Source organism: Mesobacillus selenatarsenatis SF-1, from assembly GCF_000813125.1.
Lineage (GTDB): Bacteria > Bacillota > Bacilli > Bacillales > Cytobacillaceae > Mesobacillus > Mesobacillus selenatarsenatis.
The window spans coordinates 1-52,894 of sequence record NZ_BASE01000089.1 but is presented as its reverse complement, the minus strand read 5'-3'; the positions used below and the strand labels follow the sequence as shown (position 1 = coordinate 52,894).

Sequence of the window (52,894 nt, the reverse complement as noted above, 5' to 3'; positions counted from 1 at the left end):
TTGATGCACCGACAAGATATTATCCGAACCTGGGGTGACTTCAGATAAATTGAAGCCGAACCAGCAAGATTTTGTCCGAACCCGGGGTTACTTCGGACATATTGAAGCCGCTCTGGCGATTCTTTGTCCGAACTCGGGGTTACTTCAGACAAATTGAAGCCTCATCGTCAATCTGTTGTCCGAATTCGGAGTGACTTCAGACAGATTGAAGCTCCTCTGGCGGGCTTTTGTCCGAACCTGGGGTGACTTCAGACAAATTGAAGCCTCTCCGGCGAGCTTTTGTCCGAACCTAGGGTGACTTCGGGCAAAATGAAGCTCTTCCGGCGATTCTTTGTCCGAACCCGGAGTGACTTCAGACAATTTGAATCCGCACCAACAGTCTTTTGTCCGAACCTGGGATGACTTCAGACAGATTGAAGCCCTATAAAAGAGTGAGCAATCAGTATTGTGCTCGAAATTTGTTAAACGGGCCCAAATGTATCAACAACTTAAAAAACAGAAAAAAGAGAGCCAATTCAGCTCTCTTCATCCATTCATTTCCCGATATTCTTTTGGAGAAACTCCTTCAACATCCCGGAACACCCTCGCAAATTGTTTAGGGTTTTTGTATCCAACCATCTCACTGATTTCCAATATTTTAAAATCTGTCTCTTTCAGCAGCCGCTTTGAACTTTCTACTCTGACCATTTTCAAGTAGTCGACGAAGTTTTGTCCAATATACTCCTTGAACATATGGCTGAAATAGGAATAATTCAATGAAATGTAATTGGCGACTACGGCCAAGTTCAAATCCTTATGATAATTTTCCCTAATATACGCAATTGCCCGGTCCATGTACTTTTGCTCTGAATACACAGCTTTCACCTGTTTATTGTATTCATGGATTCTCATTAGCAAATCCTCGAGGGCATGGAAGTATTCATGGAAGTTTTCAAAGTTATAGATGTTATCTATCTTATTTAAAAGCTCGAACGTTACAAGAGATTCTTCCCCCAACCGCTTGAAAAAAACTTTAAAGATCGTTTCATTGATTTCCATGTTAAGGTTTTCAAGATAGTTGATGCTGCTGTGAGCAATGACATCAAAGTCCATAACCTGTCTCAGGATTGCTTTAATTTCCATTTCACGTTCAGTTCCTAGCATATTGGAAATTTTATTGATCAGGTCAGCCGGGAGAGAGTTTACGTCCGGTTTCTCTTTAATATTTTCATATAAAATGATCTGACGACGCGGATAAAGGAAATGATACTTGATCGCTGTTGCTGCCTGGCCATAAGTTTTTTTGAATTCCCTTATATCCTGCTCCTTTTCGCTAATTCCAATGGTAAAAATCGAATGCTTGTCCCTGCCAAGCTGTTCTTTCAGAATGGAAAATTGCTCGAAGTCTGCTGTAATAATCGTCACTCGGCCGTCTTTATCAAGAAATGGAATACTGTCAATGCTTGAATGGAGCAGCTCATTGATCTTATTAAGAAAGTCCTCTCCATCTATATCTCCATCCAGCTGAACGATTCCCACATAGTATCCGTCCGGATAAGATTCTATTTTCATTTTCCTATAAAGATCTTCTACAACTTCTTGTTGAATATTAGGATTAAGCAAAATGTAATTCAGTTGACTCGCACGATAATCATCCAGGTGCTGGAAGGTCATTTTCTGGCTGTTTTCCAGTTCTTCTATGATGGTATTCAAAGTATTGAATAACTCCGCCCGGTTTACCGGCTTCAATAAGTAATCCTTTACCTTATGTTTGATCGCTTCCTTGGCATACGTGAAATCATCGTATCCGCTGAGGATCACAATCGATGTTTCAATTTCTTCTAGCTGCTGGAGCTCTTTGATTAATTGAATACCATCCATCCTTGGCATTTTAATATCAGTGATAACGATATCAGGCTTATTTTCCAATATACTATCAAGGGCTTCCTGTCCATCTGAAGCAATGAATGTTTCAAAATCTGGATATTCACGCTTGATCATTGCCTGTATACCCAATCGGATATTTTTCTCATCATCTGCTATAAGAACTTTATACACTTTGGCTTCCTCCTTTCATGATTTTACAAGGCATTTTTACAGTCACCATTGTGAATTCGCCTTTCTCACTTGTAACAAACACTCCATACTCTGTTCCGTAGTAAAGCTGGATTCTCTCATTCACATTGTGGATACCTATGCCATTTCCACCTTTAGAATCGGATTTTTGATTTTTTACCCCTGTTTGAATGGATAAGTTGAGCGATTCACACTCCTCTTTTGTCATCCCCACACCATTATCTAAGATCTCAATGATGATATAGTCCTCTGAACATCTCGCATTCACTTGCAAGATGCCTTCGTTTTTCTGGTCGTTTGGAATGATTCCATGTTTAATGGCATTCTCAATGATCGGCTGCAGCGACATCTTCAGAACTTCCTGATCATGTAATTCTTGGGGAACATCAATATTCAAGGTTAGTAATCCATCCAAACGCAAATTCATAATGTCCACATAGTTCTTTATATAATTCAACTCTTCATCAAGCACTACAAAGTCATTCTTCCATTTTAGATTATAGCGCATCATTTCTCCAAGGGAAGTCACGGCATCAGAAATAGGGTACTGCCCTTCTATTTCTGCCATCATCTTGATGTTTTCCAATGTGTTGTATAGGAAGTGCGAATCAATTTGGGTTTTCAACGCCTTTAATTCTGTTTCTTTTGCGGTTGCCTGCTTATTGACAGCTTCGGCTATCAATCCATTCATCTTACCAAGAAGACTTTTGAAATGAAATGCCAGCTCAGAAATCTCATCTTGTCCATCAATTTCAACATCTACAGAAAAATCGCCTTGTTCTACCTGCTTCATTGAATCTTTCAATTTGTACATTTTTTTCAGTAGCAGTAAAACCAATACATAGGTGACAAAAGAAAGAATAATAACAAGGAAGATGATGCCGCTGAAAATAACATTCCTAGTCTTTGCCGTTTCAGCATAAAGGCCTTCAAGGGAAATAACATTCAGCAGGTATGCATCCAAATCATCAATATAGGCAGTAATGACAAGATACGGAGTTTCATTGTTTTCAAATTGAAAACTGCCAGTGCCTTCGTGTTTTGATTTGTTGAATTTAAGTTTCAGATCTTCAGTATCAATTCCCTCGTCTTCAAAGTAGGTGTGATGGAAATTCCTGATCATGTTGTTATCCTTATCAATGACCACATAGACCGAATCAGGGTCCTGTACACTTCCGAACATCTTAGGGAAAAAGTTTTTAAGGAACATATTGATTTCAATGATGCCTAAATGTTCATCCTTTGGGTAATCCAATTCCCGTAACAATGAAATCTTCGCTGTGTTTTGCGATGGAAGTCTTTCAAGGACATCATCGGTCTGCTGGTCGAACCACCATACCTCCATCCCATTCCTGTTGATGACCTCTTCTCTCCATGGCTTTTCCATGATTCGATCCTCTTTAAAGAGAATCGGCCACATCTCGGTTATATATGGATTGGTGGTATACAGGCGGATATTTTCAATCGCTGGGTTATTAGCCTGCAGCCTTGTCACATTCGACAACTCGTTCATTCTGAAATCAATTAATTGATCAATATTTGCTTCGTTCCTGCTTTTAACAAAGTCTATGAATTCTATATCAGACACGACCATTTGAGCCGTTCGTCTCATTGATTCAATATTATTTTTAATATGGATTTTCTCGATTTCAAGAGCATTTTCACTTTTAATCCTGATTTCATTGATTGCCCTGTCATACACGTTACTGGAATAAATAGAAATGAAAATGATAATAGGAATAATGATAATAAGGATATATAAGGCAATAAGCTTTTGTTGCAGGGAAAGTCGATCTACAGCTTTGTTAATTGTTTTTTGAAAATCCATATTTTTCACATCCATCATTTGTCCGCTTAAAAGAATTATAAATGATATTCAATATTAATATTGTGGTAAAGTGTTTCAATTTGATGAAGTTATTTTGTGTACTCAAACGCAGTGATTCTTGCCTGTATGCAAAAAGAGGAATAGACTGCCCCCTCAAGAAAATTAATTTCAAGAGGGAACAGTCTTTCCATAGTTATTTATTTTGCTGCATCAAGTTTCTCTTTGTTCTTTTCATAGATTTCCTGCTGATACTTTTCAACTTTTTCAAAACCGAAAGAATCACGTTTCTTCATGAAGCCTTCAAAGATTTTATCGAACTCTTTATCAGATTTAGCTAAAAGAAGCTTAGGAAGAGTTTTGCCCCATTCCTGTGCAATCTTGCTTGCTGCTACACCTTCTGCAGAAGTTCCAGTCGGGCTGATGCCGTCGAATTCAGCATAGCTGACTGTCTTTCCTTTCGTCCAGTCTTCCATTTGCTTGAATGGCTCAGAAGCAGGCGGTGCCCAAGCAAGGCTCATGTTTGTATCCATAAGCATCCAGTATTTGAATGAAGCTCCATACTGCTGGTCAAATGCTGCGCGGTCCTTATTTAATAGGTCCAATATCTCTGGCTTGAATTCAGGCTTGCCGTTAACCATGTCATACGTTTCGCCTTCTTTACCCATGTAAAGGTCCATTTGTCCTTCTTCACTAATCATATAAGTCAAGAATTGAATTGCTCTTTCTTTGTCTTTAACGTCTTTAGAAATCAAAGTCACTGTCCAGCCTGAGATGCTGTCACCTGCTAATGCAGGGCCGTCTCCGTTAGAGTTCGCTGGGCCGTCAACTGCGATATACACTGAATTAGGATCTTTTGCATACAATGCGTGCTGCTGTGCTGCAAGGTCACTGCGCTGGTAAAGCATTGCGAAGTAACGGCCTTGTGAAATTTTCTCTTCCATTTGTGGACGCTTGTCGATGAAGATATCCTTCGCAAGAAGTCCTTTGTCATTTGCTTCTCTGAAAGTCTTTAACCATGCAAGATACTCAGGATCCTGGCTGCGGTCATACACTTTTCCGTCTTTCTCCATAGGGATATTCAGGAAGTTTTGCAGATAACCTTCAAGAGAAGTATTACCTACATCAGTAAACTCATTCAAACCAAATGGAATCAATGGAGCACCGTTCACTTCAGGGAATTCCTTCTTAGCAGCTTCAAGAGCCTTCAAGAATCCTTCTGGAGTGCTCATATCTGGGCTGCCAATTGCTTCATACATATCTTTTCTAACAAGGAAAGTCTGGTTAGAAGGCTTAAGGTCTTTATATTTGTCGAAATCCTTTGGTGAAGAAGAAGCATTCGGGTAGCCATACGTGTTGCCATCTTCTTGCTTATACCATTCGATTTTCGCTCCATCTGCTACTTTATAAAAATATGGATCATACTGATCTGCAAGTTCATTTAATGGAAGGACAAGCTCGCCTTCGATCATCTTCTTAACTGCATCTTCCCACCAGCCGATTGTGATGAAATCAGGCAGTTTGCCAGAAGCGATCATCGTGTTCATTTTCTCTGCTTCGTTTCCTGCTGGTGAGATAAAGTTAACTGACACACCAGTTTTATCCGTTACGTATTTGGAAACAGCATCGTCGCCCCATTTATGCGCGAACCATGAAAAGTTAACGTACCAGTCAAACGTAATTGGATCCTTATTATCTTGCCAGCCAGGTGCATCAGCACTTGCCTTCGGTTTATCTGCTTCTTTCTCATCGGAAGCGTTTTCATTTGTCTTGCTGGAACAGCCTGAAAATAATGCTAAAACCAATGATAGAACAAGCAATAATGAAAAGCCTTTGGAAAAGAATTTTTTCCTCATTTTTTGACCCTCTCTCTTTTGTGTTATTTTGGGCCACATTACTAAATGTACACTGCTTTGAAAAAGCGGGAAAGGCTTTTTTCTTAAGTACCAGCCTTTCCCAAGGTCAGAAGGGGGTATCCTTCATGAATAAAGCAAGACATATCAATAATGAAGCCTGGATTATTTAAATTTCTTCAGTGAAGAAAAATTTAAATCGAAGTTTAGTAGATCAACCTTTTACTGATCCAATCAGCATTCCTTTTACAAAGTACTTTTGCAGGAATGGATAGACTAACATGATTGGAAGTGTTGTCACAACCATCGTTGCCAGTTTGATAGACTGGGATGTGACTGTCTTCGTGGCAATCGATCCTGCTGCATTCGTCATCATCTGATTTGAACTGGACTCAGCAACAACCTTGTATAAATACGTCTGGATTGGCTGCAGGTCTGGATTATTTACAAAGATGACTCCGGCAAAGTAGTCGTTCCACTGATATACTCCCTGGAACAATGCGATTGTTGCAATAACCGGCATTGACAGAGGAATGATTACTTTTATAAAAATCTCAAAGTCATTTGCTCCATCTATCTTTGCTGCTTCCTCCAGAGAAGTTGGCAATTCCCTAAAGAAAGATACAAAGATGATTAGATGGAAGAAGTTAAACATTGTTGGAATGATATATACTAGGAAGTTATCAAACAATCCAAGATCCCTGATTAATAGGAAGTAAGGAATCAATCCACCGCTGAAAAACATTGTGATGACACCGACCAGCATGTAGAAGTTCCTGCCGTAAAGGTCTCGTCTCGAAATGGCATAAGCAACCATTGCTGTAAAGAATACGTGTGTGATTGTTCCGATAACCGTTTTGGCAATTGTTACGCCAAATGATGTGACAATACCCGGTGTTTCAAACACAGCCTTGTAGTTTTCTAATGTAAACTCTCGAGGCCACCAGTAAATCCCGCCTCTCATAGCATCAACACCATCATTCAGTGAATTGACGAGAACATACCAGATTGGGTAGATCGTAATGGCACATATAAAGAGCATGATGAGAATGTTAATGTTGTCAAAGATGTATTCGCTTGTTGTTCGCCGGTTCCGTTTAAAAAGTTTAAACACAACCTCACCCCCTTAGAATAAAGATGTTCCATTCAGTTTCTTGACAATCTTGTTAGCAGACAGGAGCAGGATAAAGGCAATGATTGCTTTCAATAAACCGACTGCTGTTGCATATGAGTAGCGTGCATTTTGCAGACCCATCTGATAGACATAAATATCAATTACATTACTGGCGCTTTCATTCAACGAGTTACGCAGAATCAAGATCTGGTCGAAGTTTGAATTTAAGACACCGCTTACAGCAAGGATGAAAAGAATTGTGATTGTCGGGCGAATTGACGGCAATGTTACATGCCACATCTTTTGGAAACGATTTGCTCCGTCAATCGTAGACGATTCGTATAGTTCTGGGGATACACCAGCAATTGCTGCAAGATAAATGATTGCTGACCATCCAAGTTCTTTCCATATATCTGAGAGAATGACGATTGCCCAGAAGTTATCAGGTGAAGCAAGGAAATTCGTACGTTCACTGATCAACCCTAAACCTAGCAAAATATCGTTTAAGACACCGATATCTGCGAGCCAAGTTGTCAAAATCCCTCCAAGTACAACCCATGAAATGAAGTGCGGCAAGTAAGAAATTGTTTGAACCGCTTTCTTAAGCTTCATTGATGTGAGTTCATTGAGCAAAAGAGCAAATATGATTGGAAGCGGGAACCCGATGATTAATTTAATCAAGCTGATTCCGAGAGTGTTTTTCAGGACGATCCAGAAATTCTCATCCTGCAGGAATTCCTTAAACTGCATCAATCCTACCCATGGAGCTTCTGAGATTGTCTTGATGATGCTGTATTCCTTGAATGCGATGATCAACCCATACATTGGGATATAGTTAAAGATGAACATCCAAACTACACCAAGAAGGGCCATCACCTGCAAATACTTTTGAGAAATGATTGTCTTTTTAATTTTTTTGTATTTTTCTTTTTTTGTTGGCTCTACCATTATGGTGTCACTGACTTGTTGTTCGACTGGCTGTTGAATCTTGACTTCCATTTCTTCACCACCTTAGTTGCTGTTGTCTTTCTTGTACCTTTATCATAAAAAAAAGGGCTTACATTTATAAGCCATCGAATTTTGCTTATGGTACCAATTTTTTAGTTTTAGGTTTATAGAACAAAATATTGATACCATCATGTTGTTATCGTTTTCATAGAAGTGGATAAAAGTTTGAGTTGGGGAACTGCAGGATTTACAAAAAAACAGGCCCGCAGTCCTTTTAAATGGACCACAAACCTCAAGGTTGGATTTTCGTCCTCAAAAAGGATACTCTAATCGTAGGCTTTTTAAATCGATGTTATGGGAAAGGAATATATCATGATTGCGAAAACAGAAGAAGATTTTAACGGATTAAAAGAAATTGGCAGAATTGTCGGCTTGATACGGGAAGAATTAGTTGGGAAGACTACACCAGGTATCACCACGAAGGAGCTTGATGATATTGCGGGCAGGTTGTTTGAAGAGCATGGGGCGATTTCAGCACCGAAGGGAGAATACAATTTCCCCGGCTATACATGTATAAGTGTGAACGAAGAGGTGGCACATGGGATACCAGGCAGCCGTGTGATCAAAGAAGGCGATATTGTTAATATCGATGTTTCTGGCTCTAAAAATGGTTATTTTGCTGACACTGGAATCTCATTTGTCGTGGGCGAGGGTGATCCTATTTTAACCAAGATATGCGAAACAGCCATCGAGGCCTTTGAAGCAGGTTTGAAAAAAGCGAAACCAGGTTCGAAGAAGAGCGGACTTGGCAAGGCAGTTATGGCAACTGCGAGAAAGAATGGACTAAGAGTTATCAAAAACCTTACCGGACATGGAATCGGCCGTACAATCCATGAAGCACCCGATCATATTTATAATTATCATGAGCCATGGGATGACGAGCTTTTAAAAGAAGGAATGGTCATCGCTTTTGAACCATTCATCTCAACTCGTGAGGAAGAAGTCTTTCAAAATGATAATGACGAATGGACCTATGTAACAGAAAACAGCTTCGTAGCTCAATGTGAGCATACCATCATTCTTACTAAAAACGGGCCGGTTGTGATTACCAGATAGAACGCACTTCTTTCGATTGGAACCCTTGCTGCTGCGAGGGTTCTTTTTTTGTGCTCGAAATCAGCTCCCCCTTCTTGAAAGCCAGTCTGACAGCTGCAAGCCTGCTTCTGTTCTGAAATGCTTTCCTTTAATTCGAAAAATACTAAAAACTTTATTGACTTGTGAAGAGTAAGTATATATAGTAGTGTGTATTATTCTTCTTTTGGGGTCTAGTTTCAATTCTCTTGTGATAGATTGAACATAGTTTTCCCTGTCTTTCTAATAGCTAGTTGGAAACGTGCCCTCTGCGTATACAATTACGCACAGTTATACGGTTTCCTCTTTATAGAAATTCCTCCATACCCAACTGAAGAAAGCTTGAATCAGAATTCACTACACCAAGAAGAGGAGACAAGTGTATATGCAGCAAAAAATATCGTTTTCAACCTATGCCCTGATTGGAACCATGCTATTTGGAATGTACTTTGGAGCCGGGAATTTGATATTCCCAATTCAATTAGGGCAGCTGGCAGGCACAAACTTCTGGCCAGCATTAATTGGATTCCTTGTAACAGCCATCGGCCTTCCTTTTTTAGGCATATTGGCGATTGGCCTTTCGGGAAGTACTGGCCTGCGTGATTTAGCCAGCAGGGTGCACCCTATTTTTGGCATCGGCTTTGCAACGGTTCTCTACTTGACAATTGGACCCTTTTTTGCGATTCCAAGAACAGCCACTGTCCCGTTCGTCGTTGGTTTTGAACCCTACATTGCTCCAGGACAAGCAGGTTTGTGGCTGGGGATTTTCAGTTTCGTTTTCTTTGCCATCGTTTACTTTTTCTCACTGCATCCTGCCAAGGTGATGGACTACATTGGAAAATACCTTACACCCGCTTTTCTCGTATTCTTATTTTTATTAATTGGGATTTCCGTCATCAAGCCCATGGGCAGCTTTGGAGAACCGAGTGGTGCTTATGCAAACTTAGCTTTTATCACAGGATTCAAAGAGGGATATAATACGATGGATGCCCTTGCATCCCTGGCATTCGGTATTGTTGTCATTAATGTCATTAAAGGGCAAGGAATAACCAGTACAAAGGATATTGCCAGGGCTACCTTGAAATCAGGTATCTTCGCAATGACATTGATGATGCTGATATACGGACTTATAACGTATATGGGGGCTTCCAGCGTATTGGCTATTGGAACATTCGAGAATGGCGGACAGATTTTTTCAGCGGTCGCCAAACACTATTTTGGTCCATTCGGTTCCATTTTGCTAGCTATCATCATTGTGCTAGCATGTTTAAAAACAAGCATTGGGCTAATCACGGCCTGCAGCGAGTTTTTTCATGATCTATTGCCAAAGGTTTCATATCAAAGGTTTGTACTTCTTCTATGCATCGTTTCTTTCACAATCGCAAATTTTGGTTTGAACAATATCATCCAATTTGCTGTACCGGTTTTGATGTTCCTGTACCCATTAGCGATCATCCTTATCTTATTAACTCTGATATCACCGGTTTTCGGAAATAAGCAAAGCGTATACGCCGCTTCAATAGCGATGACATTCTTCGTGAGTTTTTTTGATGGCTATAGCGCATTAGTAACTAATCTGCCAAATACAAATATTTCTTTATTCAATTCTGTTACGTCAATATATGTAGAGCATCTTCCACTATACGAAATTGGACTTGGCTGGATCATTCCCGCGTTACTAGGTGCAGTCATCGGTTATATCTTGCCGAAAGCTCATTTACCCGTAAAAAAATACCAAAAAGAACTGTAGATTTCTCTGCAGTTCTTTTTCTTTTCTTTGTTTTTCGGTAATCATTTTTTTAAATTCTTGAAGTGGATTCAGAAGCAAATCATTTATTTAGTTTCCTTTGAGCTTTTAATGCTACCTTTTCAAAACCATTTCCTCTTTCCTCTGCAAATTCAATATCAGCTTTTGGAAGAGCTTTATCATGCTTAGGTTTACTTTTAGCCAAATTTTTCACCCCTCTTATCGTTAAACTCTTGTTACCATTAAGGATGCAAGAACTACCAACCCTTAACGACATTCCTAGTTTGTGATTCTTTTCTAGGTCTATGCTTTTAGTTCATGTAAACCGGTTCAGCATTTATCTCCTCCGTAAATTTTTTCGCCAATTCCGTTGACATTCCTGCAAAAGGAAGACGAAAGCAAGCGCTCTTCTAAAAACAGGTATTTATCCCAAGATATATATCCAGACATGTCCATCTTCTCTGAATATACTGTGTATGAGTTGAAATGAAAGGAGATGAGTTGGAGTGGAAAGAAGAGAATTTGATGACTTTGGCAACCAAATGTCATTTCGGTTTTCAAATCGCCGTAATGGAAAAGATGATCATCATCTGTTTGAAGGGGAATTTGAATCGAGTGACAACCACCGTGGTGCAAGGAGAGGAGACAGACATTCTCGCGGAAGAGAAGTTGGTGATATAAGTACTTCGATGTGCGAGAAGCTTGCAGATATTATCGGAGGAGATATTTTGACTACAGACCCTGTCTGTGTTGTTTCACGTCTTAGGAATATAAAAGCTACTATCTTAGGCCGCCGTACCCGTTCCCCGCTTGCTCTGCCGTTTGCACTGTCTTTTGAAAATAAAAGAAATGGAAAGACATTGAATCTTGGCGAAACAGTTATCCTTCAAAAAGAAATCAATCCTTTCCTGTCAGAATTACGGAAAAGAGGAATCATAGTAACCGCTGTCCATAACCACTGGCTTTTTGAAGACCCACGTTTAATGTATATGCACTGGGAAAATATTGGGGATCCTTTTCGGTTTGCTGAAGACAGTATAGAAGCCGCTAAAGACGCTGGTTTATTCTAATGGAAACAATCTATTCCTCTTAATTATCAGCTAATCATTTTCTTCGTAAAAAAAGAATTGACCACTATTATCCTTTATTTCCCTTAATGCCACTTTAAATCAATAAAAATGCTGCCGTTATTTTAACCGGCAGCATTTTTATATTAGGAATTCAGCAATATAAGAGAATTTATTGTGAAAGGCTGTGATATTCATCCTTTATTTCTTTAACTGTTTGATCAAATTGTTCGCCCCAATGATCATTGACTGTATGGAATATGACATTCCCTTTTTCATCAAGGAGCCCATATCCTCTGTAGGCTACATCTCCATTTTTCATGTCAAAACGCTCTACCATTTTCAGATCAGGATCAGAAATGAAAGGTAAACTTTTGCCGTACTCCCTGGCTAGAGCATCGTATAATTCCCGTTGTTGTTCAGGCGTATCTTTACTGATAATATACATATTTACATCCAGATCTTTTAATTGATCAAGGTTCTCATTCAACTGAACCAGCTGCTGTTGACAAAGAGTTCAGGTGTATGTGGTAATGAAAAAAAATAGTGTTGGTTTTTCCTGCGGGAAAGTAATTTCGTCATTGTCCTGATTCAACAATGTCATGTTTCCTTCTAATTTTGTTTGGCCGCACCCTGCCAGGACCAGGACTGACAAGAGCATAAATAATACGATTTTTGATTTCATGAGTATCTCCCTATTCAGTTAATAGATACTAAAATTTTTCTAATTAATTCAGCAATTGGTTTTCAAAATTACGTCCTTACTGAATCATCCGCAAAAATTGTTTTGTCCGGTCAGCTGTTGGATTGGAGAAAATGTTGTCGGGTGCACCCCGTTCAACGATAAAGCCCCCGTCCATAAAAATCACTTCATCAGCCGCTTCCTGGGCAAATCGCATTTCATGAGTTACAACGACCATCGTCATGCCCTCGTTTGCCAGATCCTTCATAACTTTTAAAACCTCGCCCACAAGCTCAGGATCCAGGGCTGATGTCGGCTCGTCAAACAACATGACTTCCGGCTCCATCGCCAGAGCCCTTGCAATGCCTACACGTTGCTGCTGGCCTCCTGACAGCTGAAATGGATAAAAATCCACTTTGTCAGAGAGTCCTACTTTTTCCAGGAAGAAGGCTGCTTTCTGTCGAGCCTTAACTTTCGTTTCTTTTTTGACAGTTACCGGTCCTTCCATAACATTTTCCAGTGCCGTCATATGAGGAAAGAGATTATATCCTTGAAATACCATCCCGGTAAGACGGCGGAACGAAGAAATCAATTTTGGTGAAACCTTTGCTGAAAAGTCGATCTGCTGCCCGCCAATAGAAATTTTCCCTTCTGTAGGTGTTTCAAGGACATTCAGACAGCGTAAAAATGTAGTTTTTCCAGATCCTGATGGGCCGATTATAACGACAACTTTACCTTTGTCAATTTCAAGATCAAGTCCTTTCAATACTTCCAGCTGGTCAAAAGATTTCTTTAAACCTTTAATAGAGATCATACAAATCCTCCTTTCACTAGCGATTTACCGAGATACATACCGGTCCAGTCGATTTTCAATTCTTCCCTGAGCAATTGAGAGGATAAAACAGATAACCCAGTATATGAGTGCAGCTTCAGTATAGAGAAGAAGAAATTCATAATTTGTAGTCGCGATTTCCTGTGCTCGCCGAAACATTTCAGTTAACAAAATCATGGATGCAAGCGAGGTATCTTTTACTAAACTAATAAATGTATTTGATAAAGGTGGAATTGATACCCTTGCAGCCTGAGGGATGATAATTCTCCTTAACGCTTGCCTTCTGCTCATCCCGATGGAAAAACCCGCTTCCCATTGACCTTTAGGTATAGAAAGAATGGCCGCCCTTATTATTTCAGACGCATAGGCACCAACATTCAGGCTGAAACCAATGATTGCAGACGGCCATGGGTCAAGGGTAATCCCGATAGTAGGCAAACCATAGAACAGTATAAATAATTGAACCAACAGAGGTGTCCCTCTTATTGCGGAAACGTAGATCCTGGCAATTATCTGCAGAATTTTTACATCTGAAATCCTGGCTAGTGCTGTCAAGACGGCTAGTCCTAATCCGCAAACAAAGGAAATCAACGTTAAAGGGATTGTATAAAAAATAGCCCCCTGTAATAGGGGGACAACTGAATTTTGGGCAATTTCGATCAGTCTTGCCAACCTTTCAGGGTCAGCCAATATATTATTCAAGTACATTTTCATCAAACCATTTTAAAGAGATTTTGTCATAGGTACCGTCAGCGATCATATCCGCAAGTGCACCATTCACCGCCTCGACAAGAGTGTCGCTGTCTTTCCTGAACATCAAACCGCTTTTGGAAGCATTATCGCTCTCTGCAACTATTTTAACCTTAGCCTCTGGCTTAGCCTTTTTAAAATCAAGAAAGGAAAGATTTTCATTGATAGTGGCATCAACGCGTTTCGATAAAATTAGTTCGATGGACTGATTAAAGCCATCAACCCCAACAATTTCTGCTCCGTTTTCCCTTGCAATGTCAGCATAGTTGCTTGTCATGGACTGGGCAGCCTTTTTACCTTTAAGATCTTCAAAACCTTTCAATTCAGTGTTTTCCTCATGAGCAATCAATACTGCAGTAGATGTGATATACGGGTTAGAGAATAAATACTTCTCTTCTCTTTCTGGCTTTATTCCAACCTGGTTTGCAACCATATCGAAACGCTTTGCATCAAGACCAGCAAACATTGCATCCCATTGAGTTTCTTTGAACTCCGCTTGAACCCCTAGTCTCTTGGCAACTTCTTTTGCAATATCAACATCAAAACCTGTTAGATTCCCATCCTTGTCATGGAAGGTAAATGGAGGGTATGTACCTTCTGTCCCCACAAGAAGTTTTCCTTCTTTTTCTACCTTAGAAAGAACTGAATTTTCTTTTTCGGTTGCGTCGTTTCCTTGCAGCACTTTATCATCTTTCTCCTGCCCACCGCACCCAGATATTAATAGAACTGCGGAAAGGATTAGTACAAGTAAAAAGGAAAGTCTTTTCATTTTAATTCCTCCTATTTCAGTCGGTTTAATAAGATTTAATTATCATAATTCAATTTCTTATGATAGTCAAAGGTTTATACTTCACTTTATAAATATTCCAATTGTCTGTATTAATTATTATTGGAATTTGAACGGCTATAAGCAATGCGAATAATTTACTTAAAAAGTAAAACAATTAATCGTTAATTTACATTTTCAAAATCTCTTGATTTCTTTTTTTACTTTTTCCCATTAAGCAAATAGCATTCCTGGAGCAATGCTATTGCCATCCAATTGCTTAGGAATTTTCCCAGTAATGGGAATATACTTAAAAGCAATTTTCAACTTGGATTTTTTTGAATCGACAATTTCTGTTTGCATCAAAAGGCTTTCCACTAAATATTAGTTACCTCATTTCAATACTTTGTAAAGTATGGCATTCATTAAGAGCTATTTTTTGCACATTAATTTCCTTAAATCGGAAAACATAAATTGGTCATCAAAAATCCAGGAGGAAAATAATATGCAAATGCAAAACATGAACCAAAACGGCAATCAAATGGCAACGAACATGCCAATGAAGCAAAGTATGTCAAACAACCATGGGGGACATGAGCTCTTTGATGCTCACGAAGTGATCAGTGGAATCATCTGTATGCTTGATCAGTACCTAATTTATGATCAGCACATAAAGGATCCCGAGTTAAAAACAATTCTGCAGCGTCAGTCTGCTTTTGTCACTCAAACATATAACACAATAGTCGAGAGTTTTAAAACAGGGCAAGACCCAACGATACCTACTCAGCAATACGAAATGACCCAGAATAATGATGTAATATACGGTCTTAAGCCAGGGCAGCCGAAGAAACCTATGACTTCACTAAATGAGATTTCTGATCAGGGCATTTCAGGATTTATGCTGGGCCAGGCAAAATCGATGTCGTCTATGCTTGCAATGGCTGCACTGGAGATGACAAATCCCGTGCTTCGACGTGTCATTGCGGACAGCGTCCCGAATTTCATTGAACTGAGCTATGAAATTTTCCTTTATCAAAACAAACATGGATATTATCAGGTTCCACAATTGATGCAGCAGGATATGAACCAAATGCTGACAAGCTACACCCAGTCGAATCCCCAACAGCCTGGTTCCATGACTAACTAAGATTAAAAAACGGGAAAGAAATCGCTGATTTCTTTCCTGTTTTTTGACTAAATCAAAAAGCTTTCTACCAATTTCGTGCAAATAGAGGTTCATTTTAAAATCACTCTAGATATGTCAATTTTTTCATTTAACGTTATTTTCATTTTTACCCAGAATTTCGTCTCGAACTCCTGATGTTTAATCAAATACGATTGAAAATACCTTTACTTTTCTCCCTTTTTCACTCTACGGTTCTTACGTTTATAAAGATTATCACCGGGTACGTTTTAGATATTACTAAGTCTGCCTACCGAAAGCGGTTTGATGAAAGGGGTCTTATCATGAAAAGAAAACTATTTTATGGAATTCCATTAGCGCTTGCTATCTTCTTTAGTGGTTGTTCTGCGGAGACGGATCAGGAAAATGAACCGCCTGTCGAGGATACTGAAAATGATGTGGAAGATGAAGATTTCAAACTGGATGATGATAAATCAGATAGTGATGGGAAGTAAGGCATCATGACTATTCAGGCTACCAAAAAGCTGTTTCTTCAATAATGAAGAAACAGCTTCTTTACATTTTTATAGTTTGTAAGTGATTGCCTGTTTTCCAAACTGTTCCCAGCCTGCGATGAACTCTTTTTTTGAGAGCTTATCGTTTTTATCGCCAAGCGGATCGTTTACATATACGTTGTTGTTGTCGAAACCGGTGACCAAAACCGAATGCCACTTGTAAGTAATCTTTTCTTTGCCTTTTTTCGTATCCCAGGTTTCCCAATGCTTTTCTGGGACAACGGCAAACGTACTTGGTACCAGCACCCAGACTGGCCGACCATCTTTAACATGCTTCTCCACTTCGTTAAATTCTTCTCCGGTCAGGTCCTGTATTTTTCCCGGAAGGTAAGCTTCTCCCAATTCGGCTACAGGGCCATGGTAGACTCCAAGACCAGGCTTGTCCATTGTTTTCATATTGCCGACAAATCCATCACCCGGATGTCCCCTCAATCCGTCTTTTTCAAATGGAACACGGTCTATTTCCTTTGATAACTCCATCTTGCCAACATCCTGGCCCGCATGCTGTAAAAGCATAGCAAGTGTTGTGACTTCGCAGCCTCGCTCTAATTCAGGCAATTGAGATATATGTGGAGCATCTAGCTTCACTTTTGCCTCACTATTTTCATTTGAGTTCTGAGCCTCAGTTTGCTGTTTATTTTTAGAGGCCGGGTCTGATTCCGGAGGAGGACTTTCTGCACCAGAGCACCCGGCAAGCATGATGATCAACGGTATAAAAGCTTTTCTCAACCTTTTTCTCTCCTTGTAGCATTTATTTGTTTTTGGCTTTAAAACCTTCTAATTGTAAAAAAACCTTAGTACCGAAACGGTTCTAAGGTTTTTATCCTCCGTTATTCTTCAACAGACTCCTCAATGATCTGCTGTTCTTCTTCGGTTAATTCCTCGTCATTCTCGGTTGTACCTTCTCTTGGTTCGTCAGGTAATTCATGTGTACCATCTGGTGCCGGAGGAGCTTGTTCATCCTGTTCCATCACCGGATCTTCTTCCGGCGGGGGCTCTTCAGTGGCTCCGCAACCGGCAAGCAATAGGCCTGTCCCCATTGTGAATGAAAGCATTAAGTTTCTTTTCTTCATGTTGCCACTCCTTCCTATTACACTCTTATATACTTATAGCCTAACTGGACGCTGGTAAACATTCTCCAAGTGGATATGGAATGTAAATATTGGAAGACAGTAATACGTTAGAAATAAAAAAACTGCAAACCACCTGGCCTGCAGTTTTTCGTCATTATAAAGGTTTCCCAGTATCGTTTTTCGCACTAAGCTTTTTCCGTCCTGTAAACATCGGAACTAATATTGTCAGCAAGCTTACAATGATCAGTGTCAGTGCGATTGGCTTATCCAAAAAGATAGCCAGACTTCCATTTGAGATTGTTAACGTTTGCCTGAAGGCTTGTTCCATCATTCCTCCGAGAATAAAGGCGAGGATAAATGGCGCCGCCGGAAACGAGAACATCCTCATCAGGAATCCAATGATTCCAAACGCGACTAACATGTACAAATCAAATGTGTTGAAGCTTATGGCATAGACTCCAATCAAACTGAAAATGATCACGAGTGAGATCAATAGCGGTCTTGGAATCCTGAGTACCCTTGCGATATAAGGAATCAACGGAAGGTTCAGGATTAATAGAAAAATATTCCCGATATACATACTGGCGATGATTCCCCAGAATACTTCTGGTCGATCCTGTATCAGGAGTGGGCCCGGCTGAACGCCTAATACTAAAAATGCCCCTAATAGAACTGCTGTTGTACCTGAACCTGGAATTCCGAGGCTTAGAAGTGGCACGAATGCTCCGCCAGTAGCGGCATTATTCGCTGTTTCAGGTGCTGCCAGCCCTTTGATTGAACCTTTTCCGAATTCTTCTGGGTTTTTAGCCAACTTCTTTTCCGTAATATAAGCAATGAAGGAAGCGATTGTTGCTCCCGCTCCTGGTAAGACACCAATGAGGAAGCCCAAGAATGATTGCCGTGTCATTGGGCCACTCATTTCCTTGACATCCTGCTTTGACAGCCGCAAACTGCCAATCTCTTTATTGTCACTCATCGAATTATCTTTTCGGTTCAACACGAGTGTACTAACCTCCGCCAAAGCGAATAAACCGAGCGCGATGACCAGGAAGTCGATTCCCTCGAGAAGATTCGGGTTCCCGAACGTGAATCTGCTTGTACCAGTCTGACTGTCGATTCCAATTGTCACAACGATAAACCCTAGGGTTGCGGAAATGAATGCCTTGATGGTTGAACCATCAGACAAACTTGAAATAGCTGTCAGTCCCATGAACATCAACGCAAAATATTCAGCCGGTCCGAATGATACCGCTACTGCTGATAAAATTGGCGTGAATAACATGAGCAAAATGACACTGACTGTTCCGCCTGTAAAAGAGGCAATTGCCGCAATTGCCAATGCCTTGCCTGCTTTCCCCTGCTGCGCCATCGGATATCCATCAAACGCTGTTGCGACCGTCCCAGCAACACCGGGTGCGTTCAAGAGGATTGAAGAACTTGAGCCTCCAAAGATGGCACCATAATAAACTCCGGCCATCATAACCAGCGCTACCGTAGGGTCCATGCTATAAGTAATCGGGATCATGATAGCGATTGCACTGATTGGTCCCAATCCTGGCATCATTCCGATGAATGTACCTACAAAAACACCGATAAATACAAACAGGATTCCTTCTATACTAAAAGCCACTTGAAATCCTGACATTAAACCTTGAAATGCATCCATGCTCTACCCTCCTCTTACAACGGGATAATTCCTGCTGGCAAATTAATTTTCAAAAGATAGTTAAATAGTCCGTAAATAACTAGAGAAAATGCAACTGAAACTATTGCATTCGTTACATGCTTTCTATATCCAAGGAATAATGAACATCCAAAAATAAACAAAGCAGTCATGATTAAAAAGCCAATGATTTCTAATAAGAAAATATAGATTAATATAAAAACAAGAACCGCTAATAACAATAGAACATTCTCTTTACTGATGGTACGCTTTACTTTTTCTGCCTCAGTCTCTTCTTTTTTATCTAAATAAAGAAGGACAGCGAAAAACAGCAAAAGAAAGCCTAGACCCTTTGGCACAACGTCCGCATCGATTATTGCATTAGGGTATTTAGGCAGGTTATAGCTTAAAACCAAATAGAAACCTGCTAGAATTGCCAGGAAAACTGAGATTTTCTGATTGATTCTTCTAAGCAATGGTAGTCACCTCTTTTAATAGAATGAAAGATAGAACAGGCATAACTGCTCTATCTTTCGATTCAGTTCGTTTTAAGCTGGTGGAAGTTAGCGTGACAACCCTAGCTCTTCAAGAAGATTCTGCATGTCTTCCGCTTCCGTTTTCAAGAACTCGCTGTACTCTTCACTATCCATGTAAAGTTCTCCCCATCCATACTTCTTGCGGATTTCATCCCATGCCGGAGAGTCGCTTAACTCTTTGAATTTTTCTTCATAGTACTTCACGGCTGCAGGGTCCATTCCCGGGGGTCCGAAGAAGCCTCTCCAGTTAACAAACGTTTCATCAATTCCTTGTTCCTTGGCTGTTTGGAAGTCAGATAAGACTTCCCCTTCCAATCTTTCCTCAGAAGTGATACCGAGAACTTTGATTTTTCCAGCTTTTACTTGTTCAATCGTTTCTGCTACACCTGTTGTATAAACATCCACACTTCCATTCAATACAGCAGTTAAACCACCCGCATCCGGGTCAGAAATATACTTGATCTTTGTTACGTCAACGCCAGCAGCCTTAGCGATCTTCACAAACTGCATATGGTCCATACTGCCTGGTGATGAAGTTCCAATAACGCTGACGCTTGCAGGATCCTTTTTCATGTCTTCAAATAAATCATTCAAGTTATTCCACTTCGCTTCTGCCTTAACAACGAATGCGCCATAGTCTGCAATTACGTTCGCAAGCGGTGTGAAGTCTTCATATCCATACTCAGATTGCCCGTTCAAAGGCACTAAAAGTAATGGCGGTGATGCAACGAACATATTGTGTTCGCTGTCTTTTTTACCGGCGATATAAGCCCATCCAATGGCTCCCCCTCCACCAGCTTTATTGACAACTGGTAAACGTTTGTCAATGATTTTCTCCTGTTCGAAAACTTGTGAAGCCATCCGGGCTGTTGTATCCCAACCGCCCCCTGGTCCAGCCGGAGCCGTAATTTCAATCGGTTTAGTCGGTTTCCATTCCCCATTTTCCCCTGTTGCATTGCCGTCACCAGAAGACTGGTTGGAACATCCTGCCGCAATCAGCATCGTGAATGCCGCAGCTGTCGCTAAAAACTTTTTCATTTTGTTTCCCCCTTTGTAAAGATCAATCTTCCATCCTAAACGCTATATTAATTCAGAATAATTAAAATGTAACCGTTTACAATATTACTTGCATAAAAAACTTTTTGGGTATTTTGTTCATTTTGTTCACGGGTCGCCGCCGATTTCGATCAATTCCTTGAACACCTGCTTTGCAATCTTAGAGGAAATCGTGCCGTTCTCGATCAGTTGAATCATTCCGCCAAGTCCTTCCGGAGTCAACGCTGTTTCGTGAATTGGATGGCGAGTATGGAATTGCCTATAAAAGAAAACATCCCCTTTCAAAGGAGATGTTTTAAACCAAATAGTATTTTCGCTCGGGTCTTCCAACAATTCCGTATTCTAGTTCAGCTCTTGCCTTGCCTACAGAAATTAAGTATTCCAAATATCTTCTGGCTGTTGTTCTTGAAGCGCCTAAATGTTCACTTAAATCCTCCGCGTTAATGCCACTTGTTAGCGAACTTAATGTTTCCTCTACTTTTCCGAGCGTTAACGGGTCGATTCCTTTTGGCAGAAAATCGGATTCTCCGACAGCCTGCCCTCCGGTAAATACCTGGTCGATTACTGCCTGGCTAAACTCCTCGTTTGATTCCATTAGTTCCCTGCGTCTAACCACTTTCTCCAGAGCTTCCTTGAATCGTTCAAAAGTGACTGGCTTTACTATATAATCAACTACTCCATTGCGGATCGAAGGTTCCACTACTTTCCGTTCTGTAGAAGCAGTAATCAAGATAATATCCAGATTCTCGAACCTTTTCCTTAAAACTGGCAGCATTGATACACCGTTTCGGTCCGGAAGATAGTTATCCAGCAATAATACATCTACTTCTTTATTTTCCAAAAGCTCAACGGCTTCCTTTGCATTCAATGCTTTACCAACGACCGCAATACCCTCAATTTTCTCTAAAAACTGTTCATGAATTGACGCAACCCTGAAATCATCTTCAGCAATAGCTGCCTTGATCATCACCATCACCCCTTCTCCCTGTGTTCTCAATCTTTCTGTAGTCCCTAATTTGCAGCATTGAGCCTTTTTTTCGGCAGGTAAACGGTCATTATCGATCCTTTGCCTGGTTTAGAATCCACCTCAATGTTTCCATGAAGTTTATCAATTGCCTGCTTTACAATTGCCAGGCCGTAGCCACGATTTTCTTCACCTTTTGTAGAAAAGCCTGTTTCGAATATTTTATCTGTTTCCTTGACCGGAATCCCCGGTCCATTATCATATACTTCAATGATCAAGTCCTCACCTAGATCAATTGCGAAGAATGTCACCTCACCCGTTTTGTTCCCTTCTACAGCATCGAAGGCATTATCAATCAGATTCCCGATAATCGATATTACATCTGTATAGGGAATATGTGCGGGGAGCGGACCCATACTGCTATTCTCATCAATGATGAACTGAACTTTTTTCTCAGAAGCTTTCCCGAGTTTCCCTAATAATAGTGCCTGTATTTTCGTATCAAAGATTTGGTCGAAAATAATCTTGTTCTGACTTTCATGAACTTCCGATTCTGCCTGGATCATTTCAATTGCTTCATCATGCTTGCCCAATTGCAGCAACCCTGAAAGCACATAAAGCTTGTTGGAAAATTCATGAGTTTGGGCTCGTAAATCCTCTGAATACCTTTGCACTTCAGTCAAAGTCTCGAGCATTTTATTGATTTCTGTTTTATCCCGAAATGTTGATACTACCCCGATCACATCACCGTTTTCAAAAATTGGAGTTCGATTGATGATCATATCTCTATTTCTCAAAGTGATTTCATGATCACGGTCAGGCTTCCCTGATTCCAGCACACGATAAACGCCGGTATTGGGAATGATACTTTCAATTTTATGGTTTATGCTGTCCTCTTGTATATCCAATAGTTCTTTAGCAGATTGGTTGATCATTGTAATATAACCATCTTTATCGACTGAGATAATACCCTCTTTTATCGAATAAAGGATTGCATTTCGCTCTAGGTACAATGAGGTCATTTCATGAGGCTCCAATCCGAGAGTTGTCCTCCGGATGTTTTCAGCTAGAAGATAGCTTGCGAGAATTCCAATCATCACGACGATTAATGATATGAACCCAATTTCCTTGCCCCTCTGAAAAGCGTCCTCTTTCAGGTCAGCGATCATATAGCCAACTGAAATGATACCGACTATCTCCCCTTGCTGATTTCTGATTGGCCCCTTCCCCCTGATTGACTGGCCTAGCGACCCCTTCGCCTTTGAAATATAAAACTCACCTTTTAATGCAGGGCTGTTATCTCCTCCAACCATTGACAATCCAAGTTTCTTCTCATCTGGATGCGCATACCTGAGTCCGTCTTTATTGCCTACAACAATGAATTGAGCACCGGTTTCCTTCCTGATTTGATTCATGAGAGGCTGAAGAGTTTTTGAAGGGTCGTCATGCTCAAAAGCCAGAATAACGGTAGGCATGGAAGCAACAGTTCTTGCCAATTGAAGAGCCTGGTTCCCTCTCTGCTTTTCAACCTGCTTATATTCAATCACCAATGATATGACAAGGAAAATGGAGATGATAAACACGGTATTAACAATATTTGAGCCAATGATTTTGGTTTGCAGGGACATTGGAAGTTTTTTTCGTTTCATGACTCCCCCGGTAAAATATTATTATAAATCTATTAATATTCTAATTATTTTTACCATTATTGTCACCCTAATCTAACAAGTTTGAACACCTTGGTCTTTTTAACATTGTTGATGGATCAGAAATAATACAGCTAAAAGTGTTGATACTCCAGGCGGCTATCCTTGCTGTTGCTAGTTTGTCCGTACACGACCGGGGAATACTGATAAAAAACTCTATTGGACAAGCCGGACAACCTATTCGTGTTTTGTGTCCTTTAGAAGAGTTCTATCGGACAAATCGTGTGGTCTTTTCGCGATTTTTGTCCGTTAGAAGGGCTCTATCGGACAAAACCATCGGCTTTTTCTCAATTTTTGTCCGTTAGAAGGGCTCTAGCGTTCTTTTTATAATTAGTTGCGATTAAAACTGAAGGCCTGCTTTTTTCACAATTTGTTTCCATAGTGGAGGAAGCAACAATATAGCGGGGTGTTAAAATGAAATTAAGTGTACTTGACCAATCTGTCATCAGTAAAGGGGATTCAGCGGGAGAAACTTTAAGAAAAACGGTGGAACTGGCACAAATTACTGAGGATCTTGGGTACACCAGGTTCTGGGTGGCAGAACATCATAATACTAATGGCATCGCTGGTTCCTCTCCAGAAGTGCTGATTTCTCATATAGCATCCAGGACTCGAAAAATCAGAGTAGGTTCTGGAGGTGTTCTGCTACCGCAATACAGCCCTTATAAAGTCGCGGAAAACTTCAAAGTTCTGGAGGCGCTGTTTCCGAACCGTATTGATGCGGGATTAGGACGTTCTCCAGGAGGGTCAGCCACGACAAGGCTCGCATTGACTGATGGGCTGCGCAAAAGCCAAAATGAATTCCCGAGACAGGTTAAAGACTTGCAGGGATTTTTCAAAAATGATTTACCCGGAGACCACCCATATCAACAGGTAAAAGCATACCCAGAGGTGTCCGGTTCTCCTGAATTATGGCTATTAGGGATTACACATCGAGGTGCAAGACTAGCAGCAGAAAATGGAACAGCTTTTACTTATGGCCACTTCATTACGCCGGTTAATGGTAAACGAGCTCTGGAACAATATTATCGCGAATTTCAACCATCGCCTTTACTGGATAAGCCTAAAGCAAATGTTTGTGTATTCGTCGTTTGCGCGGAAACCCAGGAAAAGGCTGAAGAACTGGCTTTGAGCCAGGATTTGTGGCTTTTGCGAGTAGAAAAGGGGATGGATACGCGTATTCCGTCGCTGGAGGAGGCGAGGAATACTCCATTAACAGTTAGCGATCGATCTAAGATCATCGAAAATCGTAAACGGATGATCATTGGAACACCAGAAAAAATAAGAAATGCAATTCTGAAACTTAGCGAAGTATACAGCACTGAAGAGTTCATGATTATCAATAATTTGTATAGCTTCGAGGATAAGGTAAATACATACACCTTATTGGCTGACGCCTTGCTTTAAGAAGGGGGAATCCCCCTTCCTGTTATTCCTTCAAATCCTTTTTGGTCATTTCACTTCGAATGTTCACATCTTTCGATATATTTCTCTCTTTATTGTTAGGATATTTGTTTTTACGTTCACGATTATCATTACGGTTTGTCATGGTCATCCCTCTTTCTTATTTTTTCCGGCTTTTGGCAGAATTGATGTCCTGGTCATTGCCTAACTCACCGTTCGTGCGGCCTTTTTCCTTAGCGATCTTTCCGCCCAACCTTACATTAGGCTGGCTGATTTCTTTTTCATTCATGTTTGTCACCCCCAGTTTTAAGATGCTCAATTTTTTAAAATAAAATATCAGAAATTAAATCTTTGTCATTGCACATCGATTCTGTTATGTAATATAATTTATTTAAATAATCTGTTATATAACAATAATTGAGAGAGAGGTAGAACGAATGACTAAAACAGATGCAATTGCACGGAGGATTTTGGGCTGGAAGCTTAACAGATGGGATCGATGGTTCGACTATGAAAAAGGTGTCTTCATCAATGACTCTGAATTCAAGCCTGAACAGAACCTTGTCCATGCGATGCTGGTCGTTGAGAGACTGGAGAAGTTAGGCTACAGCTTTTCATCTAATGGAGTTTCCGAAGCCGCTTTTAACCAATTCAAAGGTACGGGGGAACATTTACCTGAAGCAATTACAAATGCTGCCTATGCCATCATTGAAAATGACTCAGTTGTGTCCAGTACGTCCCTGTGGCGTAAGCTTTCATAACGCAAAAAGAGCTGCCATCCATACCTTGGATGACAGCTCTTTTGAATTTATTCCACTTTTTCGTCCTTCCCTGCCAGCCAGAATGAGGCGGCAATCGATGCGATTATGACAATGAAAGGTGCGTAAAACATTGTGAATTCAGCCATTTTCCAACCTCCTATGCGTGGTCATTCCTTTTCCCCTGGACATAGTCTTTATTAAATAAAAACAATCTCAGCAGCAAGTACAATGATGGGAGCAGGAGTCCCAGCCCCGCTATGAACGCGATGATGAGCGCAACCGCCATCGCTTCATTTGTAAAGCTGTCGTATATGCTGAGAAACGGATATAACAGATACGGGTAATGCGAAATACCATAGGCAAAAAAGGCAATAAAGAATTGGCCGGTCAATAGTCCAAACGCCACGCCGTATGCCTTCCTTTTTCCGATCAGGTACACGGTCCCCACAAACAGGATAAAAGAGATGGCGAACAGCCACCATAAATCAACCAGCCTGCTGTAATGTTCCGGGTTATGGCCCTTAAGTTCCACGATGATACCTGTTGCCGTCACGATCGCAGGCACAGACCAGATCAAGGCATATTTCCGCAGCAGCTCTGTAGCAGGTTCATCCTGGGCCTTATTCGCATACCAGGTTAAAAAGACGGCAGATATATATAGAACTGCCGCCAGACTAAGGACGACAATACTCCATGTCAAGGGGCTGGTGAACAGGGCCCAGTAGTCCAATTCCACACCTGATGCAGTCTCTTCCACGAAGCCTCCCTCTGAAATTGTCAGTACAATCGATAAGGAGGCCGGGATGAACAAGCCGGTAAGTCCATATAAATACGTATATCTCTTGTGCTCCAATCCACCGTATGTGGTGAAGGCGTAATAAGCTCCGCGAATGGCGAGCAACACCACTCCTATACTGGCCGGGACCAGCAGGATGGTTCCGTAGTAGTAAGCTGTTTTAGGAAAGAACCCGACAATTCCCACAAAGAAAAATACAAGGAAAACATTCGTGACTTCCCAAACAGGCGATAAATAGCGCTGGATAATCCCTGTCAGTATATGCTGCTTTCCCCTGAACAAACTGTATGCATTGAAAAAACCTGCTCCGAAATCGATGGAGGCGACGATGACATACCCAAAGAGAAAGAGCCAAAGAACCGATATCCCGATTATTTCAAGTGTCATCGAAACTCACCTTCCTTCTCTAGTTCCCTGTCTGCCAGTTCTTGTTCAACTGTATTTTTCCGGAACATCCTTGTTAGCACAACGGTGCTGCCAATGGCAAGAATCAAATATAAACCTGCAAACAGCAGCAGCATCAAATCGACCTGTCCGCTTGTGGTTGCCGCATCCTCAACCTTCATGATTCCTCGAAGGATCCATGGCTGCCTTCCGACTTCAGCAAACCACCAGCCGAGTTCAATCGCTACCATCGAAAGAGGTCCACCCAAGACAATCAGCCAGCGGTACCACCTCGTCCTGATAAAGCTCCATTTCATCCATACACCGGCAACATAGACAAGCGAAAGGGCTGTCATCCACATCCCGATTGTTACCATTCCATCAAACAAATAATGAATATACAATGGCGGAATTTCGTCTTCAGGGAATTCATTAAGGCCAATCACTTCAGCGTTAGGATTGCTGTGAGCTAGAATACTTAGTGCATAAGGAATTTCAAGTGCATATTTTACTTCTCCATCATCAAGAACTCCATACAACACCAGCGGTGCTCCCTCATGTGTCTCGAAGTGCCATTCGGCTGCTGCAAGCTTTTCAGGCTGGTATTCGGCGAGGTATTTACCTGAGAAATCTCCTATGACCGCAGCCGCAATTGAAAAGATAAGACCAATTTTCATCGTTAAAAATAACGCTTTTTTATGGTAGATATGATCTGATCCTTTTAAGAGTCGGTATGCGCCAATCGAAGCAAGGACAAATGCTGAAGTCATATAAGCTGTTGCCAAAACATGGGCGACCTTCGTTGGCATCGCCGGATTAAACATCGCCAAAATTGGATTGATATTGACCAGCTGGCCGTTCACAAGGTCAAAACCTTGCGGCGCATTCATGAATGCATTGACAATCGTGATGAACACGGCTGAAAAAGAAGCCCCAACCGCAACCGGGATCAGCAGCAGCAAATGTTTCTTCTGATTCTCAAACCGGTCCCACGTATATAGATAAATGCCGAGAAAAATCGCTTCAAAGAAAAATGCGAATGTTTCCATGAACAGCGGGAGAGCGATCACATTGCCCGCCAGTTCCATAAAATTAGGCCATAGCAAGGAAAGCTGCAGGCCAATAGCCGTCCCTGTCACAACTCCGACCGCAACGGTGATGACAAAGCCCCGCGTCCATCTTCTTGCTAGCAGGATATAATGCTCATCCTGTTTCTTGATTCCCAGCCACTGAGCGATCATGATCATCAGTGGTATTCCGACCCCGATGGTGGCATAAATAATATGGAAGGATAATGTAAGCTCCGTTAAGACACGACTGAAAAAAACTGATTCTTCATTCCCCATTTTTTAACTCCCCTTTTCTATCCAGCAAAAATACGTCCGATAAATGACAGACCCATGATTGCAGCCACAATAAAGGCCAGCCACATAAGCACTCTTTCTTGTTTTTTATACATAATTTCACCTCGAAAGTTTGTTCAATAAATCACATTTTGGTACATGCACTAAGCCCATCTCTTTTATACAATATAAATGTGAGAAAAATATGTTATGTAATCCATTTTGGCGTCTTTCATTTCATTCCCGTTCTCTGGCCTGTTAAAACGAAAAAACAGTATATTGTCAGTGTGCCCGTTTCGGTATTTCCAGCTTTTCTTTATACCCTTGGAAAAACCAGATAACAGCTGCGACCCATATGCCGCTGGCAAGAAAGCCTCCAATGATATCACTCGGATAATGGACACCTAAATAAACCCTGCTCAATCCAATCGCAATAATCATAAAGGTGCTGAGGAGGATGACAGCGATTCTCCCCATGCGGGTCGGGACATGGCGCCAGAGCAGGAAAGCAAGGATGCTGTAAAAAGAAAAAGCATTCATTGCATGGCCGCTCGGAAAACTGTATCCCCCTATTTCAATCAGCATGTTAAAATCAGGGCGGGCACGATGAAAATACAGTTTCAACAACCTGTTCAGAATCGGTGCAATATAAACAACAGACAGGAAAACAAGGATCTCCAGCCTAAGTTTTAACACGTAAAAAAGAAATAGGAAAATTGGAATGGTCAGGATGACGATAAATTTTAAAGAGCCAATATAGGTGAAGAATTTCATAGCCGCTGTCAGGCCCTCTGCGTCGAGCCCCTGTACCCTATCCATAACAACCCGGTCGAACATAACCAGATGTTCAGCCTGTACCAGATAAGACATAACGATAAAGCCGAATAACGAACCAAAAAAGGCGATTAAAAGCTGCAGATTAAACTTCACGAATCAGTACCCTCCAGTGCTTTTTAAATCACCCTTACTATTCCCGAATCCTTCATTTTCAAAAGTCCTTTCACGATTACCTCATTAACAAGTTAGTAAAATAATAAGCAAACAAAAGAAGGAATGAACTCAATCATCCCTTCTTAAAATAACCGCCGGCCTCCCGACTGGATAATATTCAATTGGCCCGCATTCCTGAAGAGCTGCTTCATCTAAACAGTTCCTGCCGTCAAAGATGATTCGCTGCTTCATGACATCCAACAGTGCTTCGAATTCTAGCTGTCTGAACTCTTCCCACTCTGTGACAATGAACAACGCATCTGCTCCTTTTGCCGCTTCCAATGCTGAGTCCACGTAGGTGATGATCTCACCGATGACCTTTCTTGCATTGCCGGATGCAACTGGGTCGTAGGCTGCAACCTTAGCTTCTGCTGCAGTTAAAGCACGTGCAATTTTTATCGACGGTGCTTCCCTCATGTCATCCGTTTCTGGCTTGAAGGAAAGGCCAAGCATGGCGATTTTCTTCCCCTTCAATTCTCCGAGTCGTTTCTGCGCCTTACCTACAAGCAGCTCTTGCTGATGATCATTGATGGCAATCGTCTCTTCTAATAAGGAAAAAGGAACCCCTTTCTCCCTGGATGTATGCAGCAGCGCTTTTACATCCTTCGGAAAACAAGAGCCTCCGTACCCTATTCCGGCCTTTAAAAAGGCTGATCCAATCCTCTTGTCGTAGCCCATCCCATTCGCTACATCTTCCACGTCTGCTCCTACGGCTTCACAAAGATTGGCGATTCCATTGATAAAGCTGATCTTCGTTGCCAAAAAAGCATTGGAGGCGTATTTGATCATTTCGGCGCTTCTTACATCCGTCAATAAAAACGGAACGTTCAGCGGCCGATACATTTCCTGGATTTTTTCAGAAGCACCCGCATCGTCAGAACCGATGATAATCCTGTCCGCTTTCAAGGTATCCTGAATGGCTGACCCTTGCCGCAGAAACTCTGGGTTGGAGACCATCTTGATCTCAACCTTATTTTTCAGCTGCCCAAGTAACAGCTGTTTCAAATATTCATTTGTGCCCACGGGGACCGTGCTTTTAACCACGACAATCGAATCCCGGATGATATGTTCAGCGAGGTCCTTTGCGGCCTGCTCAAGAAAGCTCAGATCCGCCCGCCCATTGTCACTCTGAGGTGTACCGACGGCAATAATGATAATGTCCGCGTGGTTCAATGCATACGGGTGAGATGTAGTAAAAGTGAGTCTTCCTGTAGAGGAATTTTTAATGAGAAGTTCTTCAAGACCCGGTTCATAGATCGGGGACTTTCTTTCCTTAAGTTTATTTATTTTTCTTTCATCAATGTCTATACAAATCACATTGTGGCCGATTTCCGCCAGGCAGATTCCTGTGGACAGTCCGACATATCCTGTTCCAAGTACAGCGACCCTCATGTCAGTCACTCTCTCTCTTCATGCCCGGCATGTCGTACACGTTTTTCAAATACTCAATGACATCGTCCCTTGTATCTTCCCTTTGCAGTGCGAAATCAACCGTTGCCTTGATGAAACCGATTTTATCCCCGATATCATATCGCTTACCCTCGAAGTTGTATGCCAAGACTGCCTGCCGTTTATTTAGCTCATTGATTGCATCGGTCAGCTGAATTTCTCCTCCTCGACCTGCTGGCAGCTTTGAGAGTACATCGAATATTTCCGGTCTTAGAACATAACGGCCCATGATCGCAAAATTAGATGGAGCATCTTCTTTTTCAGGCTTTTCTATCAGCGAATCAATATAAAACAAGTTCGGTTCAAGATTTGCCCCTTTCGGTTTGATGATTCCATACTTACTGACATCGCTGTCAGGCACACTTTGAATCGCTACAACAGAACTGTTGCAGTATTTAAAAACATCGATAATTTGCTTCAGGCACGGCGTATCAGACATCACAATATCGTCTCCTAGCATCACAGCAAACGGTTCATTACCAATAAAGCTCTGGGCACAAAGGATAGCGTGTCCCAGGCCCATCGCTTCTTTTTGCCGGACATAATAGATATTTGCCAGGCTTGATATCTTTTGAACCTCTTCTAAAATAGCAAGCTTATTCTTTCTTAATAACGCATCTTCTAGTTCATATGATTTATCAAAATGATCTTCTATCGATCTTTTTCCCCTGCCGATGATGATAATGATTTCCTCGATCCCTGAGGCAACTGCTTCCTCTACGATATATTGGATTGTCGGCTTATCAACGATCGGCAGCATTTCCTTAGGCTGTGCTTTTGTTGCCGGTAAAAATCTTGTCCCGAGTCCGGCTGCCGGGATAATCGCTTTTCGGATTTTCATATGCTGCCTCCCTTTTGAATTCCATAGTCTTTTATATTCAAAATGCCAAGCTCCCGGCACGTTAAAGGCCTACCAATTCAAAAATAGACTATCAACCGGTGAAAGATAATAGATTCCTGCCTAAACGAAAGAACTCCCGCTATAGGCAAAGAGTCATTTATGCAGATGTAAATATACTTTTCTTATAAAACGAGGGAGCAATTTAGGAAGTACTTTCCTCCTCCGCTTCAACAGTGCTGTGACCATCGCTTTTCTTTCTTCCCTGGTAACCATCCAATCATCAGGAATAGTTGAGACGATTTCTTCTATAAAAAAAATTGGTATGGTCTGAATCAGGTCAAGTGGCTCTGCCAAGGCATCCTCATTCTCGATATGTGTTGCCATCATTTGTTGTGCAGCACTTTTCCTCAATCCAGTTGGCAAATTTTCAAGGCTGGAAATCTCCCAACTATACGATCCGAGGATCTCGGCATGGTCAATGATCCATAAATGATAGATTTCATTTGCCACTTCTTGCAAAAGAATATTTTTTCGTGTCCTCCCTCTGTTGCATAGCCAATAATCGAAAAGTATGATGCCCGCAAGCGTTTCTGAATTCACAATTCCGCTAACATTCGCTACATGATGGCCATCAAGACAATTCGGCACATACAAAGAGGCAAATTGATGCTTGGTAGGAATAAACTCAGCAAGCTCAGGAATTTTCCCGGTAAATTCTTCGGGCATTTCAACTAGGCAGGCAAATGGCACTGGCAGACCCAGGTATCTAGCAAGACAATAGGAAACCCATTCATTTGGCAAAGTTTTTTCAAATCCAGCCTGAAGGAACTTCACCACATAGTCTCTGCCATCATCAAAAGCAATCAGGTGCGCATTTGATTTTCCTTCGAGTTTCCGACGGTAAGCTACGGGTTTTATCATGACTGGGCCCCTCTTAACCGATCTCCGTAAATAATTTCATATAAAAGATCGAGATATTGATCAGCTACAACTTCAATGGCAAAATGCTGCTTGACATGCTGGATGGCCGCCCTGGACATTTGCTGCTGTAATTCAGGAGCGTCAATGATGGAATAAAGCTTTTTTACGGCATCATCAACCTTTTGGCCGTAATATAACATCCCTGTCTTCTCCTGAAAAACCAGCTCAGTGACTGGCATCATGTTAGGAGCAACTACTGGAACACCGCAAGCCATAGATTCGATAAAAGTAATGCCAAAGGCTTCGGACTTTGTCGTTGCCAGCGTGCAACCCCCGGATTTACGTATTTTTGCATAGACGTTTGGCATTTGATGATAAGGAATGACAGGATGCCATTTTACGATGTCAGATAGGCTTTCCTCTTGCCATTTCGCGGCGAACTCTGCACGCTGGACACTTTGCGCACCGCCAATTACCCAAAACTCAATATCCTTCCGCTCTTTTTTGATTCTTTTCGCTATCTTCAGAAGCATCTGCCAGTTTTTCCGATTGTCCAAATGACCGATCCAGCCAATAATTTTTTTATCTGTCGCCAAAATAGGTTCACTGGAGTAGTCGATCTCTCTTTCCAGCAGGGGACGGAAAAAGGATAGATCCACACCGTTATATATGACCTCAACCTGTTTGCTTTCAATTAGAATGGAGACAACACGTTTCTGGTAATTGGATGGGACTATGATGGTTTTAGGTTTTATTTCCTTGAGGGATTTCAAATGGGGCTGGAGCTTGATGATCTCCGGAGTATGGGCTTCTATGATTACTGGCCCGGCAAATCCTGCTTTACGGATCCACGTATAGGCATCTTTCGTATCGATGACGATGATTGCATCATAATCATTGGACTGTATAATACCTATAATTTCGTTTTCATCTTTAGTTAAATATACACGAGCGACATCTTCCATGATGTGAAGCCCGCCAAGATCGGTCGTATATAGAAACTCGGTATCAATACCATGTTTTTTTAAGTAAATCGAACGATTCCGCCATCCAGCATTTACACCGCCAATGGAAAGCAGATGCCAGATTACTAGTACTTTCATATTGGTTTCTCCTCACTACAGATTCGTCACATTGATTTCCTTCCTGCATTTGTTCAAATACTTCCTATCCATGATGTTCCTCCTTGATATCGTTAAGTTCCACTTCTTATTAATAAATTCGAGGTTGGCCAAAAACGTAAGGGCATCAAACTAGTAAAAGGAAAATGTGTGCTGGTAGAGGTATGAGCGGCGATGGATGACAGGCAATAATTGCCCTATTTGTTCCATTTCTCTCCGTCATGACCTTGATGACGGACAAGAATTGCTTCTTTCGCTCTATTTCTGTCCGCCATGACATAGCGCTTTTTTTCTCTGTCGTGTAACGGTAAAATAGACATGAAAGGAAGTGGACAGATGGCAAACTCAGTTGCAGGCACAAGTCAGTCGCATTTGACTCAATATATCCCGCCTAAAGGCATGTACGAAGAATTTGAAGATGAAGCTCTTTATCTCGAGAAGGTTAAAGAATGGGGTTTGAGCACGAAGAAGGAATTTTGGTACAAAGACAGATATCAGCATTGTTTTGTGACCATAAAGGGTTATGAAATCTTTGGTGAAACAGCTGAATTCAATACTCTTGTAATTGAATTTCCGGATGGGAACTTAACTTGTATCCACCCTGCGTACCTGAAGGAGATGCAGTCTTCAAGCTTTGGGAAGGAAATCATCCCTCAAGCTTCAGGTGATGAAAGTACAGCTGCAGAGGTGAAGAAAGAGAAGCCTAAAGCAACGGCTCCTGCGGCAACAGAAGCTAAAGCAGAAAAACCTGCAAAAAAGGAAAAAGTGAAAAGGAAAAAACACCAAAGTTAGTGCTGCCAGAGGAAAAGGTTCATTTTACAGCAACGGTAAAGCAGTTTGCGCTAAGCTGGAACCATTTCAATGAGGACAATGACGAAGTAGTCGTGTTCGAGAATGTCCGGATCGAGCAGGAGGAACCAATCGAGGTTGGCCTGGCATGGGGCTCACACAGCAAAACGCTGAAAAAGCATGAACTGGAGCCTGGACAACAGCTCGAATTCGACGGCAAGATCGTCAAAAAGAGCCTTCCAAAAGGCAAGGACGTCGAAGATGAGTCTATGCTTCTTGATGTTTCTGTCGCATACAAAATCAATAATCCTTCAAAAATCGCAAAAAAATAAGAATGGACTGGCCTCAAAAAAGCCAGTCCGTTCTTTCATTTTATAAGAAAGTATAAACTTTTGCATTAAGGTTAGTTTCTACCTCCAGCGCTCTCGAGTCGCTTGCGTTTTTTTATTTTGAGAAGGTTTGGAGGAATTGGATCAGCGCTGGGCCAAGCAAGACGATGAACAAGCTTGGAAATATAAACAGTACAAGGGGAAAAAGCATTTTCACCGGGGCTTTCATAGCTTCTTCCTCGGCGCGCTGCCTCCGTCGTTCTCGAACCTCATTGGACTGGACACGGAGAACCTGGACCATACCGATGCCCAGCTTTTCAGCTTGCAGAATGCTGCTGATGAAAGCTCGTACTTCGTCGACTTCTATTCGGTTTTTGATTCCTGTAAGCGCCTCTCTCCTCGTCCGGCCAAGCCTCAGTTCTTCAAGGCTTCGATGGAACTCAGCAGATAGAACGCCATTCTTTTTAGAAACAACCTTGCTGACTGCTGAATCAAATCCAAGTCCCGCTTCAAGACTGACCGTCAATAGATCAAGGATATCCGGTAATTCTTTTAAGGCGCTTTTATTCCTTGCTTTCTTCTTAATACTTAAATAATAGTGCGGCAGGAATGTGCCCGCTGTCAGGCCAATTAAGAGGAATAGGACTATGCCTGCATAGCCTGCCTGGAGGATGGCACCATATCCGCCTGCCAAAAGCGGGAGCAGCAGCACGAGGGAGATTTGCAGCAGCCTGAAGTCAACAGGTGTCATCCCAAAAGGACTTCCGGCAAGCTGTAGCTTCGTCTCGATTTTTGCTTCCTTTTCGCCTGGCATCCTCCGTTTAAAGCTTCTTTTAAAGTCATTCATCAATGGCTTTCCGATTCGCTCATATAAGGAAGCATTGCTTGCCTTTTCAGTGACATCTGGATTTTCTTCCTTCACGCCGCTGACGAAGGTAGACATACGCTTTTTCAGATGGGTGGCCTTCTCTGCCCTCATTAAATAAAGTCCATAAATGGCAAAAGAAATCGTTAAGAAAAAAGTAAAGTATAGCATCCTACACCTCGACTGCCGTAATTTTGCGGATCAGCGCAAATCCAATGATCCCGGAGAATATTCCTGCAATCGTCAAAGCAATTCCTACTGGGTGCCGGAAAAGAGTTCCGATATACTCAGGTTCAATTAAATACAGGACGAAAGCCAGAATGATCGGTAACAGACCAATAACGATTCCTGATAACCTCCCTTGAGCTGTCAATGAGGATATCTGCCTGTGAATTTTCGTCCGCTCCCTGATGGTCTGCACGATTTTATCAAGCACAGTAGCAAGATTGCCTCCTACTTGACGCTGAATCAAGATTGCCTGGATCATCAAATCCAAATCCTCGCTTGGCATTCTTTCTTTAAGTTCATTCAAGGAATCCTCAAGACTAGCTCCATACTGCATCTCCTTGATGACGCTGCCCATTTCCTCCTTTATTGGTGAGCCTGCTTCCTCAATCACGGTTTTCAAAGCCTGCTGGAAGCTAAACCCGGCCCTTAGGGATCCAACAATTGTAGAAATCATATCTGGAAGGCCGTCGTTGAATTTGACGATTCGCTCCTTGATTTTCTTTTTCACATACCAGCGCGGCAGCATGAATCCCATTAAAAAACCGACTGCCATGAGAAGAATATTTCCGGAAACAAGGAGCAAGAGAAATCCTGTGATTCCAGCTGCCAGCCACCTGAATAAAATATATTCCTCTGGCTTCAGCGGAAGGCCGGATCGTCTTAGCATCGTCTCCAGCTTTGAATTCTTCTCCTTGGTCAGCATGTTCTTCCTGACCTTTTGCTTTGTCATTTGGTAGTAAACCATCAAATCATATTGCTTTCGGTCAAGCTTCGTCCCGGAGCTCGCCAGATATTTTTCAATTCTCTTCTCCAGACGCTTGTCTGAGAGAAATATACGATGAAAAACCGAGTAAGAAAGTAAAAATACTGTCATCATGAACAGGGCGGTAAGGACATAGATCATTCTCCCCACTCCTCACCTTCGATGAACACATTTGCCGGAATATGAATTCCTGATGCTTCAAGGCGTTCATAAAACTTGGGCCGAACTCCGGTCGGGATCAGGCGGCCAATGATTTTACCGTTATCATCCACCCCTTGTTGTTTATACGAAAAAATATCCTGGAGGACGATGACATCACCTTCCATTCCCTGTACCTCGGTAATGCTGGTTATTCTCCTCGAACCATCCTTCAAACGAGATTGCTGGATAATGACATCAAGCGCTCCTGCGATTTGTTCGCGGATTGCTTTTACCGGAAGCTCAACACCTGCCAATAAAACCATCGTTTCAAGACGGGCAATCATATCCCTTGCGCTATTTGAGTGCCCGGTTGCAAGAGATCCATCATGTCCAGTATTCATCGCCTGAAGCATATCCAGGGCTTCAGCGCCACGTACCTCACCGATTACGACCCGGTCAGGCCTCATACGAAGCGAGTTCCTTACAAGGTCCCGTATTGTGATAGAACCCTTCCCTTCGATATTGGGCGGTCTTGATTCCAGTGAGACGACATGGTCCTGCCCCAGCTGAAGCTCAGCCGCATCCTCAATCGTGATAATCCTCTCATCATGAGGGATGAAGTTGGACAACACATTGAGCGTGGTCGTTTTTCCGGAGCCTGTTCCTCCTGAGACGAAAATATTCAGCCTTGCTTTTACACATGCCTCTAGAAAGATTGCCATTTCATTGCTAAGAGTTCCAAAGTTGATTAAATCTTCAATTTGAAAGGGTTCCTTGGAGAATTTCCTGATTGTGACTGTCGGTCCATTCAAAGCAAGCGGAGGGATGATCGCATTGACACGTGAACCATCCGGAAGCCTTGCATCGACCATAGGGGAGCTTTCATCGATTCTCCTGCCAAGAGGAGCAACAATTTTATCGATGATACTCATAACATGTTCTTCGTCTCTGAACATAATCGAGGTCAGCTCAATCTTTCCTTTTCGCTCACAATAGACTTGTGCTGGTCCATTTACCATAACCTCGCTGACATCCTCATCAATCAAGAGCGGATTGATCGGCCCAAACCCCGTTAAATCATTCCTCAGTTCATCGACGACCCTTTTCCGGTCAATGCTGCCCCGGAATTGTTCATCCTCTTTCATGATCTCAATTGCCATCGCATCCAGCTGAGGAATGATATCCTCTACTGGCGCATCCTTATATTCCTGGAGGATTTTCTTATGTATCAGGTTTTTAAGCTCCTGATGCTTATCCTGCTTTCTCTTGACTTCAGGACTGACGACTTCTTTCTTGTTTGGTTCCCTGAACACAGACCGGATGTCTATCTTCTGCTGTGGAGCGGGCTGGGCAATAAATTCGTCGTGCTGGCTTTCTGCCCCTTCTGCTTGCTGTGTCCTTTCCTGTATGCGGTTCAGAAGGCTCATTGTGCTGTTCCTCCCTTCATGCGTTTTTTGCCAATTAATTTTGATAGGAAAGAAGGTTTTGCTGGTTCCTTGAACATGGTTATCTCACGCCTGCTTGTGATTCGTTCGGCCATTTTAAAAATAGCCTTGGCTACATCCGTCTTGCCGTGGTTGATGACAAATGGAATCCCGATGTTAAGAGATTGAGAGCAAACCTGGAAGTCATTCGGGATGTATACTGGATCTTCATAACCCAAAATACGCGCGGCATCCTCTGCCTGTATCACACTTTCCATATTCGCCCTGTTTACTACAAGTGTCACCTTATTGCGCAGTTCCAGGATATCGAAGGTCTCAAGCATCAGTTTCGTATTCTTCAATGCTGTCATTTCAAGATTGGCCATGACCATGATCTGATCCGCCTTTTCAGCAATATGGACTGTATGATCATTAAGGCCAACAGATGTATCAACGACCACATAATCATAATTCAACAGCATCAGGTCGAGAACTTTATCAACTGATTCCTTTGTAACAAGGTCTGCATACTCAGGCCGATCCGGTGCCGCCATGACCTTCACGCCGCTTTCGTGCCTGGACATATAACCAGCCAGGCTATGCTCATCAAGAGTGCTGATTCCTTCAATTACTTCCTTAATGGTAAAAGAAGACTTCAAGTCCATGGCAAGACCGATATCACCAAATTGAAAATCTCCATCCAAGATCGCTACAGTAATATTTTTCTTCACCAAAGCTCCAGCCAGATTGACCGTCAGGACCGTGCGACCAATCCCGCCTTTTGCACTGCAAACGGCAATAAGCTCGCCGCGTTTCATCTTAGCCGGCTTCTTTTCATGTATTTGCAGTTCATCCGTGTTTTCCATGATTGGTCACCCTCCATCTTCTTCAATCTTGGTCGCTGTCGCCCGCTGCTTCTTTTTCCGTTATGACTGGCCGCTTATGCAGCATGAAATGGATATTCCCTTGTTCTGCGGAATTGACCAACTTAACTGCATCCTCAGGCGTTAGTTCCACCGTTACCGAGGAATACTCCGCATATGGTTCTTGAGTATCCTCTGGCAGAACCATTTTCCGCCCTACTGCCAGTACCCTTGCCTTTTGTAAAATGATTCTGGATTCGATTTTCACTTCTGGTCCTTCAACCTTTTTTGAAAAAATAACGTCAACTTCATCTTCCGGTTCAATTAAGGTAGAAACTGACTGATTGAAATTCGCCCCAACAGAAACTGCCCTGTATCCATCCTGGACTTTCCGGGAGACATAGATATGTTCAGTAACCTGTGATCCAAGACGGTGGGACATTACTGTCTCACCTTGCTCGATATCTGCATTGGCAAGCTTGCCAACTGCATCTTCCTGATTTTTTATCGCATTGGCATGCAGAGCTTTCTCAGGAACCATCATTGTTCCAAGCTTCTGCGCAGAGATTTGTTCATTTTTCAAGATTTTCTCATTAGCGACGACAATTTTAACCAGATTGCTGTTCATTGCCTTTTCAGCTTTCACTTGATTCATATATTGAAAGAATAAAAATGTCGTTACTATACCCATTACTAATGCGAGGACCAAAACAAGCTTTGACCGCATATTTGATCACCTACTCCGTTATTCGAATGCTGTATGCGCCCTTAAAGGCGGCTGCTTCACTTTCAAATCCTGTTCCTGCTCGTTTGATGAATATCCCCTTGATGGAAGTGTCATGGCTGTCCATAGGGTCGGTAATATAGAAATAAGCGAAACCAGTGATTTTCACTTCTTTTACCTGGTTGACATCCGTGCTGTATGGTTTATAGACAGGTACAAGAAGAATCCTTGAACAGTTCCTTGTATTTATATCCCTTGGGAGTTCTGGACAAGAATTCACTTTCTCCTTGACCACTTCCCTTGTTTTACCGGCAATATTACCTGTTTGTGTGATGACGATATCACCTACAGAAAGCTCATTTTGATAGCCATGGCGGAGATTCTCCTCATACGGCCGGGCACCTGTATCGCCCAGGGCCAGGACTCCGAAATTTCCATATTCTACTCCACCAGTATCCACTTTTAACTGGTATTCCTTATTAAACTCCAAGGGGATGCTGTCATCTATGCCAAGCGGCGCTGCTCCTTCTGCCCGCCCCATCGTTCTTAACTCTGCAGCAGAATGCGCTTTGACATCGACAGTTTCAAAGCCAAGTAGTTTTGAGAATGCCAGGTCTACCTTTTTGGACAAATCAATACCCACTTTCTTCTCCATCACTATTGATATATTGTCGACAGAAGAGCCATCCTTATGGGCTGCTACGATGCTTCGTACCACCTCGTCAACCTTCGCTTCATTGTTTGTCAGTTCCTGCGCTCCAGAAAGGACTGCAGCATTAGCCGTTTTCTGCAGCTCCGCCTTCGTCATATAAACCATCCCGCCATCGATTGCAAGGCCGGCAATACTAAGGATGACAAACATCGAAAGTGCAGCCAAAAGGATGGTATTCCCTGATTCTTCCGCTATCCATCTTCTAGCCATTTTTCCCTCCTCACTCAACTCTGATCGTTGACTCCGCCTTTATCGTCAAGGATGAAGAAAACAGGCTGGATATAAACGGAGTAAAAAATTGATAAGGATATTCCAGCTTCACAGTTATATAATCACCAGCAACACGTCCCGCATCTCCAGGAGAGATAGAGATGGCCAGTTTATCAACCTCATTCAGCTGAACGTAATCCCTGGCAAAAGCAGTGACTTCGGAATCACTTTTACCGAGACCTCCCACCCTGACAGTTTCCTGTGCCGCCATATGGAGATGGGCATAAGAATACATGATCCTGCCAAAATCCAATATGCCTACCAACAGCAATAAAAGAACCGGCAGAACGAGGGCAGTCTCAACAAGTGATTGCCCTCTCTCATCACGCCTCATAACAATCCCCCTCCATTCGGAAACACAATGGCAGCCACAGCTCCAAGCGCGATCGCCACCCCATATGGATAGGTGGTATTCAAGGCTTCCTTATCCAGCCCGAGCGGAACTTTCATACCGCTGCGCAGCCCGCCCAGGAACATGCCAATCTGCTTCAGTCTGTTTAAGGTACCCTTTCTGAAAAAAAGAATTAATAAAGCCAGAACCCCTCCAGCAAGCGCCATATAAACAGCAGCCGTCAATACAAATACTGCCCCCTTCAAACCACCGATCACCGCAAGCAGTTTTACATCTCCAGCACCCATTCCCCCGAGCAAATAAGGGATCAGTAATATAGAGAAACCAATTGCGGTGCCAGAAAGCGAAAAGCCAAGGCCAGAAATTCCATCGGCGACTGAATTCAAAACGAGACCCGCCAGTAAAAACGGCAGTAACACCTTGTTATAAATCTTCCGTTCTCTCAAATCGGTGATCACACAAATGACTATTAATGCTATCAATAAAAACTCAACTAACATTCATCTACCTCATTTCAGTGAGGAGTTTTAAAAAAGCCCCACGTTTTTCAACGCGAGGCTGTTTCGGTCTGTACCTCTGACTAGCGATTTGATGCATTTTTTATATACCGTCACTTTGCTGATTATAATGAATAAGTGCATTTTATGATGACGGAATAAGCAATCATACAGTTAAGATTTATAAATTTTATTGTCCAGAATCCCCTGTCTCAGCACCAGTTACTGCAGCGACAACACCATCGAACATAGCAATAATTTCGGTGCGCAGTAGTGCCAATGCCCCAACAACCGCTACCGCAATAATTCCAAGCACCAAACCATACTCTGTCATACCTTGTCCTTGTTCTTCTGTGAATAGTGCTTTCATTTTTGCTTTCATTGTTAAAAACCCCTTTTCATTTTATTAGTTTGATAGAATGACCGACTTTCGTTCCGGTATTCATGATCGTGCCTTCTGGAAGCTCGAACACTGAATACGCACCTTTGTAGCGCTTTCCCATTTTTGCAGGCTCTAGTTGTTCATCCGCGCCTACAATTTCATAGTTCTCGTTGATGTAAAGAACATCGATGGAATAGTTCATAAAAAAGGTATGGATGGACCGGCAGGGCTGTATATAGAGACCGTGACCGACTGGCAAACTGTCTGTTAGCATCAACCCTTTGAATCTGCTGAAAAAGGTGTCTGCTATTTTTACATCCGCTGCCAATTCTATGCCGTTCGATTCGTTCACAAGTCTCATTCCGTTTTTCACCTCCGACTTTACAAAAATAACCCCGCCTTTACCGAAAGGGGGGTTAACTGAATACATATTTCATGTACTTCACCCTGATCTTTCGGTAGCTGGCTGGCTTAGCAATGAATTGCCGTAGCCCCTTTAGCTTTGCGTCGCTGGTTTTCACCAGGTTTGCCTTTATCGAGAAACAGTGTATATCCGACTGATCTCTTATCCACATCATAATTTGAATCATTCTTCAACAAAATCCATCAAAAATCCTGATTTTTCTAAAAATTTAACCAGGTATTTTTACTCAGGAAAAAGAAACTACTTTTCCGATAGGTAGTACTTATATCACTATTCAGATGGTTAACAATTTTCTGATGTAAGAAACTCAGCTGAACAAAGCTTTTATTATGGATAATTAGGCATACTCCTTTAGATTTTTTATAGGTATAACGCTTTATTTTCTGTGGATTTTTTCGTCGTAACTAGGTCATAAACCACTGGATTCCTTGAAATAAATATGGATTTTATAATTAATTTGCATTTCTTTTAAAAAACCTTCATGCTTAAGGGGTAAGGAACAACAATGTAATAGAGCGAGCAGGTGAAAAAAATGATTGAAGTTAAAACTTCTGAAATTAGCGATGGTGAATTCAATAGAGGGGTTTTCGCAAAGCGTGATATTGCAAAAGGCGAATTAATCCATGAGGCTCCTGTGCTATCCTATCCGAACGATCAGCATGTCCATATAGAGAAAACGGCACTGGCGGATTATGCCTTCGAGTATGGCATTAATCATTCTGCCTTACTTCTCGGATATGGAATGTTATTCAACCACTCATACGAGCCTAACGCAACGTATGAAATCAATTTCGACAATCACACATTTGATTTCTATGCCTATCGTGATATCAGCGCTGGGGAAGAAATTTTGATTAACTATAATGGGGAAGAGGATAATAACGATCCATTATGGTTCAACAAAGAAGAGGAATAAGAACAAAGCGGCTCCATCGGGAAGCCGCTTTTTCATTTGCCTATGTCTCCAAACAATCCAATTCAACAATCACTGTGGTCCCTTGGCCTTTTTCACTGACAATCTTCATTGTGCCATTATGCTCCTGGATGATTTTATTGCTGACGGTCAGTCCAAGCCCGATCCCTTTATCTTTTGTGGTATAAAAAGGCGTTCCAAGGTATCGCAGCCGGTCCGACTCGATTCCTGCTCCTTCGTCGGCAACGCTTACCAGTACTTTACCCGGTTCATTCATCTGAAGGTCGATATAGATATTTCCGCCTTCAGCCATCGATTCAATCGCATTTTTTAAGAAGTTTAGAAATACTTGCTTTAGCTGGTGCGAATTGCATGACAGCTTGCAATTTTTTTCTGGATAATTAGTGATGATTTGGACATTATGCATTAGCGCCTGCGGATGAATGATGTTAATTGTGCTGTCCAGGATTGACTTCAGATCTTCTTTTACATACTGCACAGCCTGAGGCTTTGCCAGTGACATGAACTCATTGACAATCGTATCGATCCTATCGAGTTCATTCATCATGATGGCAAGGTAATCACCTTGCTTCTTCTTATCGAGGCATGTCTGCAATAACTTCGAAAATCCCTTCAATGAAGTCAGCGGGTTGCGGATTTCATGAGCTACTCCCGCTGCCAGCTGGCCGGTGACAGAAAGCCTGTCCAGATTCCGGATGGTAGCATCCTGCTTGACCCGGTCCGTAATATTTCTGCCGACACTGACAAAGGACTCTATCTCTTTTTTCTCATTATATATCGGTGAAAAATTGTACTCTGTGTAAACGATATTTTGATCACAAGTCGTAAACTTCTTCCGTAAAATCTGCGGCTCGCCTGTTTCGATAATTTCCGCTAGTTTTTTATCAAGAATGGCATCTTCCTCAGAAGACAAAAATTCACTCAGGCTTCTGCCTACAATTTGTTCCGGCTTCAGACTGATTACTTTTTCATGTGAGGGTGAAGCGTACACAATCATCTTATCCTTATTAATCACCTTGATCATGTCACTCGTATTTTCGGTGATCAATTCATACAATTCCCTGGTTCTATTTAATTCACGCTCCATGCTCACTATTTTAGTGATATCACGGTATATCGCAATGATTGCTATGATTTTCCCGTGCTTATTCCGGAAAGGAGAATAAGAGACTGCAATATCCAGCATGGAACCATCTTTATGGAATCGCTTCGTTATCATATTGGTAAACGCTTTTCCATTCTGGACTTCAGAAATGATTCCTGGGACGAAATCGGGATTTGAAAACTCATAGAAAGTTCTCCCAATCAAGTCTTCTTCTGTATAGCCGAAAATTTCCGTATACTTATGGTTGATCCTTAAAAAACGATTCTCCATATCGACAATAGCAAATCCGTCAGCCGTGCAATCCAAAAATAAACTCAGCAGTTCATCAGGATTATAGATCGTTTCATCATCTGTCCCAAATATAGGGAAACTACTTCGCATAGAGATCTCTCCAAACTTTTTCAACCTTATAACTCTATTTTACAGAAGATTATGATATTAAAAAAGAAGTATTTGGTTATCTCTCTATTAAAAGTATAAACCGCTATCTTTAAAAGATAGCGGCAGGAATTGTTATAATTTTAGATGTGCGATTACTTTATCCACCGCAGCCTCCGCCTGATCGATACAACCAGGTATGCCAACACCCTCGAATGACCCTCCGGCAAGGAAGACACCAGGGAGTTCCTCGTCGAGTTGCTTTTTAACATGGGCAATCTTTTCAAGATGCCCCACCGTATATTGCGGCATCGCTTTTCTCCATCTGGTTACGACATGGAAGATTGGCTTTTCAGTGATATTCATCGTCTTGTTCAAATCTTTTAACACCAGTTCGACAATTTCATCATCTGACAGTTCTACTGCTTCCTGGTCATCCGGTTTGCCGACATAGCAGCGGAGCAATGCCATATTTTCAGGGGATGTGCCAGGCCACTTCTTGTGTGTCCACGTACATGCGGTGATCCGGAAATCACTGTTTCTCGAAACAAGGAAGCCTGTTCCTTCAATATCTTTTTCAATCGCGGATTTCGGGAATGCAAGCGCCACATTTGCCACCGAATTGGATGGCATATCTTTGAATTGTTCCATGAATGCATACTCCGAAAGCATGCGTTGCGCATGGAAATGGTCAGTCGTGATAACGACACAGTCCGCTGATTCAACATCTCCAGTTTCAAAGTGGACTTGATAAGTACTGCCTGTTTTCACTATCTTTTTTACAGCCGTTCCTTTGACAACCGTTCCTTCTTCCAGTCGGCTTTCAACCTGGTGAATCAGCTCCTCAAGGCCCGTTGACAATGAGATGAACATTCCTTTTTTAGAAACAGGCTTTGTAGCTGTTTTGGGCGGCTTTGGCATCGATTTATTCAATCCAATCACAAGGCTCCGATGCTTCTGTTCGATTTCATAGAAGTTCGGGAATAAAGCCATCAAGCTGAGTTCATCAATATCGCCAGCATAGATACCTGACAATAGTGGGTCAATCAGGTTGTCGACCACCTCGTCGCCAAGCCGATGGCGGAAAAAGGCTCCAAGCGACTGGTCTGCTTTCGGCTCGCCTTTTGGTAAAATAAAATCCCCCGCCGCACGTAATTTCCCAAGCGGTGAAAATAACCCCGATAACGCAAATGGCGTCACTTTTGTTGGGATGCCCATGAAAGAGCCTTCAGGCATAGTGTGAAGCTTGCCTCTCGCGTAAATATAAGATTTCCCGGCAGTATTGGAAATGATTTTATCTTTGAGACCAACTTCTTCTATCAATCTCATTGCACTCTTTTTTCTTGCTATGATAGAATCCGGTCCTCTTTCAATGACGAACCCGTCCCGCTTTTCCGTACTGATGACACCGCCCAGACGATCGCTTGCCTCAATCAATTTCACTTTGATGGGCAGTTGCATTCCCTTTGCTTCCTTTTGGAGATAATATGCTGTCGCCAGTCCAGTAATCCCGCCGCCAACAATAATGACCTTCTTTTCATCCATTCCGCTCACCTATTCTTTAGTAATGTATTGATTATCGTATAGTTGAATTAACTAGGTATGTGCAGTATTTAACATATTAAAAGTATATCACCGGAAATTCAAAGGAAGATGGGAGTTTTTTTACTAAAATGTGAACGAAGTTTCTGGTAAAAATTCTGGATAATTTCCAGTTCGTAGAATTATCATTGGTTTTCGCGGAATTAAGTTAGAATTTCGCGGAATTAAGCATCTTTTTCGCGGAATCAGGTGGGTATTTCGCGGAATTAAGCTTCATACTCCTTTTAATAGTTGAAAAAATCGGGAAAAACCTATAAATTTTGGGTAAAAAAATGTGATATTCGCAAAATACCCGATATAAATCTATTTCTCCATAAAAAAATCCCGGATTCCCCGGGATTTCACACATTCATATCTCTTTTTCGATAAAACACGTAGGTCACGATTGTGAGCCCAAGCAGCAACAAAGCGGACAGTGTCAGATAAAGCGGTTCGAACCCGCCTTCCTCCAAAACTAGCTTTGCGTCATAATATTTAAATGGAGTCAGGAACTTCAACCCATCCAGCTTTTCGTTCAAATCAATTGCTATCGACAGAATGAAAAGGAAGAGCAAAATTCCCGTTGCCAGTGATGTGGCTTTTTTCGCATTTTTATAGATAGCAGCGATTGCGGTTCCGATAACCAGGAAGATCAGCTGTAGGATGAACATCCCTATCATCAGCAAGGTGATATCCCCCGTCACATCCTCACCTTCCGCATATTTCCGGACCATTCCCACAGAGGAAGCGAAGGTCACAGCATTGAAAATCAGAATGTTGACCAAAGCGGCTATTAGTTTGGATGTTATCATTCTCGTTCTTGAAACTGGTTTGACCAGCAGAAACTCGACCGTCTTGTCACGCTCTTCCTTGGCAATGATGTTCGAGCCGAGCATCGCGGCATGAATGGCTGCCATCACAGCCAGGTATAAGAATAAGACTCCGAAATAACCAATCGGTGTTGACAGATCGAGTGAACCCGTTCCCATGATGGCCTGCAGCGATTTAGGCATATCGGCCATCAGCGCATTCATCGATTGCCCCGTCCCTTCCAGGCTTGAGTACTTGCCCATGCCCGCAGCGACCATGAAGACAACTCCGATGCTCCAGATAATTAAGGACTTTCGGTTTGCTTTCATTTCCCTTTTAAATAGATTCATGACTTTCCCTCCTCCCTAAACGGAATGGACATCTTTTTTTGCGTAAAAATAATAGCTGGCCGAGACCGCAGCGATGATAAAAATTACACCCGCTATGATAAATGAAGTTTCGTAGCTTGAATGTTGTGTGATGTATGTTGAATCAAAGTAGTTGAATGGCGTCAAATATCTTAATGCTTCATCTTCAGTCGTCGAACTGATCATCCCGAGCATGAAAAATCCAAAAACCGTACCTAGTGAAACTGATATCACGGATTTTATTCTCGGGAAGATTACCGAAATGATAATTCCAAGCGCCATGAACATTAGCTGTATGAAAAACAGGGAAATAACGATCAGCAACAAAGCTTCTTTGTTAAAATCGTTACCTTCTACGATTGAGGCCATTACAAATGTCGCTGTTATAAAAACGATGTTGGTGATAACCAGCGAAACCAGCGCTGCCAACAGCTTGGAAGTGACTACCTGAGTCCTTGTCACTGGCTTAGTAAGCAGGAAGTCCGCTGTCTTTTCCCGTGTTTCCTTTGATAGGATCGAGGTTCCAAGATTCATAGCCTGGATGGCGCCCGCTAGCTTCAGGTACAGAAATGCGTAAGAGAAAAAACCAATCAATGTCGCAATGCTGTCCACCGACAATCCAATCGCTTTCCTCAACTCTACCGGGAAGCCTTCAAGCAGCTTCTTGAACTCTTCCGCATCCTTTGAGAAGGAAGGAAACATGGATAAAAACAAGACAACCATCGCCACCAACGACAAGGTCCATATAATAGTCGACTTTCGATATGCCTTCAGTTCATGAAGGAATATATTCATGTTCTATTCCTCCTTTTCATAGTAATGCATGAAGATCTCTTCCAAGTCAGGCTCCTCGACCCAGAGGTTCGCAATCTCGATTTCGGCAATTTTTTTCATGATGGAATTGATGTTACCCCTGAAAAGGAAGCTGACCGATCCACCGTCCTGCTCAAGCTGGTTCACACCGTCAATATTGAAAAAGTTTTTATCGATTACGGAATTGGTTTCAACCTTGAATTTCTTGTAGGTGTTTTCTTTTAACGTGCTGATTTTTTCGACAGTGACAATCCGGCCGTCCTTGATAATCGCAACCCTGTCGCACAGTCTCTGCACCTCGCTGAGAATATGGGAAGAAAAGAGAATCGTCGCGCCTTTCTTATTTTCTATTTCAAGAAGGTCAAAGAACTTCTGCTGCATGAGCGGATCCAGCCCGCTCGTCGGTTCATCAAGAATGATTAGCTTCGGTTCGTGAAGCAACCCCTGGACGATACCAACCTTCTTTTTGTTACCAAGCGAAAGGTCATCGATTTTCTTCGTAAGGTCGAGCTCCATGATATCTGCAAGCTCTTTGATCCGTTTGGTGCAGTCCTTCTTGTAAAAGCTTGCTGAATACTTGAGCAGATCCATAACCTTCATATTGTCATAGTAAAATACCTCAGATGGCAGGTACCCGATATCCTTTTTGATTTCTGGAGCAGCGGTGATAATATCTTTTCCAAATATCGTCGCTCTGCCGCTCGTTGGATAAATCAATGATAGTAACGTCCTGATAGTCGTTGATTTACCTGCGCCATTCGGGCCTATGAACCCGAAAATCTCTCCTTCCTCTACATTGAAACTAACATCCTCAATACCCCTGACCTTGCCGTACATTTTAGTCAGATTTTTAATCTCAATCACGTTCATGCCAGACCCTCCCAGATACTTTTTCTTTTTAGCTAGTCATTCTCTTTTTCTTCTTTTTCTTAGACATTCTTGTAAAAAGCCTTCTTCATCATCTCGATATACACTTCGACTTCTTTGAATGCTTCATCAAAGTCGTGATGTGCTTTGTTCAGCTTTTTGGCTTTTTCTAACTCCTGGTTGCTGAAGCCCTGTAGAGTCCACATGATAATGTTGATGGCTCGCTGGATGTCGACTTCGTCCCTGAACCTAGTGATGTCAATATTCTCGAATAGCCGGCTGTAACTTGCCTGGATCAGCTCTGTATTTGTGTTATTCAATATTTCCTTTACTTCTTCCGCGGTTTCCATGGAGGCTGCCACCATGAAGTCGAATACCTCTGGATGCCTTGCCATCAGTTTGTTTTTCAGGATCATCAGCGTTTTCATCCGTTCGAAAATGTCGCGTTCGCTCAGGTCCAATTCATTAAAGAACTCTTCTACCATCACATCTGCAAAGTGGTTATATAGGAACTGATAAAGTTCTTTCTTATTATTAAAATAGTGGAATAACAGTCCTTTTGAGATGCCTGCTGTTTTGACGATTTCATTCGTGGATGCATTTTCGTATCCTTTCAGGGCAAACTCCTTTAGAGCGGCGTTCAGGATTCGTTCTTGCTTTTCAGGATTCAAGCTTAAAAATTTTGAAGACATAACGCCCTCCTTAAATTATCATTGACCACATCGGTCAATTACATTTTACTCCTCATTGACCACTTCGGTCAACAAAGTTTTTAGCAAAATTTTCGACAAAAAAGAGACTGCACCAAATGGCAGCCTCCCTCATCTAACTTTATTTAATTTCACGGATCACGGCTCTGACAGGACTGCCGTCACCCTGTTCGAGCGGCAGAGGCAGAGCAGCGAGCTCGTATTCGCCTGGTTCAATTTTATCAAGTACCAATCCTTCAAGGATATGAATGCCCTTGTTGTTCAATTCATGATGGGCACTCAGTTCCTTGCTATCCAATGGATCTACCGATGGCAAATCAAGACCAAGCAACTGTACTCCTTGCTCAGCAAGAAAAGCAGCCAATTCAGGCTCGATATGCGGAATGGATTCCGGGAACACAGTCTTATCCTGCCAAGCGTCTGTACGGATCAACAGACGCTTGACTCCCCGCAAATCTACTGCTTCCACTTCCTTAATTCCGATACTTGCCGGCTTTTGCAAATGAATGATCTTTGCAGGGCCAATATACAGATTAAAGTCGAGATCGATCACTTTTTTGCCATCGTTTTCGAAATGGAAAGGCGCATCGATATGTGTGCCGGTATGCGTGCTCATCGTCACCTGTCCGACATTCACAGAGCCGCTTTCTTCCATTCCCCAGCTCACTTCATAATGAAATGGAGTGTCGCCCGGCCAAACAGGAATTCTATCATTTAAAACCTGCGAAATATCAATCCAATTTCCCATACTGTTTCCTTCTTTCTTATTATAGCTTCGTCCTCAGGCTCCATAGCTCAGGGAAAAATCGGTGGTCTACGACCTTTTTCAAATAGGATACACCGGCGGAACCGCCTGTTCCAGTTTTGTGGCCGATTATCCGTTCAACAGTACTCATATGGTTAAAACGCCAAAGCTGCTGCTGGCTGCCGATATCGACAAGCTTCTCCGCTAGCTCATATAAATCCCAATATTGATCGACGTTACGGTACACCGTCAGCCACGCTTCCTCGACACTGGCATTTGGTTCGTATGGAGCAGACCAATCACGATTTAAGGCTGCATCATCTATCGGCAGGCCGCGCATCGCCATCGCACTGATCGCCGCATCATAAATCGACCGTTCATGCAAAGCATCCTCCACCTTTTTATACAGGTCGGCATCGTGCTTATAAACAGATAGAACATGAGATTGTTTTTGCCCCAAAGCAAATTCAATCAAACGGTTCTGGTAGGATTGAAATCCTGAGGAATGGCCAAGCTTGTCTCGGAATTCCATATACTCAGCCGGAGTCAGCGTCGATAGTACACTCCACGACTGGATCAGCTGCTGCTGGATCCTCGACACCCTGGATAGCATCTTGAAGGATGGTTCCAGATCATTTTTACGGATGCAGTCAATCGCCGCGCTCACTTCATGTAAAATCAGCTTCATCCACAGCTCGCTAGCCTGGTGGATGATGATGAACAGCATTTCATCGTGGTGATCAGACAAGCGGTGCTGGCTCGATAAGATGTTATCCAATTGCAGATAACTTCCGTAAGACAGCTCTTTTGAAAAATCGGTATGAATTTCATGTGAAGTTTTTTGTTCTTCCTTCATTGCCAGACTCCCCCCTACGCTACAACTCCGCGCTCATTGCTGAATTTCTCGTATAATTTATTATCCATGATTTCTTTTAACATCTGGACAGCATTCCAGACGTCAGTGTAAGAAGTGTATAGAGCCACAGGTGCCAGTCGAACGATGTTCGGAGCGCGGAAATCAGGGATGATTCCTTTTTCCTTCAACGCCTTGCAAATCCTTGCTGCTTCCTTGTGCTCAAGACTGACATGGCCGCCACGTTTAAAATCTTCAACAGGACTGCCGATTTTAAAACCGACGTCACCAAGTTCATGTTCAATCAGGTCCATTAAATAACGGTTGATCTTTAATGATTTTTCACGGATATTCTGAATTCCAGCCTCCGCGAACATTTCCAATGAGCCAAGTAAAGGAGCAAGGCTCAGCACATGTGGTGTACCAATCTGGTAGGCACCCGCAGTCTCAGCAGGTGTCAGAACATGCTCCATATCAAACTGTTTATCTTTCCTTGAACCGAACCAGCCGGCAAGACCTGGCTTCGTGCCAAAATGCTTCGAGTTCACATAAAGACCTGCTACAGCCCCTGGCCCGCCATTCAGATGCTTATAATTGCACCAGTAGGCGAAATCGACTCCCCAATCCGAGAAGGCATGCGGAATCGCGCCAATTGAATGGCAGCCATCGAAGCCAATCAGGATTCCCCGATCGTTTGCCGCCCTTGTCAGCCGCTCCATATCGAGGATTTGCCCACTGCGGTACAGCACAGTCGGCAGCACAACAAGCGCAATTTCTTCCGTCATTGCCTCAATGATATCGTCCTCATCAAGAAACCTTCCATCCCTGCTTTTCACTCTGATCAGGTACGTATCTGGATCATAGCCATGGATTCGCAACTGACTTTGAAGCGCATAGATATCGGACGGGAAATTCAATTCATCAGCAAGGATTTTTGTCCTCTTCCCTTCTGGCTTATAAAAGGTAGCCACCAGCTGATGCAGGTTGACTGTCGTGGATCCGCTTACAATAACCTCTTCAGGAGCAGCACCAACAAGCGGAGCAGTCAATTCTCCTAGTTTTTCAGATAAATAGAACCACGGATGGTTGCCTTCCATCCAGCCATCGATGCCAAGCTCGCGCCAATCAGCCAATGATTCTAGCAAAGTCTGTTCAGCCCGCTTTGAAAGAAGACCAAGCGAGTTTCCATCAAGATAGATCGAATCAGGTTTCAGGTAAAATTCATCCCGGTAACGGGCCAGTATATCTTCGCGGTCAAGCTGTGCGGCATAGTCCGCATCAGGTTCAAAAGAATAAGGCATCATCATCATCTCTCCCATTCCATTTGCAACTAGAGAAATCGTAACAAAGAACAGAAGCAAGCGTCAACAAAAGGTCTGATAATTCTATGAAATGCGAAAGCGCCTTGGTCAGCCCCGACAAGCGCTGCCCGCCAAAAAACGCCACATCGTGTGGCTGGCGGGTCTAGCACGTCCTGTGCCTCGGAGGGCC

55 protein-coding genes, 2 pseudogenes and 1 riboswitch are annotated in these 52,894 nt (G+C 42.3%); of the genes and pseudogenes, 10 read left to right on the top strand and 47 right to left on the bottom strand.

Annotated features, from left to right (window positions below; genetic code table 11):
• Positions 1-525 precede the first annotated feature (525 nt).
• From TY49_RS18055 to TY49_RS18035, 5 genes are all read right to left on the bottom strand, one after another.
• Positions 526-2,037, bottom strand: coding sequence for a response regulator transcription factor (locus TY49_RS18055; protein WP_041967304.1), 1,512 nt, complete (start codon positions 2,035-2,037; stop codon positions 526-528).
• On the bottom strand, positions 2,030-3,883 hold the full coding sequence (locus tag TY49_RS18050) for a sensor histidine kinase (RefSeq protein WP_198135649.1): 1,854 nt from the start codon (positions 3,881-3,883) through the stop codon (positions 2,030-2,032). The genes TY49_RS18055 and TY49_RS18050 overlap by 8 nt, the downstream gene beginning before the upstream one ends.
• 197 nt (positions 3,884-4,080) lie before the next feature.
• Positions 4,081-5,736: a type 2 periplasmic-binding domain-containing protein gene (locus TY49_RS18045; protein WP_041967302.1), complete on the bottom strand. Its 1,656-nt coding sequence runs from the start codon at positions 5,734-5,736 to the stop codon at positions 4,081-4,083.
• Positions 5,737-5,947: 211 nt separating this feature from the next.
• The gene (locus tag TY49_RS18040; RefSeq protein ID WP_084135538.1) at positions 5,948-6,775 is read right to left on the bottom strand and encodes a carbohydrate ABC transporter permease; all 828 of its coding nucleotides are present in this window, start codon (positions 6,773-6,775) and stop codon (positions 5,948-5,950) included.
• Positions 6,776-6,859: 84 nt separating this feature from the next.
• Positions 6,860-7,795 (bottom strand): ABC transporter permease, encoded by a 936-nt coding sequence (locus tag TY49_RS18035; RefSeq protein ID WP_041967310.1) that lies wholly within the window; start codon positions 7,793-7,795, stop codon positions 6,860-6,862.
• A 372-nt stretch (positions 7,796-8,167) separates the two neighbouring features.
• Between TY49_RS18035 and map the strand changes: the two genes are divergently transcribed.
• Together map and brnQ are read left to right on the top strand one after the other, a co-directional pair.
• Positions 8,168-8,911, top strand: a complete 744-nt coding sequence (map, locus tag TY49_RS18030) for a type I methionyl aminopeptidase (RefSeq protein WP_041967309.1) — start codon at positions 8,168-8,170, stop codon at positions 8,909-8,911.
• A 400-nt stretch (positions 8,912-9,311) separates the two neighbouring features.
• Complete coding sequence (gene brnQ, locus TY49_RS18025; RefSeq protein WP_041967300.1) at positions 9,312-10,676, top strand: branched-chain amino acid transport system II carrier protein; 1,365 nt, start codon at positions 9,312-9,314, stop codon at positions 10,674-10,676.
• 79 nt (positions 10,677-10,755) lie between these two features.
• Here the strand turns inward: brnQ and TY49_RS25460 are convergent, their stop codons facing one another.
• Positions 10,756-10,878, bottom strand: a complete 123-nt coding sequence (locus TY49_RS25460) for a hypothetical protein (protein WP_269745769.1) — start codon at positions 10,876-10,878, stop codon at positions 10,756-10,758.
• 301 nt (positions 10,879-11,179) lie between these two features.
• Between TY49_RS25460 and TY49_RS18020 the strand changes: the two genes are divergently transcribed.
• Complete coding sequence (locus TY49_RS18020) at positions 11,180-11,743, top strand: DUF1259 domain-containing protein (RefSeq protein WP_369390361.1); 564 nt, start codon at positions 11,180-11,182, stop codon at positions 11,741-11,743.
• Positions 11,744-11,912: 169 nt separating this feature from the next.
• Here TY49_RS18020 and TY49_RS18015 read toward each other — a convergent pair.
• The 5 genes and pseudogenes from TY49_RS18015 to TY49_RS18000 form a co-directional block, all read right to left on the bottom strand.
• Positions 11,913-12,242 (bottom strand): annotated as a pseudogene (locus TY49_RS18015) (redoxin domain-containing protein); the annotation flags it as partial.
• A gap of 15 nt (positions 12,243-12,257) precedes the next feature.
• Positions 12,258-12,425, bottom strand: coding sequence for a hypothetical protein (locus tag TY49_RS24775; protein WP_156972722.1), 168 nt, complete (start codon positions 12,423-12,425; stop codon positions 12,258-12,260).
• A gap of 76 nt (positions 12,426-12,501) precedes the next feature.
• Positions 12,502-13,236 carry an amino acid ABC transporter ATP-binding protein gene (locus TY49_RS18010; protein ID WP_041967298.1) on the bottom strand — a complete coding sequence of 245 codons (735 nt, stop codon included), beginning with the start codon at positions 13,234-13,236 and terminating at the stop codon, positions 12,502-12,504.
• Between the two features lie 24 nt (positions 13,237-13,260).
• A complete protein-coding gene (locus TY49_RS18005) occupies positions 13,261-13,962 on the bottom strand; it encodes an amino acid ABC transporter permease (protein ID WP_041967297.1) in 702 nt (233 codons plus the stop codon).
• A complete protein-coding gene (locus TY49_RS18000; protein ID WP_041967296.1) occupies positions 13,949-14,773 on the bottom strand; it encodes an amino acid ABC transporter substrate-binding protein in 825 nt (274 codons plus the stop codon). The genes TY49_RS18005 and TY49_RS18000 overlap by 14 nt, the downstream gene beginning before the upstream one ends.
• A 502-nt stretch (positions 14,774-15,275) precedes the next feature.
• Between TY49_RS18000 and TY49_RS17995 the strand changes: the two genes are divergently transcribed.
• Positions 15,276-15,917, top strand: a complete 642-nt coding sequence (locus TY49_RS17995; protein WP_041967295.1) for a spore coat protein — start codon at positions 15,276-15,278, stop codon at positions 15,915-15,917.
• Between the two features lie 320 nt (positions 15,918-16,237).
• Positions 16,238-16,408 (top strand): hypothetical protein, encoded by a 171-nt coding sequence (locus TY49_RS24770; protein WP_156972721.1) that lies wholly within the window; start codon positions 16,238-16,240, stop codon positions 16,406-16,408.
• Between the two features lie 69 nt (positions 16,409-16,477).
• Here the strand turns inward: TY49_RS24770 and TY49_RS17990 are convergent, their stop codons facing one another.
• The 8 genes and pseudogenes from TY49_RS17990 to TY49_RS17955 form a co-directional block, all read right to left on the bottom strand.
• Positions 16,478-17,197, bottom strand: coding sequence for a C39 family peptidase (locus TY49_RS17990; RefSeq protein WP_041967294.1), 720 nt, complete (start codon positions 17,195-17,197; stop codon positions 16,478-16,480).
• A gap of 101 nt (positions 17,198-17,298) precedes the next feature.
• Positions 17,299-17,541: a hypothetical protein gene (locus TY49_RS17985; RefSeq protein WP_041967293.1), complete on the bottom strand. Its 243-nt coding sequence runs from the start codon at positions 17,539-17,541 to the stop codon at positions 17,299-17,301.
• Between the two features lie 154 nt (positions 17,542-17,695).
• The gene (locus TY49_RS17980) at positions 17,696-19,207 is read right to left on the bottom strand and encodes a tripartite tricarboxylate transporter permease (protein WP_041967292.1); all 1,512 of its coding nucleotides are present in this window, start codon (positions 19,205-19,207) and stop codon (positions 17,696-17,698) included.
• Between the two features lie 14 nt (positions 19,208-19,221).
• Positions 19,222-19,680, bottom strand: a complete 459-nt coding sequence (locus tag TY49_RS17975; protein ID WP_041967291.1) for a tripartite tricarboxylate transporter TctB family protein — start codon at positions 19,678-19,680, stop codon at positions 19,222-19,224.
• 87 nt (positions 19,681-19,767) lie between these two features.
• On the bottom strand, positions 19,768-20,778 hold the full coding sequence (locus TY49_RS17970) for a tripartite tricarboxylate transporter substrate binding protein (RefSeq protein WP_041967290.1): 1,011 nt from the start codon (positions 20,776-20,778) through the stop codon (positions 19,768-19,770).
• A gap of 129 nt (positions 20,779-20,907) precedes the next feature.
• A pseudogene (locus TY49_RS24345) lies at positions 20,908-21,033 on the bottom strand (hypothetical protein); the annotation flags it as partial.
• A 58-nt stretch (positions 21,034-21,091) separates the two neighbouring features.
• A complete protein-coding gene (locus tag TY49_RS17960) occupies positions 21,092-21,763 on the bottom strand; it encodes a response regulator (RefSeq protein WP_041967307.1) in 672 nt (223 codons plus the stop codon).
• A gap of 44 nt (positions 21,764-21,807) precedes the next feature.
• Complete coding sequence (locus TY49_RS17955; protein ID WP_041967288.1) at positions 21,808-23,409, bottom strand: ATP-binding protein; 1,602 nt, start codon at positions 23,407-23,409, stop codon at positions 21,808-21,810.
• A 471-nt stretch (positions 23,410-23,880) separates the two neighbouring features.
• Here TY49_RS17955 and TY49_RS17950 point away from each other — a divergent pair, with 471 nt between their 5' ends.
• Positions 23,881-24,873, top strand: coding sequence for an LLM class flavin-dependent oxidoreductase (locus TY49_RS17950; RefSeq protein ID WP_041967287.1), 993 nt, complete (start codon positions 23,881-23,883; stop codon positions 24,871-24,873).
• Positions 24,874-25,030: 157 nt separating this feature from the next.
• On the opposite strand, the gene TY49_RS25455 is transcribed toward TY49_RS17950, so the two are convergent.
• Entirely contained in the window at positions 25,031-25,159 is a 129-nt protein-coding gene (locus TY49_RS25455; RefSeq protein WP_269745767.1) for a hypothetical protein, read from the bottom strand.
• A 148-nt stretch (positions 25,160-25,307) separates the two neighbouring features.
• On the opposite strand from TY49_RS25455, the gene TY49_RS17945 reads away from it, so the two are divergent.
• Positions 25,308-25,631, top strand: a complete 324-nt coding sequence (locus tag TY49_RS17945) for a BC1872 family protein (RefSeq protein ID WP_041967286.1) — start codon at positions 25,308-25,310, stop codon at positions 25,629-25,631.
• A 47-nt stretch (positions 25,632-25,678) separates the two neighbouring features.
• On the opposite strand, the gene cydS is transcribed toward TY49_RS17945, so the two are convergent.
• The 8 genes from cydS to TY49_RS17910 form a co-directional block, all read right to left on the bottom strand.
• On the bottom strand, positions 25,679-25,777 hold the full coding sequence (gene cydS, locus TY49_RS25600; protein ID WP_396654820.1) for a cytochrome bd oxidase small subunit CydS family protein: 99 nt from the start codon (positions 25,775-25,777) through the stop codon (positions 25,679-25,681).
• A gap of 11 nt (positions 25,778-25,788) precedes the next feature.
• The gene (locus tag TY49_RS17940) at positions 25,789-26,814 is read right to left on the bottom strand and encodes a cytochrome d ubiquinol oxidase subunit II (RefSeq protein WP_041967285.1); all 1,026 of its coding nucleotides are present in this window, start codon (positions 26,812-26,814) and stop codon (positions 25,789-25,791) included.
• On the bottom strand, positions 26,811-28,157 hold the full coding sequence (locus TY49_RS17935) for a cytochrome ubiquinol oxidase subunit I (RefSeq protein ID WP_041967284.1): 1,347 nt from the start codon (positions 28,155-28,157) through the stop codon (positions 26,811-26,813). Before TY49_RS17935 ends, TY49_RS17940 begins: the two co-directional genes overlap by 4 nt.
• Before the next feature lie 279 nt (positions 28,158-28,436).
• Positions 28,437-29,084, bottom strand: coding sequence for a phosphatase PAP2 family protein (locus TY49_RS17930; RefSeq protein ID WP_041967283.1), 648 nt, complete (start codon positions 29,082-29,084; stop codon positions 28,437-28,439).
• Positions 29,085-29,213: 129 nt separating this feature from the next.
• On the bottom strand, positions 29,214-30,536 hold the full coding sequence (locus TY49_RS17925) for a UDP-glucose dehydrogenase family protein (protein WP_041967282.1): 1,323 nt from the start codon (positions 30,534-30,536) through the stop codon (positions 29,214-29,216).
• Position 30,537: 1 nt separating this feature from the next.
• The gene (gene galU / locus TY49_RS17920) at positions 30,538-31,434 is read right to left on the bottom strand and encodes a UTP--glucose-1-phosphate uridylyltransferase GalU (RefSeq protein WP_041967281.1); all 897 of its coding nucleotides are present in this window, start codon (positions 31,432-31,434) and stop codon (positions 30,538-30,540) included.
• A gap of 153 nt (positions 31,435-31,587) precedes the next feature.
• Positions 31,588-32,355 carry a HipA family kinase gene (locus TY49_RS17915; protein ID WP_041967280.1) on the bottom strand — a complete coding sequence of 256 codons (768 nt, stop codon included), beginning with the start codon at positions 32,353-32,355 and terminating at the stop codon, positions 31,588-31,590.
• Complete coding sequence (locus tag TY49_RS17910) at positions 32,352-33,458, bottom strand: glycosyltransferase family 4 protein (protein ID WP_041967279.1); 1,107 nt, start codon at positions 33,456-33,458, stop codon at positions 32,352-32,354. Before TY49_RS17910 ends, TY49_RS17915 begins: the two co-directional genes overlap by 4 nt.
• Positions 33,459-33,812: 354 nt before the next feature.
• Between TY49_RS17910 and TY49_RS25305 the strand changes: the two genes are divergently transcribed.
• Both TY49_RS25305 and TY49_RS25300 read left to right on the top strand, forming a co-directional pair.
• Positions 33,813-34,268: a hypothetical protein gene (locus tag TY49_RS25305; protein WP_232310484.1), complete on the top strand. Its 456-nt coding sequence runs from the start codon at positions 33,813-33,815 to the stop codon at positions 34,266-34,268.
• Positions 34,268-34,597: a hypothetical protein gene (locus TY49_RS25300; protein ID WP_232310483.1), complete on the top strand. Its 330-nt coding sequence runs from the start codon at positions 34,268-34,270 to the stop codon at positions 34,595-34,597. Before TY49_RS25305 ends, TY49_RS25300 begins: the two co-directional genes overlap by 1 nt.
• A 112-nt stretch (positions 34,598-34,709) precedes the next feature.
• Here TY49_RS25300 and TY49_RS17900 read toward each other — a convergent pair whose 3' ends face one another.
• From TY49_RS17900 to TY49_RS17855, 10 genes are all read right to left on the bottom strand, one after another.
• Complete coding sequence (locus tag TY49_RS17900) at positions 34,710-35,630, bottom strand: type II secretion system F family protein (RefSeq protein WP_041967278.1); 921 nt, start codon at positions 35,628-35,630, stop codon at positions 34,710-34,712.
• 1 nt (position 35,631) lies between these two features.
• Complete coding sequence (locus TY49_RS17895; RefSeq protein ID WP_041967277.1) at positions 35,632-36,591, bottom strand: type II secretion system F family protein; 960 nt, start codon at positions 36,589-36,591, stop codon at positions 35,632-35,634.
• The gene (locus TY49_RS17890; RefSeq protein WP_041967276.1) at positions 36,588-38,018 is read right to left on the bottom strand and encodes a TadA family conjugal transfer-associated ATPase; all 1,431 of its coding nucleotides are present in this window, start codon (positions 38,016-38,018) and stop codon (positions 36,588-36,590) included. Before TY49_RS17890 ends, TY49_RS17895 begins: the two co-directional genes overlap by 4 nt.
• Positions 38,015-38,881 carry a CpaE/TadZ family protein gene (locus TY49_RS17885; protein WP_041967275.1) on the bottom strand — a complete coding sequence of 289 codons (867 nt, stop codon included), beginning with the start codon at positions 38,879-38,881 and terminating at the stop codon, positions 38,015-38,017. Before TY49_RS17885 ends, TY49_RS17890 begins: the two co-directional genes overlap by 4 nt.
• Before the next feature lie 22 nt (positions 38,882-38,903).
• Complete coding sequence (gene cpaB, locus TY49_RS17880; protein ID WP_041967274.1) at positions 38,904-39,605, bottom strand: Flp pilus assembly protein CpaB; 702 nt, start codon at positions 39,603-39,605, stop codon at positions 38,904-38,906.
• Positions 39,606-39,615: 10 nt separating this feature from the next.
• Positions 39,616-40,524, bottom strand: a complete 909-nt coding sequence (locus TY49_RS17875; RefSeq protein ID WP_041967273.1) for a pilus assembly protein TadG-related protein — start codon at positions 40,522-40,524, stop codon at positions 39,616-39,618.
• A 10-nt stretch (positions 40,525-40,534) separates the two neighbouring features.
• The gene (locus tag TY49_RS17870) at positions 40,535-40,918 is read right to left on the bottom strand and encodes a TadE/TadG family type IV pilus assembly protein (protein WP_052442229.1); all 384 of its coding nucleotides are present in this window, start codon (positions 40,916-40,918) and stop codon (positions 40,535-40,537) included.
• Positions 40,915-41,436 (bottom strand): A24 family peptidase, encoded by a 522-nt coding sequence (locus tag TY49_RS17865; RefSeq protein ID WP_041967272.1) that lies wholly within the window; start codon positions 41,434-41,436, stop codon positions 40,915-40,917. Before TY49_RS17865 ends, TY49_RS17870 begins: the two co-directional genes overlap by 4 nt.
• A 187-nt stretch (positions 41,437-41,623) precedes the next feature.
• A complete protein-coding gene (locus tag TY49_RS17860; RefSeq protein ID WP_041967271.1) occupies positions 41,624-41,815 on the bottom strand; it encodes a Flp family type IVb pilin in 192 nt (63 codons plus the stop codon).
• Positions 41,816-41,831: 16 nt separating this feature from the next.
• Positions 41,832-42,176 carry a DUF192 domain-containing protein gene (locus tag TY49_RS17855; protein WP_041967305.1) on the bottom strand — a complete coding sequence of 115 codons (345 nt, stop codon included), beginning with the start codon at positions 42,174-42,176 and terminating at the stop codon, positions 41,832-41,834.
• 93 nt (positions 42,177-42,269) lie between these two features.
• Positions 42,270-42,356, bottom strand: a riboswitch (cyclic di-GMP riboswitch).
• Between the two features lie 415 nt (positions 42,357-42,771).
• On the opposite strand from TY49_RS17855, the gene TY49_RS17850 reads away from it, so the two are divergent.
• Positions 42,772-43,155 (top strand): SET domain-containing protein, encoded by a 384-nt coding sequence (locus TY49_RS17850; protein ID WP_041967270.1) that lies wholly within the window; start codon positions 42,772-42,774, stop codon positions 43,153-43,155.
• Positions 43,156-43,195: 40 nt separating this feature from the next.
• Here the strand turns inward: TY49_RS17850 and TY49_RS17845 are convergent, their stop codons facing one another.
• The 9 genes from TY49_RS17845 to kynU all read right to left on the bottom strand — a co-directional run bounded on the left by TY49_RS17845 (position 43,196) and on the right by kynU (position 52,704).
• A complete protein-coding gene (locus tag TY49_RS17845; protein ID WP_041967269.1) occupies positions 43,196-44,659 on the bottom strand; it encodes a PAS domain-containing sensor histidine kinase in 1,464 nt (487 codons plus the stop codon).
• Between the two features lie 132 nt (positions 44,660-44,791).
• A complete protein-coding gene (gene hemY, locus TY49_RS17840) occupies positions 44,792-46,201 on the bottom strand; it encodes a protoporphyrinogen oxidase (RefSeq protein WP_198135648.1) in 1,410 nt (469 codons plus the stop codon).
• A 398-nt stretch (positions 46,202-46,599) separates the two neighbouring features.
• The gene (locus TY49_RS17830) at positions 46,600-47,397 is read right to left on the bottom strand and encodes a DUF2705 family protein (RefSeq protein ID WP_041967266.1); all 798 of its coding nucleotides are present in this window, start codon (positions 47,395-47,397) and stop codon (positions 46,600-46,602) included.
• A 15-nt stretch (positions 47,398-47,412) separates the two neighbouring features.
• On the bottom strand, positions 47,413-48,210 hold the full coding sequence (locus TY49_RS17825; protein WP_041967265.1) for an ABC transporter permease subunit: 798 nt from the start codon (positions 48,208-48,210) through the stop codon (positions 47,413-47,415).
• 3 nt (positions 48,211-48,213) lie between these two features.
• Entirely contained in the window at positions 48,214-49,098 is an 885-nt protein-coding gene (locus TY49_RS17820) for an ABC transporter ATP-binding protein (protein WP_041967264.1), read from the bottom strand.
• A 59-nt stretch (positions 49,099-49,157) separates the two neighbouring features.
• Positions 49,158-49,787: a TetR/AcrR family transcriptional regulator gene (locus tag TY49_RS17815; protein ID WP_041967263.1), complete on the bottom strand. Its 630-nt coding sequence runs from the start codon at positions 49,785-49,787 to the stop codon at positions 49,158-49,160.
• Between the two features lie 139 nt (positions 49,788-49,926).
• Complete coding sequence (gene kynB / locus TY49_RS17810; RefSeq protein WP_041967262.1) at positions 49,927-50,553, bottom strand: arylformamidase; 627 nt, start codon at positions 50,551-50,553, stop codon at positions 49,927-49,929.
• A 19-nt stretch (positions 50,554-50,572) separates the two neighbouring features.
• Positions 50,573-51,406: a tryptophan 2,3-dioxygenase gene (kynA, locus tag TY49_RS17805; protein WP_041967261.1), complete on the bottom strand. Its 834-nt coding sequence runs from the start codon at positions 51,404-51,406 to the stop codon at positions 50,573-50,575.
• 14 nt (positions 51,407-51,420) lie between these two features.
• Positions 51,421-52,704, bottom strand: a complete 1,284-nt coding sequence (gene kynU / locus TY49_RS17800; protein WP_439646185.1) for a kynureninase — start codon at positions 52,702-52,704, stop codon at positions 51,421-51,423.
• Positions 52,705-52,894: the final 190 nt, after the last annotated feature.

Coding starts and splice junctions, on each gene's coding strand:
- TY49_RS17940 (WP_041967285.1), bottom strand. CDS start 26,814: ATGACACTTGAAATAATCGGGATATCGGTTCTTTGGCTCTTTCTCTTT.
- TY49_RS17960 (WP_041967307.1), bottom strand. CDS start 21,763: ATGATCAAGGCAGCTATTGCTGAAGATGATTTCAGGGTTGCGTCAATT.
- TY49_RS18050 (WP_198135649.1), bottom strand. CDS start 3,883: ATGGATTTTCAAAAAACAATTAACAAAGCTGTAGATCGACTTTCCCTG.
- TY49_RS17825 (WP_041967265.1), bottom strand. CDS start 48,210: ATGAATATATTCCTTCATGAACTGAAGGCATATCGAAAGTCGACTATT.
- TY49_RS24775 (WP_156972722.1), bottom strand. CDS start 12,425: ATGAAATCAAAAATCGTATTATTTATGCTCTTGTCAGTCCTGGTCCTG.
- TY49_RS17925 (WP_041967282.1), bottom strand. CDS start 30,536: ATGAGGGTCGCTGTACTTGGAACAGGATATGTCGGACTGTCCACAGGA.
- TY49_RS17815 (WP_041967263.1), bottom strand. CDS start 49,787: ATGTCTTCAAAATTTTTAAGCTTGAATCCTGAAAAGCAAGAACGAATC.
- TY49_RS17895 (WP_041967277.1), bottom strand. CDS start 36,591: ATGATCTATGTCCTTACCGCCCTGTTCATGATGACAGTATTTTTACTT.
- TY49_RS17995 (WP_041967295.1), top strand. CDS start 15,276: ATGCAAATGCAAAACATGAACCAAAACGGCAATCAAATGGCAACGAAC.
- TY49_RS17875 (WP_041967273.1), bottom strand. CDS start 40,524: ATGGCTAGAAGATGGATAGCGGAAGAATCAGGGAATACCATCCTTTTG.
- TY49_RS18045 (WP_041967302.1), bottom strand. CDS start 5,736: ATGAGGAAAAAATTCTTTTCCAAAGGCTTTTCATTATTGCTTGTTCTA.
- brnQ (WP_041967300.1), top strand. CDS start 9,312: ATGCAGCAAAAAATATCGTTTTCAACCTATGCCCTGATTGGAACCATG.
- TY49_RS25305 (WP_232310484.1), top strand. CDS start 33,813: ATGGCAAACTCAGTTGCAGGCACAAGTCAGTCGCATTTGACTCAATAT.
- TY49_RS17830 (WP_041967266.1), bottom strand. CDS start 47,397: ATGAATCTATTTAAAAGGGAAATGAAAGCAAACCGAAAGTCCTTAATT.
- TY49_RS17955 (WP_041967288.1), bottom strand. CDS start 23,409: ATGAAACGAAAAAAACTTCCAATGTCCCTGCAAACCAAAATCATTGGC.
- kynU (WP_439646185.1), bottom strand. CDS start 52,704: ATGCCTTATTCTTTTGAACCTGATGCGGACTATGCCGCACAGCTTGAC.
- TY49_RS17910 (WP_041967279.1), bottom strand. CDS start 33,458: ATGAAAGTACTAGTAATCTGGCATCTGCTTTCCATTGGCGGTGTAAAT.
- TY49_RS25455 (WP_269745767.1), bottom strand. CDS start 25,159: ATGAATGAAAAAGAAATCAGCCAGCCTAATGTAAGGTTGGGCGGAAAG.
- TY49_RS18010 (WP_041967298.1), bottom strand. CDS start 13,236: ATGATCTCTATTAAAGGTTTAAAGAAATCTTTTGACCAGCTGGAAGTA.
- TY49_RS18040 (WP_084135538.1), bottom strand. CDS start 6,775: ATGCTCTTTATATGTGCCATTACGATCTACCCAATCTGGTATGTTCTC.
- TY49_RS17900 (WP_041967278.1), bottom strand. CDS start 35,630: ATGCTATACTTTACTTTTTTCTTAACGATTTCTTTTGCCATTTATGGA.
- TY49_RS18000 (WP_041967296.1), bottom strand. CDS start 14,773: ATGAAAAGACTTTCCTTTTTACTTGTACTAATCCTTTCCGCAGTTCTA.
- TY49_RS18005 (WP_041967297.1), bottom strand. CDS start 13,962: ATGTACTTGAATAATATATTGGCTGACCCTGAAAGGTTGGCAAGACTG.
- TY49_RS17980 (WP_041967292.1), bottom strand. CDS start 19,207: ATGGATGCATTTCAAGGTTTAATGTCAGGATTTCAAGTGGCTTTTAGT.
- cydS (WP_396654820.1), bottom strand. CDS start 25,777: ATGGCTGAATTCACAATGTTTTACGCACCTTTCATTGTCATAATCGCA.
- TY49_RS17820 (WP_041967264.1), bottom strand. CDS start 49,098: ATGAACGTGATTGAGATTAAAAATCTGACTAAAATGTACGGCAAGGTC.
- TY49_RS17915 (WP_041967280.1), bottom strand. CDS start 32,355: ATGATAAAACCCGTAGCTTACCGTCGGAAACTCGAAGGAAAATCAAAT.
- hemY (WP_198135648.1), bottom strand. CDS start 46,201: ATGGATGAAAAGAAGGTCATTATTGTTGGCGGCGGGATTACTGGACTG.
- TY49_RS17935 (WP_041967284.1), bottom strand. CDS start 28,157: ATGGGGAATGAAGAATCAGTTTTTTTCAGTCGTGTCTTAACGGAGCTT.
- TY49_RS17950 (WP_041967287.1), top strand. CDS start 23,881: ATGAAATTAAGTGTACTTGACCAATCTGTCATCAGTAAAGGGGATTCA.
- TY49_RS17855 (WP_041967305.1), bottom strand. CDS start 42,176: ATGAGACTTGTGAACGAATCGAACGGCATAGAATTGGCAGCGGATGTA.
- TY49_RS18035 (WP_041967310.1), bottom strand. CDS start 7,795: ATGGTAGAGCCAACAAAAAAAGAAAAATACAAAAAAATTAAAAAGACA.
- TY49_RS17865 (WP_041967272.1), bottom strand. CDS start 41,436: ATGTTAGTTGAGTTTTTATTGATAGCATTAATAGTCATTTGTGTGATC.
- TY49_RS17945 (WP_041967286.1), top strand. CDS start 25,308: ATGACTAAAACAGATGCAATTGCACGGAGGATTTTGGGCTGGAAGCTT.
- TY49_RS17890 (WP_041967276.1), bottom strand. CDS start 38,018: ATGAGCCTTCTGAACCGCATACAGGAAAGGACACAGCAAGCAGAAGGG.
- map (WP_041967309.1), top strand. CDS start 8,168: ATGATTGCGAAAACAGAAGAAGATTTTAACGGATTAAAAGAAATTGGC.
- TY49_RS17850 (WP_041967270.1), top strand. CDS start 42,772: ATGATTGAAGTTAAAACTTCTGAAATTAGCGATGGTGAATTCAATAGA.
- TY49_RS17870 (WP_052442229.1), bottom strand. CDS start 40,918: ATGAGGCGTGATGAGAGAGGGCAATCACTTGTTGAGACTGCCCTCGTT.
- kynB (WP_041967262.1), bottom strand. CDS start 50,553: ATGGGAAATTGGATTGATATTTCGCAGGTTTTAAATGATAGAATTCCT.
- TY49_RS17885 (WP_041967275.1), bottom strand. CDS start 38,881: ATGGAAAACACGGATGAACTGCAAATACATGAAAAGAAGCCGGCTAAG.
- cpaB (WP_041967274.1), bottom strand. CDS start 39,605: ATGCGGTCAAAGCTTGTTTTGGTCCTCGCATTAGTAATGGGTATAGTA.
- TY49_RS17985 (WP_041967293.1), bottom strand. CDS start 17,541: ATGAAGAAAAGAAACTTAATGCTTTCATTCACAATGGGGACAGGCCTA.
- TY49_RS17970 (WP_041967290.1), bottom strand. CDS start 20,778: ATGAAAAAGTTTTTAGCGACAGCTGCGGCATTCACGATGCTGATTGCG.
- TY49_RS17845 (WP_041967269.1), bottom strand. CDS start 44,659: ATGCGAAGTAGTTTCCCTATATTTGGGACAGATGATGAAACGATCTAT.
- kynA (WP_041967261.1), bottom strand. CDS start 51,406: ATGAAGGAAGAACAAAAAACTTCACATGAAATTCATACCGATTTTTCA.
- TY49_RS24770 (WP_156972721.1), top strand. CDS start 16,238: ATGAAAAGAAAACTATTTTATGGAATTCCATTAGCGCTTGCTATCTTC.
- galU (WP_041967281.1), bottom strand. CDS start 31,434: ATGAAAATCCGAAAAGCGATTATCCCGGCAGCCGGACTCGGGACAAGA.
- TY49_RS17860 (WP_041967271.1), bottom strand. CDS start 41,815: ATGAAAGCAAAAATGAAAGCACTATTCACAGAAGAACAAGGACAAGGT.